This is a genomic window from Mycobacterium sp. NGS69, from assembly GCF_059812165.1.
Map to the genome: position 1 here is coordinate 391,326 of NZ_JCALCD010000003.1, position 54,912 is coordinate 446,237.

At 70.2% G+C, this 54,912-nt stretch carries 59 protein-coding genes (2 of these 59 running past the window's edge); 20 read left to right on the plus strand and 39 right to left on the minus strand.

Annotated features, from left to right (window positions below; translation table 11 throughout):
• Positions 1–1,008, plus strand: the 3' portion of a protein-coding gene (locus AC5Y2S_RS11170) for a methyltransferase (RefSeq protein ID WP_499956220.1). 78 nt of this gene lie to the left of the window's left edge; 1,008 of the gene's 1,086 nt are visible here — the last part of the coding sequence; its start codon lies off the left edge, out of view; the stop codon is at positions 1,006–1,008.
• Between the two features lie 11 nt (positions 1,009–1,019).
• Here the strand turns inward: AC5Y2S_RS11170 and AC5Y2S_RS11175 are convergent, their stop codons facing one another.
• The 4 genes from AC5Y2S_RS11175 to AC5Y2S_RS11190 all read right to left on the minus strand — a co-directional run bounded on the left by AC5Y2S_RS11175 (position 1,020) and on the right by AC5Y2S_RS11190 (position 5,466).
• Positions 1,020–1,634, minus strand: a complete 615-nt coding sequence (locus AC5Y2S_RS11175; protein ID WP_499956523.1) for a TetR/AcrR family transcriptional regulator — start codon at positions 1,632–1,634, stop codon at positions 1,020–1,022.
• 103 nt (positions 1,635–1,737) lie between these two features.
• Complete coding sequence (locus tag AC5Y2S_RS11180) at positions 1,738–2,400, minus strand: TIGR04282 family arsenosugar biosynthesis glycosyltransferase (protein ID WP_499956221.1); 663 nt, start codon at positions 2,398–2,400, stop codon at positions 1,738–1,740.
• Complete coding sequence (locus AC5Y2S_RS11185) at positions 2,397–3,053, minus strand: glycosyltransferase family 2 protein (RefSeq protein WP_499956222.1); 657 nt, start codon at positions 3,051–3,053, stop codon at positions 2,397–2,399. The genes AC5Y2S_RS11180 and AC5Y2S_RS11185 overlap by 4 nt, the downstream gene beginning before the upstream one ends.
• Before the next feature lie 13 nt (positions 3,054–3,066).
• Positions 3,067–5,466 (minus strand): DUF7159 family protein, encoded by a 2,400-nt coding sequence (locus AC5Y2S_RS11190; protein ID WP_499956223.1) that lies wholly within the window; start codon positions 5,464–5,466, stop codon positions 3,067–3,069.
• Positions 5,467–5,795: 329 nt separating this feature from the next.
• On the opposite strand from AC5Y2S_RS11190, the gene AC5Y2S_RS11195 reads away from it, so the two are divergent.
• On the plus strand, positions 5,796–7,403 hold the full coding sequence (locus tag AC5Y2S_RS11195) for a DUF7937 domain-containing protein (protein ID WP_499956524.1): 1,608 nt from the start codon (positions 5,796–5,798) through the stop codon (positions 7,401–7,403).
• On the opposite strand, the gene AC5Y2S_RS11200 is transcribed toward AC5Y2S_RS11195, so the two are convergent.
• Positions 7,400–8,431 (minus strand): NAD-dependent epimerase/dehydratase family protein, encoded by a 1,032-nt coding sequence (locus AC5Y2S_RS11200; RefSeq protein ID WP_499956224.1) that lies wholly within the window; start codon positions 8,429–8,431, stop codon positions 7,400–7,402. The genes AC5Y2S_RS11195 and AC5Y2S_RS11200 overlap by 4 nt on opposite strands.
• Entirely contained in the window at positions 8,428–9,204 is a 777-nt protein-coding gene (locus tag AC5Y2S_RS11205) for an S-methyl-5'-thioadenosine phosphorylase (RefSeq protein WP_499956225.1), read from the minus strand. The genes AC5Y2S_RS11200 and AC5Y2S_RS11205 overlap by 4 nt, the downstream gene beginning before the upstream one ends.
• Before the next feature lie 34 nt (positions 9,205–9,238).
• Here AC5Y2S_RS11205 and AC5Y2S_RS11210 point away from each other — a divergent pair, with 34 nt between their 5' ends.
• The gene (locus AC5Y2S_RS11210) at positions 9,239–10,111 is read left to right on the plus strand and encodes a 1,4-dihydroxy-2-naphthoate polyprenyltransferase (protein ID WP_499956525.1); all 873 of its coding nucleotides are present in this window, start codon (positions 9,239–9,241) and stop codon (positions 10,109–10,111) included.
• A gap of 95 nt (positions 10,112–10,206) precedes the next feature.
• Here the strand turns inward: AC5Y2S_RS11210 and AC5Y2S_RS11215 are convergent, their stop codons facing one another.
• Positions 10,207–10,554 carry a DUF4229 domain-containing protein gene (locus AC5Y2S_RS11215; protein WP_499956226.1) on the minus strand — a complete coding sequence of 116 codons (348 nt, stop codon included), beginning with the start codon at positions 10,552–10,554 and terminating at the stop codon, positions 10,207–10,209.
• 46 nt (positions 10,555–10,600) lie between these two features.
• Between AC5Y2S_RS11215 and AC5Y2S_RS11220 the strand changes: the two genes are divergently transcribed.
• Entirely contained in the window at positions 10,601–10,759 is a 159-nt protein-coding gene (locus AC5Y2S_RS11220) for a hypothetical protein (protein WP_156764615.1), read from the plus strand.
• A gap of 6 nt (positions 10,760–10,765) precedes the next feature.
• On the opposite strand, the gene AC5Y2S_RS11225 is transcribed toward AC5Y2S_RS11220, so the two are convergent.
• The 7 genes from AC5Y2S_RS11225 to hemL form a co-directional block, all read right to left on the minus strand.
• On the minus strand, positions 10,766–12,010 hold the full coding sequence (locus tag AC5Y2S_RS11225) for a MinD/ParA family ATP-binding protein (RefSeq protein WP_499956526.1): 1,245 nt from the start codon (positions 12,008–12,010) through the stop codon (positions 10,766–10,768).
• Positions 12,011–12,078: 68 nt separating this feature from the next.
• Positions 12,079–13,056: a c-type cytochrome biogenesis protein CcsB gene (ccsB, locus tag AC5Y2S_RS11230; RefSeq protein WP_499956227.1), complete on the minus strand. Its 978-nt coding sequence runs from the start codon at positions 13,054–13,056 to the stop codon at positions 12,079–12,081.
• Positions 13,053–14,612, minus strand: a complete 1,560-nt coding sequence (locus AC5Y2S_RS11235) for a cytochrome c biogenesis protein ResB (protein ID WP_499956527.1) — start codon at positions 14,610–14,612, stop codon at positions 13,053–13,055. The genes ccsB and AC5Y2S_RS11235 overlap by 4 nt, the downstream gene beginning before the upstream one ends.
• 122 nt (positions 14,613–14,734) lie before the next feature.
• Positions 14,735–15,514, minus strand: a complete 780-nt coding sequence (locus AC5Y2S_RS11240; RefSeq protein WP_499956228.1) for a cytochrome c biogenesis CcdA family protein — start codon at positions 15,512–15,514, stop codon at positions 14,735–14,737.
• Positions 15,511–16,080: a TlpA disulfide reductase family protein gene (locus AC5Y2S_RS11245; protein WP_499956528.1), complete on the minus strand. Its 570-nt coding sequence runs from the start codon at positions 16,078–16,080 to the stop codon at positions 15,511–15,513. The genes AC5Y2S_RS11240 and AC5Y2S_RS11245 overlap by 4 nt, the downstream gene beginning before the upstream one ends.
• A gap of 17 nt (positions 16,081–16,097) precedes the next feature.
• Positions 16,098–16,706 carry a histidine phosphatase family protein gene (locus AC5Y2S_RS11250; protein WP_499956229.1) on the minus strand — a complete coding sequence of 203 codons (609 nt, stop codon included), beginning with the start codon at positions 16,704–16,706 and terminating at the stop codon, positions 16,098–16,100.
• Positions 16,706–18,037, minus strand: coding sequence for a glutamate-1-semialdehyde 2,1-aminomutase (gene hemL, locus AC5Y2S_RS11255; RefSeq protein WP_499956230.1), 1,332 nt, complete (start codon positions 18,035–18,037; stop codon positions 16,706–16,708). The genes AC5Y2S_RS11250 and hemL overlap by 1 nt, the downstream gene beginning before the upstream one ends.
• A 305-nt stretch (positions 18,038–18,342) precedes the next feature.
• Between hemL and AC5Y2S_RS11260 the strand changes: the two genes are divergently transcribed.
• Positions 18,343–18,738 carry a nitroreductase family deazaflavin-dependent oxidoreductase gene (locus AC5Y2S_RS11260; RefSeq protein WP_499956231.1) on the plus strand — a complete coding sequence of 132 codons (396 nt, stop codon included), beginning with the start codon at positions 18,343–18,345 and terminating at the stop codon, positions 18,736–18,738.
• A 225-nt stretch (positions 18,739–18,963) separates the two neighbouring features.
• Positions 18,964–19,665 carry a hypothetical protein gene (locus tag AC5Y2S_RS11265; RefSeq protein ID WP_499956232.1) on the plus strand — a complete coding sequence of 234 codons (702 nt, stop codon included), beginning with the start codon at positions 18,964–18,966 and terminating at the stop codon, positions 19,663–19,665.
• Here AC5Y2S_RS11265 and AC5Y2S_RS11270 read toward each other — a convergent pair.
• The 5 genes from AC5Y2S_RS11270 to AC5Y2S_RS11290 all read right to left on the minus strand — a co-directional run bounded on the left by AC5Y2S_RS11270 (position 19,638) and on the right by AC5Y2S_RS11290 (position 26,051).
• Positions 19,638–21,014 (minus strand): amino acid permease, encoded by a 1,377-nt coding sequence (locus AC5Y2S_RS11270; protein ID WP_499956233.1) that lies wholly within the window; start codon positions 21,012–21,014, stop codon positions 19,638–19,640. The genes AC5Y2S_RS11265 and AC5Y2S_RS11270 overlap by 28 nt on opposite strands.
• 36 nt (positions 21,015–21,050) lie before the next feature.
• Positions 21,051–21,791 carry a class I SAM-dependent methyltransferase gene (locus tag AC5Y2S_RS11275; RefSeq protein ID WP_499956234.1) on the minus strand — a complete coding sequence of 247 codons (741 nt, stop codon included), beginning with the start codon at positions 21,789–21,791 and terminating at the stop codon, positions 21,051–21,053.
• A gap of 46 nt (positions 21,792–21,837) precedes the next feature.
• The gene (locus tag AC5Y2S_RS11280; protein ID WP_499956235.1) at positions 21,838–23,178 is read right to left on the minus strand and encodes an MFS transporter; all 1,341 of its coding nucleotides are present in this window, start codon (positions 23,176–23,178) and stop codon (positions 21,838–21,840) included.
• A 3-nt stretch (positions 23,179–23,181) separates the two neighbouring features.
• Positions 23,182–24,327 carry an LLM class flavin-dependent oxidoreductase gene (locus tag AC5Y2S_RS11285; RefSeq protein ID WP_499956236.1) on the minus strand — a complete coding sequence of 382 codons (1,146 nt, stop codon included), beginning with the start codon at positions 24,325–24,327 and terminating at the stop codon, positions 23,182–23,184.
• 92 nt (positions 24,328–24,419) lie between these two features.
• Entirely contained in the window at positions 24,420–26,051 is a 1,632-nt protein-coding gene (locus AC5Y2S_RS11290; protein WP_499956237.1) for a phospholipase C, read from the minus strand.
• A gap of 106 nt (positions 26,052–26,157) precedes the next feature.
• Between AC5Y2S_RS11290 and AC5Y2S_RS11295 the strand changes: the two genes are divergently transcribed.
• Both AC5Y2S_RS11295 and AC5Y2S_RS11300 read left to right on the plus strand, forming a co-directional pair.
• Positions 26,158–27,018, plus strand: a complete 861-nt coding sequence (locus tag AC5Y2S_RS11295) for an alpha/beta hydrolase (RefSeq protein WP_499956238.1) — start codon at positions 26,158–26,160, stop codon at positions 27,016–27,018.
• Positions 27,019–27,069: 51 nt separating this feature from the next.
• Entirely contained in the window at positions 27,070–29,184 is a 2,115-nt protein-coding gene (locus tag AC5Y2S_RS11300) for an acyltransferase family protein (protein WP_499956529.1), read from the plus strand.
• 215 nt (positions 29,185–29,399) lie between these two features.
• Here AC5Y2S_RS11300 and AC5Y2S_RS11305 read toward each other — a convergent pair whose 3' ends face one another.
• Both AC5Y2S_RS11305 and AC5Y2S_RS11310 read right to left on the minus strand, forming a co-directional pair.
• Positions 29,400–30,095 carry an Rv0518 family GDSL lipase gene (locus tag AC5Y2S_RS11305; protein WP_499956239.1) on the minus strand — a complete coding sequence of 232 codons (696 nt, stop codon included), beginning with the start codon at positions 30,093–30,095 and terminating at the stop codon, positions 29,400–29,402.
• A gap of 168 nt (positions 30,096–30,263) precedes the next feature.
• Positions 30,264–31,493: an acyltransferase family protein gene (locus AC5Y2S_RS11310; protein WP_499956240.1), complete on the minus strand. Its 1,230-nt coding sequence runs from the start codon at positions 31,491–31,493 to the stop codon at positions 30,264–30,266.
• A 317-nt stretch (positions 31,494–31,810) separates the two neighbouring features.
• Between AC5Y2S_RS11310 and AC5Y2S_RS11315 the strand changes: the two genes are divergently transcribed.
• Complete coding sequence (locus AC5Y2S_RS11315) at positions 31,811–32,242, plus strand: STAS domain-containing protein (RefSeq protein ID WP_499956241.1); 432 nt, start codon at positions 31,811–31,813, stop codon at positions 32,240–32,242.
• On the opposite strand, the gene AC5Y2S_RS11320 is transcribed toward AC5Y2S_RS11315, so the two are convergent.
• Positions 32,239–33,189: a GlxA family transcriptional regulator gene (locus AC5Y2S_RS11320; RefSeq protein ID WP_499956242.1), complete on the minus strand. Its 951-nt coding sequence runs from the start codon at positions 33,187–33,189 to the stop codon at positions 32,239–32,241. The two genes, AC5Y2S_RS11315 and AC5Y2S_RS11320, sit on opposite strands and share 4 nt — an antisense overlap.
• A 74-nt stretch (positions 33,190–33,263) precedes the next feature.
• Between AC5Y2S_RS11320 and AC5Y2S_RS11325 the strand changes: the two genes are divergently transcribed.
• Both AC5Y2S_RS11325 and AC5Y2S_RS11330 read left to right on the plus strand, forming a co-directional pair.
• A complete protein-coding gene (locus AC5Y2S_RS11325; protein ID WP_499956243.1) occupies positions 33,264–33,920 on the plus strand; it encodes a DJ-1/PfpI family protein in 657 nt (218 codons plus the stop codon).
• Positions 33,921–34,235 carry a hypothetical protein gene (locus AC5Y2S_RS11330; RefSeq protein WP_499956244.1) on the plus strand — a complete coding sequence of 105 codons (315 nt, stop codon included), beginning with the start codon at positions 33,921–33,923 and terminating at the stop codon, positions 34,233–34,235.
• Here the strand turns inward: AC5Y2S_RS11330 and AC5Y2S_RS11335 are convergent.
• The 7 genes from AC5Y2S_RS11335 to AC5Y2S_RS11365 all read right to left on the minus strand — a co-directional run bounded on the left by AC5Y2S_RS11335 (position 34,152) and on the right by AC5Y2S_RS11365 (position 40,388).
• Positions 34,152–34,466, minus strand: coding sequence for a hypothetical protein (locus AC5Y2S_RS11335; protein WP_499956245.1), 315 nt, complete (start codon positions 34,464–34,466; stop codon positions 34,152–34,154). The genes AC5Y2S_RS11330 and AC5Y2S_RS11335 overlap by 84 nt on opposite strands.
• Positions 34,463–35,017, minus strand: a complete 555-nt coding sequence (gene mce1N / locus AC5Y2S_RS11340) for a transport-regulating membrane protein Mce1N (protein WP_499956246.1) — start codon at positions 35,015–35,017, stop codon at positions 34,463–34,465. The genes AC5Y2S_RS11335 and mce1N overlap by 4 nt, the downstream gene beginning before the upstream one ends.
• A 13-nt stretch (positions 35,018–35,030) precedes the next feature.
• A complete protein-coding gene (gene hemB / locus AC5Y2S_RS11345; protein WP_499956247.1) occupies positions 35,031–36,011 on the minus strand; it encodes a porphobilinogen synthase in 981 nt (326 codons plus the stop codon).
• Positions 36,011–37,678: a bifunctional uroporphyrinogen-III C-methyltransferase/uroporphyrinogen-III synthase gene (locus tag AC5Y2S_RS11350; protein WP_499956248.1), complete on the minus strand. Its 1,668-nt coding sequence runs from the start codon at positions 37,676–37,678 to the stop codon at positions 36,011–36,013. The genes hemB and AC5Y2S_RS11350 overlap by 1 nt, the downstream gene beginning before the upstream one ends.
• Positions 37,679–37,700: 22 nt before the next feature.
• The gene (hemC, locus tag AC5Y2S_RS11355) at positions 37,701–38,645 is read right to left on the minus strand and encodes a hydroxymethylbilane synthase (protein ID WP_499956530.1); all 945 of its coding nucleotides are present in this window, start codon (positions 38,643–38,645) and stop codon (positions 37,701–37,703) included.
• 13 nt (positions 38,646–38,658) lie between these two features.
• Positions 38,659–40,029 carry a glutamyl-tRNA reductase gene (locus AC5Y2S_RS11360; protein WP_499956249.1) on the minus strand — a complete coding sequence of 457 codons (1,371 nt, stop codon included), beginning with the start codon at positions 40,027–40,029 and terminating at the stop codon, positions 38,659–38,661.
• Positions 40,030–40,127: 98 nt separating this feature from the next.
• Positions 40,128–40,388 (minus strand): glutaredoxin family protein, encoded by a 261-nt coding sequence (locus tag AC5Y2S_RS11365; protein WP_499956250.1) that lies wholly within the window; start codon positions 40,386–40,388, stop codon positions 40,128–40,130.
• A 73-nt stretch (positions 40,389–40,461) separates the two neighbouring features.
• Here AC5Y2S_RS11365 and AC5Y2S_RS11370 point away from each other — a divergent pair, with 73 nt between their 5' ends.
• The 5 genes from AC5Y2S_RS11370 to cmaA2 all read left to right on the plus strand — a co-directional run bounded on the left by AC5Y2S_RS11370 (position 40,462) and on the right by cmaA2 (position 43,694).
• Positions 40,462–40,773, plus strand: coding sequence for a WXG100 family type VII secretion target (locus AC5Y2S_RS11370; RefSeq protein ID WP_499956251.1), 312 nt, complete (start codon positions 40,462–40,464; stop codon positions 40,771–40,773).
• Positions 40,766–41,056: a WXG100 family type VII secretion target gene (locus AC5Y2S_RS11375; RefSeq protein ID WP_499956252.1), complete on the plus strand. Its 291-nt coding sequence runs from the start codon at positions 40,766–40,768 to the stop codon at positions 41,054–41,056. The genes AC5Y2S_RS11370 and AC5Y2S_RS11375 overlap by 8 nt, the downstream gene beginning before the upstream one ends.
• A 256-nt stretch (positions 41,057–41,312) precedes the next feature.
• The gene (locus AC5Y2S_RS11380; protein WP_499956253.1) at positions 41,313–42,221 is read left to right on the plus strand and encodes an HAD family hydrolase; all 909 of its coding nucleotides are present in this window, start codon (positions 41,313–41,315) and stop codon (positions 42,219–42,221) included.
• A 43-nt stretch (positions 42,222–42,264) separates the two neighbouring features.
• A complete protein-coding gene (locus AC5Y2S_RS11385; protein ID WP_499956254.1) occupies positions 42,265–42,777 on the plus strand; it encodes an FAS1-like dehydratase domain-containing protein in 513 nt (170 codons plus the stop codon).
• A gap of 11 nt (positions 42,778–42,788) precedes the next feature.
• A complete protein-coding gene (gene cmaA2, locus AC5Y2S_RS11390) occupies positions 42,789–43,694 on the plus strand; it encodes a cyclopropane mycolic acid synthase CmaA2 (RefSeq protein ID WP_499956255.1) in 906 nt (301 codons plus the stop codon).
• A gap of 33 nt (positions 43,695–43,727) precedes the next feature.
• Here the strand turns inward: cmaA2 and AC5Y2S_RS11395 are convergent, their stop codons facing one another.
• The 9 genes from AC5Y2S_RS11395 to AC5Y2S_RS11435 all read right to left on the minus strand — a co-directional run bounded on the left by AC5Y2S_RS11395 (position 43,728) and on the right by AC5Y2S_RS11435 (position 51,155).
• The gene (locus tag AC5Y2S_RS11395; protein ID WP_499956256.1) at positions 43,728–44,819 is read right to left on the minus strand and encodes a lysophospholipid acyltransferase family protein; all 1,092 of its coding nucleotides are present in this window, start codon (positions 44,817–44,819) and stop codon (positions 43,728–43,730) included.
• Positions 44,801–45,916, minus strand: coding sequence for an SDR family oxidoreductase (locus tag AC5Y2S_RS11400; RefSeq protein ID WP_499956257.1), 1,116 nt, complete (start codon positions 45,914–45,916; stop codon positions 44,801–44,803). Before AC5Y2S_RS11400 ends, AC5Y2S_RS11395 begins: the two co-directional genes overlap by 19 nt.
• Positions 45,917–45,987: 71 nt before the next feature.
• Positions 45,988–46,089, minus strand: coding sequence for a 30S ribosomal protein bS22 (locus AC5Y2S_RS11405; protein ID WP_003402602.1), 102 nt, complete (start codon positions 46,087–46,089; stop codon positions 45,988–45,990).
• A 100-nt stretch (positions 46,090–46,189) separates the two neighbouring features.
• Positions 46,190–46,447 carry a cell division/environmental response transcriptional regulator gene (locus AC5Y2S_RS11410; RefSeq protein ID WP_066917724.1) on the minus strand — a complete coding sequence of 86 codons (258 nt, stop codon included), beginning with the start codon at positions 46,445–46,447 and terminating at the stop codon, positions 46,190–46,192.
• A 140-nt stretch (positions 46,448–46,587) separates the two neighbouring features.
• Positions 46,588–47,460 (minus strand): pyrroline-5-carboxylate reductase, encoded by an 873-nt coding sequence (proC, locus tag AC5Y2S_RS11415; RefSeq protein ID WP_499956258.1) that lies wholly within the window; start codon positions 47,458–47,460, stop codon positions 46,588–46,590.
• Positions 47,461–47,488: 28 nt separating this feature from the next.
• Entirely contained in the window at positions 47,489–48,316 is an 828-nt protein-coding gene (locus AC5Y2S_RS11420; RefSeq protein ID WP_499956259.1) for a thioesterase family protein, read from the minus strand.
• 25 nt (positions 48,317–48,341) lie between these two features.
• A complete protein-coding gene (locus tag AC5Y2S_RS11425; RefSeq protein WP_067004539.1) occupies positions 48,342–49,184 on the minus strand; it encodes a sugar phosphate isomerase/epimerase family protein in 843 nt (280 codons plus the stop codon).
• A 16-nt stretch (positions 49,185–49,200) separates the two neighbouring features.
• Positions 49,201–50,142: an Rv0497 family membrane protein gene (locus tag AC5Y2S_RS11430; RefSeq protein WP_499956260.1), complete on the minus strand. Its 942-nt coding sequence runs from the start codon at positions 50,140–50,142 to the stop codon at positions 49,201–49,203.
• Entirely contained in the window at positions 50,139–51,155 is a 1,017-nt protein-coding gene (locus tag AC5Y2S_RS11435; protein WP_499956261.1) for a Ppx/GppA family phosphatase, read from the minus strand. The genes AC5Y2S_RS11430 and AC5Y2S_RS11435 overlap by 4 nt, the downstream gene beginning before the upstream one ends.
• Before the next feature lie 95 nt (positions 51,156–51,250).
• On the opposite strand from AC5Y2S_RS11435, the gene AC5Y2S_RS11440 reads away from it, so the two are divergent.
• On the plus strand, positions 51,251–52,036 hold the full coding sequence (locus AC5Y2S_RS11440; protein ID WP_499903164.1) for a DUF3109 family protein: 786 nt from the start codon (positions 51,251–51,253) through the stop codon (positions 52,034–52,036).
• Between the two features lie 13 nt (positions 52,037–52,049).
• Here the strand turns inward: AC5Y2S_RS11440 and AC5Y2S_RS11445 are convergent, their stop codons facing one another.
• The gene (locus AC5Y2S_RS11445) at positions 52,050–52,772 is read right to left on the minus strand and encodes a FadR/GntR family transcriptional regulator (protein ID WP_499956262.1); all 723 of its coding nucleotides are present in this window, start codon (positions 52,770–52,772) and stop codon (positions 52,050–52,052) included.
• 76 nt (positions 52,773–52,848) lie between these two features.
• Between AC5Y2S_RS11445 and AC5Y2S_RS11450 the strand changes: the two genes are divergently transcribed.
• The 3 genes in view from AC5Y2S_RS11450 to AC5Y2S_RS11460 are tightly spaced (each overlapping or abutting the next) and all read left to right on the plus strand, a layout consistent with a single transcriptional unit that may run on beyond the window.
• A complete protein-coding gene (locus AC5Y2S_RS11450) occupies positions 52,849–53,805 on the plus strand; it encodes a tocopherol cyclase family protein (RefSeq protein WP_499956263.1) in 957 nt (318 codons plus the stop codon).
• The gene (locus tag AC5Y2S_RS11455) at positions 53,802–54,131 is read left to right on the plus strand and encodes a hypothetical protein (protein WP_499956264.1); all 330 of its coding nucleotides are present in this window, start codon (positions 53,802–53,804) and stop codon (positions 54,129–54,131) included. The genes AC5Y2S_RS11450 and AC5Y2S_RS11455 overlap by 4 nt, the downstream gene beginning before the upstream one ends.
• Positions 54,128–54,912: the 5' end (the start) of a GMC family oxidoreductase gene (locus AC5Y2S_RS11460; protein ID WP_499956265.1), read on the plus strand. The gene runs 1,075 nt beyond the window's last position; only the first 785 of its 1,860 coding nucleotides appear in the window; the start codon lies at positions 54,128–54,130; its stop codon lies off the right edge, out of view. The genes AC5Y2S_RS11455 and AC5Y2S_RS11460 overlap by 4 nt, the downstream gene beginning before the upstream one ends.

Consider the following 54,912-nt stretch of genomic DNA (forward strand, 5'->3'; position numbering starts at 1 on the left):
CGCTCCGCCCCGCCCGCGGCGGTGATGATGGAATTGATCCTGAACGCGTGGGTCGCTCAGGCGATCACGGCCGCCGCGGACCTTGGCGTGGCGGACGCCCTGGCGGCCGGCCCGTTGTCCGGCCCGCAGCTCGCTGACCGGGTCGGCGCGGACGCCGACTCGCTGAAGCGGCTCATGCGTGCGTTGATCGGGATCGGGATTTTCCGCCAAGGCAGCGACGGGCGTTACGCACTCAACCCACTCGCGGACACACTGCGCACGGACGCGCCGGTGTCGATGGCCGGGATGGCGAGGTGGGTCGGGTCGCCGCAGCATCGCGAGCACTGGAGCCACCTGACCGACGCGATCCGGACGGGGCAGCCGGTGGTCCCGGCGCTTCGGGGCAAACCGGTTTTCGAATACCTGGCCGGCGAACCGGCGCTGCGCGGGATTTTCAACTCCGCCATGACCAACGTGTCCGAGTTCGCGACCGTGCCCCTGACCGCGGCCTACGACTTCGGTGCGTTCGGCACGATCGTCGATGTCGGTGGGGGACGGGGTCGCCTGTTGGCGGCGATCCTCGAGGCGGCGCCGAAATCGCGCGGCGTGCTGTTTGATCTTCCGGAGGTCGTATCGTTCGCACCGGAGTTGTTGCGCAAATACGGTGTCGACGACCGCGTCCGGATCGAAGAGGGCTCCTTCTTCGATTCCGTGCCGGAGGGAGGCGACGCGTATGTGCTCAAGAACGTCATCCACGACTGGCCCGAGGAAGACGCGGTCCGCATTCTGAAAAACGTCCGCGCCGCTGCACGCAGCGGTGCGCGACTGTTGGTCTGCGAGTTCGTCATTCCCGACCACGACCGCGACTTCCACGGCAACTGGGTGGACATCGAAATGCTGATGGTGGCCGGTGCGCGCGAACGCACTGCGGAGGAGTACGGCCGGCTGTTCGACCGAGCCGGTTTCCGGTTGAAGCGGATAGTCGACACCGTGTCGCCGCTGAGCATCGTCGAGGCGAGCGTGGTGTAGCCGAGGGCTATTTACGACCGCGGGTCCAGCCCCAACTCTTCGGCGGGGGCGGTCAAGAACCGGTGCACCGCGGGCCCCACCAACGCGGCCACCTCATCGACCCCGAGCGACGACAGGGGCGGCACCCTCATGATGTACCGCAGCATCCCGATGCCGACCAGGTTGGTCGCGGCCAGCATCGCGCGCAGTCGCGCTTCGTCGCCGCCGCCCAGCGCGGTGGACACCGCCGTGAGCAGATAGTCGTGCAGGAAGCCGCGAAACGCATCGTTGGCGTCGCCGTTCGACGTCGCCGACTGCACCATCGAGGCCATGCTCGCGGCTGTGTCGGGTTGCTCCCAGATACCGAGGTAGGCCCGCACGACGCGGCGGCCCAAGTCGTCGCCCTTCTCGGCGATCTCGGTCGTCAGCAGGTCCGCCGGCAGCACCAACTTCATCGACTCGCGAAACAACGCCGCCTTCGAGCCGAAGAGGTAGAGGATCATCGCCGGATCAACTCGCGCATCATCGGCGATCGCTCGCAGCGTCGTCTTGTCATAGCCGCGCAAGGCGAACTGCCGCTTCGCCGCCAGAAGGACCACGTCGCGCGACACCGGCCGCCCTTGGCGTCTGCCGCGCCGCTTGATCATTTCGCCTGGTGGCGGCACGTGCGAACCCTATCATTTCAACTTGTATTGAAAAGGTTGGGCGGGATCGGCCCGTCTCGTCGAGCCTGCAATTCTCGCCGCGCGCTCAGAGCCCGGCCGCGCGGGTGACCCGCGCGAACCGGCTCGCCGGCCCGCACGCGTCGCGTACGGCGGCGACGTCGTCGATGACGTCGATGTCGGCCAGCCGCCGCACGGGCGTCACGTCTACGCCGTTGTCGCGCAACGCCTTCGACGTCAACTCGCCGGTGTCGGGCCGGGACATCGGCACGCCGCGCAGGCATTCGGCAATCGCCGGCGCTGCGACCCCCAGCACCCACCAGCCGCCGTCGTCGGCCAGCCCCAGGACGGCCGGGGATTGCAGGAGGCTGCGCGCGCAGTCGCCCAGCAGCTCGGCGGTGACCTGCGGGGTGTCCATCCCGATCTGCAGGACCGGCTGCCCGTCGGCCGCGTCGGCGTGGGCGTTGGCGAGCCGGTCGGCGAAGTCGTCCCCGCGCTGGGCGATCACGGTGAAGGTCTCGAGCCGCCGCCCGATCTCGGCGGCGCCGGCCGCCGCGCCGAGGTCGCCGGTGAGGGCCACCACCCGCGCCGCCACCGGCGCCGCGGCCACGGCGTCCAGCGTGTCCAGCAGCGCGGCGGCGGCGATGTCGGCGGCCACCCGGTCACCGACCGTCGCCGCCAGGCGCGTCTTGGCCCGGCCGAGCTCCGGTGCCTTGGCGACTACCAGGACGGTCACCGGCAGGACGCTCACGAGATCACCTTCCAGAAGTCCAGGATCGCGGTGATGCTGCCCCGCAGCGAACCGCTGACCTTCGACTTGCCGCCGGTGCGCGGGCCGTAGCTGACGTCGAGTTCGACCACGCGCCAGCCGGCCGCGGCGGCCCGGACGAGCAGTTCGAGCGGGTAGCCCGATCGCCGGTCGGTGACGCCGAGGTTGAGCAGCGCTTCGCGCCGGGCGACGCGCATCGGTGCGATGTCGTGCACCGGCAGGCCGTGGCGGGTGCGCAGCCGCCAGCTCATCACCACGGTGCCCACCCGGGCAACCCACGGCCAGTGCAGCCCCGGCACCGGCCGGCGCCGGCCGGTCACCATGTCGGCGCCGCGGTCGAGCGCGGCGACGAGCCGGGGCAGGTCGCCGGGGTCCATGGAGCCGTCGGCGTCGATTACCGCGACGATCGGGGTGGTCGCGGCCACCACGCCGGCGTGCACGGCCGACCCGTAGCCGGGCCGCGGCTCGGCGACCACGCGGGCGCCGTAACGGGTTGCCACCGCGGCGGTTTGGTCGGTGCTGTTGTTGTCGACCACCAGCGCCCGATAGCCCGCGGGGATGGCCGCCAGCACCCCCGGCAGCGACTCCTCCTCGTTGAGGCAGGGCAGCACCACTGTCACCGGGTCGTCGGGCATGCGCCGGCCCCGCTCAGTGATGGGTGGTGACCGGCGGCGGCTTCGGGGTCACCGGTTGCTGTGGGGTCACGGGCGCCTGCGTGTGTGGAATGGTCTGCTGCGTCTGGGGTTGCGTCGGTGGCGGCGCCTGCGTGACCTTCGGCGCCTGCGTCGTCACCGGCGCCTGCGTGATCTTCGGCGCCTGCGTCGTCGTCACCGGCGCCTGCGTGGTCGTCACCGGCGCCTGCGTGGTCGTCACCGGCGCCTGCGTCGTCGTCACCGGCGGCTGCGTCGTGGTCGACGGCGGCTGCGTTGTCGTGGGCGGCGTCGTCGTCGAGGGCGGCTCCGTTGTGGTCGTCGTTGGTGGTGTCGTGGTCGTCGGGGGCGTCGTGGTCGTCGGGGGCGTCGTGGTCGTCGGCGGCGTCGTGGTTGTGGTCGGCGGTGTGTACGTCGGGGGCGTGTACGGCGGGTAGTACGGCGGGCGCCAGCCCGGGTACGGAACGATGACCGGAACGGGCAGCGGCATGCCCGGGTCCGGGTTCGGCACCAAACCGGGAACGGGCGCCGGGGCGACCGGGGCAGAACCGGGGGACGCCAGCTGCGGCGGAATGTAGCCGTTGGCGTCCGGGATGATGCCCCCCTGGAAACCCGCGTTGGGCAAATCGGGCGGCGGCGGTGGCACCGGCGCCTGCTGCTGCGTCGGCAACAGGGGCATGAACTTGCCCGGGGCGGCGTTCTGGTGGCCCACCACCGGCTGCGTGCTCGCGGTCGGCCGAATGGCGATGGCCACCGCGGCGGCCAGCGTCGCGAATCCGACGACCGCGAAGGCGATGACGGCGTTGCCGAGCACCAACGAGCGCCTGCTGAGCGGCATCCGACCGGTCACCGCCGCGTCCACCGGCTCCTCGGGGTAGTCGCCGTACTCGTCGACCTCGCCGGCGAACGGGTCGGCGTCCCCGGCCTGCGAGTACGCCAGCTGCGGTTCCTCCGCGCCCGAGCCGGCCAGCTCGGACGTCGGGGCGATGCCCGTCGCTTCCCCGGCGACCGCGGTCGCGGGGGCCATCGCCGTCGCATCCCCGAGTCCCCCCAGCGCGGGGGCCATCGACGTCGCCGCGCCCGCGGTGACGGGGGGCTGGGGCGTGCTGGGCGCCAACCCCGCCGCCAGCGCCGCACCGCGCGCGAACGCGAAGTCGGGCCGCTCGAGCACCTCCACCCGCAGCCGCGATCGAGCGCGAATCCGTTCGGCGAGGCTGGTCAGCTCTTCCAGCGTGCCCAGCAGGTACGCGGCGCTGACCGCGAACGGCGCGGACTGCAGCCAGTCCAGCAGCATGTCCGACGCCGCTGCGACGGCGTCCACGCCCTGCAGGGCGGCGGTGGCCAACACGTCCGCCACGCCGGTGCCCAGCGCGATCAGCGTCGCCGCCTCGGCGGTGACCACGAGCGCGACGGCGCCGGGCATCGCGACACCACGGAACACCGTCCGCAGCAGCGCCGTCAAGGCGTCGGGCTGGGAAACCACCCCGACGTCGGGGACCCCGGCGCCGGCCAGCGCCTGGCGAAGCGCTTCCGCCTGCGCGGGATCCGGCGAATACAGCCGGGTGGCGACCAGATGGCGGCCCTCGGCGGCCAGCGCCTGCTGCACCCCGGCGGCCGTCTGGATCAACGTTTCGAACGGCTCGACGGGCAGCTCGACCACCAGGTGCTTGATCGCCGCATAGCCGCCCCCGACGGGCCCGACGAGAGCCAGACGGGCGACGGAACCGGCGACCGCGATGCCGAGCACCGCGTCCATCGCCCCGAGCCGTCGCGAGGTGAGGCCGACGGGACCGGTCTGGGCGTCGTCGTCCTCGGGTTCGGTCAGCCATTCCATTGGGAGCAGGTCGGATTCGCCGGCCATCGAGTACGCCAGGTCGGATCCCACCTGGCCGGCCGGGGGCATCCCCTGGACCGCCGGCGCCATCGCCGTGGCGTCCCCCGCCGACCCGACCGCCGGCGCCATCGCCGTCGCGTCCCCCGCCGACGCGACCGCCGGCGCCATCGCCGTCGCTTCCCCGGCGAGCCCGGCCGACATCGCCGCGCCGCGGGCCAGCGCGACGGTGGGGTCGTCGTCGGGCGGCAGCTGCGCGCCCACCCCGGCCAGCGCCTCCGATTCCGACAGCACGGCGACGTTCTGGACGCCGGAGTCCTCCAGCGCCCGCCGCAGCCGCTCGGCCCACTGCCGATCCGACCAGCACAGCCGCGTGGCGAGCAGCCGGTGGTTCTCCTCGGCCAGCAACCGATTCGTCCCGACCACCGTCTCGGTCAGTTTCTCGATCGGGCGATCGGCAAGGTCAACGACGGACTCGTCGATCAGATCGGCGCCCCCGGCGCCCGAACCGACCAGCGCCAAGCGGGCACGGGGACCTGTGACCGCGACCCCCAGCACGACGTCCATCCCGACTCTCCTTCGGCCGGCTACCCCACAGCCAGCATGTCCCGGCATCATTACACTGCGATACCGTCGGCGGTAACAGTCATTTGGGCGACGAGGTTTTCGGTGTTCGCCTGTGAGCGCAGCGTAACCGCGTGGCGGTCACCGCGGAAACGCACACGCTCTCACCACTGCCGCGTCGCCCGAACGGAGATTATGTTTCCAAGTAAGCAACGCGGTCGGTGCGGCAGGGGGTTCCCCCGCCTCGCAACCAAAGTTGCGCCGCCAGAAGCCGTCCTCGACACCCGGGGGGAACCGTGAGTCAGAGCAGCGACGACGCCCCGACCGGCCCGATCGGTGCCCGGACGCGGCAAGCGACGCCACCCCCGCCCGCGCGGCCCGGCCGGCGTTCGAACGTCGCCGTCGATCTGACCGCGGCCGCCATGCTGGTCGTGGCGCCGCTGCTGCCGTGGAACCTGTATTTCGGCTTGGGCATCGAGGGCAGCAACAAGCCGCTGCTGGCGGTGCTGTTCGTGGTGACGCTGCTGTCCCTCGCGTCGATCGCGCTCGCCGGTGCCTGGAGGTCTTCGAGCCCGCGGTTCAATCCCGCGCTGGCGGGCCGACTTCGGCTGGCGCTCAACGCCCCCTACGCACTGCTGGTCGTCGGCTTCGTCGCGTTCGACGTGTTCGAGACCGTCCGATTCGGTGGCAGCGTGAACGTGCCCGGCGGTGTCGGGCCGGGGGCGTGGCTGGGCGTCGCCGGCGCGCTGCTGAGCGCGCGACCGGTGACCGGCGACGCCGACCAGCACCCGAGACCGGTGCGGATCATCGGCTACGCGTCGATGGCGGGGGCGGCGCTGAGCTTTTGCTTCAACCTGTTCTGGCGGCTCAAGTACGCGCTCCACGACGCGGGCGGTTCGTCCGGCTTCGGCAAGCAGAACATCGCGGTCATCGCCACGGCGCTGGTGTACGGCGTGGTGGCGCTGGTCGCCGTCCTGGTCGGGTCGAGGTGGCTGCTGCGCAGCACCAGGGCGTCCCGGCTGGCGACCGTGGCGCTCGGGGTCTCGACGCTGATCGCCGGGATCCTGGTCTGGATCCTGCCGTCCGGCCGCGACATCGACGCGTTCCACGGCATCGCGCAGAACACGTCGACGGCGGGGGTGGGCTTCGAGGGCTACCTGGCGTGGGCGGCGGCCGCGGCCATCTTCGCGCCCGCCGCGTTGCTGGCCCGCCGTGACGCGTCGGCGAAGGAAGAGAACGCCTGGCGCGCGGCGGCCCGAAACGGGTTGCTGCTCATCATCATTTGGTGCCTGGGGTCGATGCTCATGCGCGTCACCGACCTGGCCGTCGCCGTGACCCTGAACTACCCGTTCTCCCGCTACGACAGCATGGTGCTGGCCGCCTTCGACCTGGCGACCGCGGTGCTTGCGATCTGGCTGCGCATCAACCTGGGCAACGACGCCGTCTCCCCCAGGCTGATCTCGTCCCTGTGCGGACTCGTTGCGACACTGAGCATTTCCCGCGTCGTCGTGGGCGTCGTGCTGGCGCCGCGGTTCGAACAGGCGCCCAACGCCCCCGCGCCGAACCCGGTCTACGGAAACAATCTCGCCCAACAGATCACCAGCACCTTCGACGTCGCGCTGTGCGTGCTGGCTCTGTGCATCCTCGTGGCGGCGATCGTCACCGGTCAACTCGGGGCGCGACGCGCGCGACGGCAGCGGCGTCGTCCCGCCCACACCCGCGGCGGCCCGGCCGGCACCCACCCGGGCCCCGGCGCGCCGACGACGCGCATCCCGGTGGGCCAGCCGGCCCCGCCGTCAGCCGCGGCGACGACGCGGATCCCGGTCGGCGGCGCGACGCGGCAGCTCGCCGGTTCGCCGCGGATCTTCCGGGGCGACGACTCGGCGACCCGGCAGATCCCGGTCCAGAAGCCCCGGATCTTCCGGCCGCCGCAGGGTTAACGCAAAGGCGCGAAGGCGAATTCGCGCAGGCCCTCGCGCGGGTCGACGGCCGCGCGGAACCCCAACAGCTCGGTGGCCCGGGCCGGGTCGGCGACGATGTGGCGCACGTCGCCGCTGCGGTACTGTCCCGTCACCACCGGGGCGACCGAACCGTCCCGCGCCTCGCACAGCGCGGTGGCGACATCCAGGATCGAGATGGGCCGCCCGGAGCAGACGTTGACGGCGGTGAAGCCCTGAAGATCGGACACCGCGGCGGCCACGTTGGCCGCGGCGACGTCATCGACGTGCACGAAATCCCGCATCTGCCCGCCGTCCTCGAAAACCCTTGGCGGCTCGCCCTTTTCCAGCGACGACCGGAAGATCGCGGCCACCCCGGAGTACGGGGTGTCGCGCGGCATCCCCGGCCCGTAGACGTTGTGGTAGCGCAGCGCCACCACCGAGCCGCCCGTCGCCTCCGACCACGCCAGCGCGTAATGCTCCTGCGCGGTCTTGCTGGCCGCGTACAGGCTGCGCGGTCGCAGCGCGGCATCCTCGTCGACCAGCCGCCACGTCACATCGAGCCCGCATGCGGGGCAATGATTTTCGAAGATCCCGGCGTCCAGGTCGGCGCGCCGGCGCGGCGGCGGGTCGACGAGGCCGTGCTCGGGGCAGGCGTAGTGGCCCTGACCGTAGACCACCATCGACGAGGCCAGCACCAGGCGGCGCACGCCGGCGGCGAACATCCGCGCCAACAGCACCGTGGTGGCGAAGTCGTTGTGACCGCCATAGGCGGGCGCGTCGGCCGCGTCGACGCCGGCGCCGACCATCGCGGCCTGATGACACACCAGGTCCACGCCGTCCAACAGCGGGGCGAGCGCGTCGCCGTCGCGGACGTCGACGCGTCGGCATCCCTGCGGCAGCACGGGATTCGGGCCGTGCGCCGCGGGCAGCAGCGCGTCGACGCCGATCACCTCGTGGCCCGCCGCCCGCAGCGCCGTGTCCACCCGCGACCCGATGAAGCCGGCCGCCCCGGTCAGCAACACCCTCATGGCAGCTCCACCGGCAGGGTCACGCCGGTGTGCGGCCGGCAGTGCGCGCAGTCGCGCTCCGCGGCGACCCGGCCGATCGCCGCGCGGACCAGCTCCTTGAACGGCCCCGTGTTCTTCTCGAATTCGGCGAACACGTCGACGGCCTTCACGCCCTCCCCGGCGCGCACGCCGGCGTCCAGGTCGGTCACCAACGCGATTGCGGAATAACATATCTCGAGCTCTCGGGCCAGCACGGCCTCCGGATAGCCGGTCATGTTGACCAGGTGAAACCCGGCCGACGCGAACCAGCGGCTCTCGGCCCGGGTGGAGAACCGCGGCCCCTGGATCACCACCATGGTGCCGCCGTCGACGACGTCGGGCAGGCCGGTGACCGCGGCCCGCAGCGTCGGACAGTAGGGGTCGGCGAAGTCGACGTGGACGGCGCCGGAGTCGAAGTAGGTGTCGGGGCGGCCGGTCGTGCGATCCACCAGCTGATCGGGCACCACCACCGCGCCCGGGCCGTTGTCGGGGTTCAGGCTGCCGACGGCGCACGGGCCGAAGACCCGTCGCACACCGAGCTTGCGCAGCGCCCACATGTTGGCCCGGTACGGCACGGTGTGCGCCGAGAACTGGTGGGTCGCGCCGTGCCGGGGCAGGAAGGCGACCTCGTGGCCGCCGACGGCGCCGAGGGTGACCGCCGCGCTGGGCGGTCCGTACGGGGTGTCGACGTCGATGTTGCGGACGGGCGAGTCGAAGAACGTGTAGAAGCCGCTGCCGCCGATGACTCCGAGCATCCGACCATTGTGGTGCATGAGGCAGGATGACTTGGTGGCCAGTTTCGCGCAGTGGGTCGAAGGTGCCCGGCCCCGGACGCTACCCAACGCGGTGGCGCCGGTCGTGGCGGGCACCGGCGCCGCGGCGTGGCTGGGATCCGCGGTGTGGTGGAAGGCGCTGCTGGCGCTGGCCGTGGCGCTGGCGCTGATCGTCGGCGTCAACTACGCCAACGACTACTCCGACGGCATCCGCGGCACCGACGACGAGCGCGCCGGCCCGGTGCGGTTGGTGGGCTCGCGACTGGCCGCCCCGCGTGCGGTGCTGACTGCGGCGGTGACGAGCCTATCGGTGGGCGCGGTCGCCGGGCTGGCGCTGGCGCTGCTGAGCGCGCCGTGGCTGATCGCGGTCGGCGCGGCCTGCATCGCCGGCGCGTGGCTGTACACGGGAGGCTCAAAGCCGTACGGCTACGCGGGTTTTGGCGAGCTCGCGGTGTTCGTGTTCTTCGGCCTGGTCGCCGTGCTGGGCACCGAGTACACCCAGGCGTTGCGGGTGGACTGGGTCGGGGGCGTGCTGGCGGTGTCGATCGGCGCGCTGTCGTCGTCGGTCCTGGTGGCCAACAACCTGCGCGACATCCCCACCGACGCGCAGTCCGGCAAGATCACCCTGGCCGTCCGCCTGGGCGATGCGCGCACCCGCATCCTGTATCAGGTTTTGCTGGCGACCGCCGGCATCGCCACCCTGGTGCTCATGGCCGCGACGCCCTGGTGCGCCATGGGGCTGCTGGCCACGCCGCTGGCGCTGCGTGCGCTCGCCCCGGTGCGCTCCGGCCGCGGCGGCCGCGAACTGATCCCGGTGCTGCGCGACACCGGGCTGGCGATGGCGGTGTGGGCGATCGCGATGGCGACCGCGCTGGCGCTCGCGCATTGAGTGTGTGCTCAGGGTTTTCCGTGAGAGCTGGCGGCGGGATCTGGGCGATTTCCCCGCCCCCGACGCACACGCAGCGCCCACGATGCACAACCGAGCTACCCGTCAGGTCCTTCATCCTGAAGGGGCTCCTCGCCGCGCAACCGGGCCTGCAGCTGTTCACGTTCGCGGCGCCGGCGTTCGCCGGCTATCGCGAGCGACGCGGTGGCGCGCCGGCGCAGCGGGCCGAACAGCCAGATGCCCAACGGCATCGCGATGATCAGAGCGAACAACACCGCGATCACGACGGGGAACTGGGCGATCCCCAGCAATCGCGCGAGGCCGTAGATGACGCCGCTCAGCGCGGCCACCAGCGCCAGCCGCGCCGCCGCGTACAGCAAAACGTCGACGACTACCCGATTTCGCGGGCGCTGCTCGGTGCTGCTGTCGCTCGGCCCTTCTGACACACCACGAGCCTACGGCCCGCGTATATTCGCTCGGAGGAGGTGTTGAGTGCTCTACCTGCTACTCGTTCTGATTCTGGGAACGCTGATCTACGTCGGCTGGCGCGCGGCGCGGTCTCAGGCCCACCGGCCGAAGACACGCGTCATCGGACCGGACGACGATCCCGACTTCTTGCGCCGGTTAGGCCACGGGGACAACCCCCGCTAGTCCCTCCTAAACCAGACCCGGGTTGCGCTGGTCACCGGGGAACCCGTCGGCGACGACGGCCGCCAGCTCGGTGAGCGCTTCGCGGGTCTCGCGCCGCAGCCGGTCCAGCTCGATCTCGGCGCCCTCTTCGAGGTGCGGGTCGAACGGGATCAGCCGCACCGCGCGGCAGCGGCGCGAGAAGTGGTCGACCACCTTGTTCATATCGACCTTGCCGGTGCGCGGGCGCACCGCGTTGATGACCGCGATCGAATTGCGGACCAGCTCCTCATGCCCGTGGGCGTCCAGCCAGTCCAGGGTCGCCGAGGCGCTGCGCGCGCCGTCGATCGATCCCGACGCGACGACCAGCAGCACGTCGGCCCTCTCCAGCACCGACGACATCACCGAGTGCAGCAGCCCGGGACCGCAGTCGGTGAGCACCAGGCCGTAGAACCGCTCCAGGATCTCCAGGACGCGGCTGTAGTCCTCCGCGCCGAACGCGTCGGAGATGGCCGGGTCGGTTTCCGACGCCAGCACCTCCAGGCCGCTCGGGCCCTTCGAGGTGTACCGGCGGACGTCGCTGTAGCGCTCGATGGTTCCGGCGTCGTGCAGCAACTGGCGCACCGTCGCCGCCGTCTCCAGCGGAATCTTCTGGCTCAGGGTGCCGCGGTCGGGGTTGGCGTCGACGGCCACCACGCGGTCACCGCGGATGGTCGCGAACGTCGACCCCAGCGTCGCGGTGATCGTGGTCTTGCCGACGCCGCCCTTCAGCGACAGCAGCGCGATCCGGTAGCAACCCCGCAGCGGCCGGTTGACCTGCGCCACCAGGTTGTTGTGACGCTGCGCCCGGGGGCTCTCGCCCAGGTTGATCAGGTGACCGGACAGGTCGTAGACCAGCCGGCGCCAACCCTCGGACGGCGGCGGCTTGACCGGGCGCAACAACATGCCGGTGGACAGCTCCGGATACGGCGTGTGCGGCAGGTGCTCGGGCCGGTACGGGGGCGCCTGGGCCGCCGGGACCTCAGAGGCTGGCGCCTCGGCGGGCCCGTTGTAGTAGGCCCCGAACGCGGTCGGGTCGACGCGCGGGATCCCCGTCACCGGCGTGGGATCCCAGGGCGGCATCCCGGCCGGCGCCGGACCCGCCGCCTGCCGCCGCTCGGGCCCCGGCACCCGGCGCTCGGTGCGGAAGCCCGCGAAGGCGCGGGTGGGTGCCTCGTCGCCCGCGGCCGGGGGCTCGGGGGGCGTCTGCGTGATCGGCGGCTCGGGCGCACCCACGCCGGTGGTTGGATGGTCGGACACGTGCACTCCCCCTGTTGTGTGTTACTCGGGTCGGTTGCTGACTGTCATCCCACGCCCGCATACGAATGCAGGCCCACGGTCACCAGGTTAACGAAGAACAAATTGAAGATCATGGCCACGAAACCCGCGACGTTGATCCAGGCCGCCTTCCTGTCCCGCCATCCGGCCGTCGACCGTGCGTGCAGATAGGCGGCGTATACCACCCAGGCGACGAACGAAACCGTCTCCTTGGGGTCCCAGCCCCAATACCGGCCCCACGCCTCTTCCGCCCAGATGGCGCCGAAGATGACCCCGAAACCGAACACCGGGAACGCGAAGATCGTGGTGCGGTAGGCCACGCGGTCCAGGGTCTGCGCGTCGGGGAACCGCCGAACCATTCGGGCCAACGCCCCCTCGGCGCCGGGCTCACCCAGCCGCGACGTGCGCAACAGGAACAGGATGCTGGCGATGCCCGCGACCATGAACACGCCGGAGCCCAGGCTGACCACCGACACGTGGATGGGCAGCCAGTAGGACTGCAGCGCGGGCATCACCGGCGCCGCGTTGGTGTAGAGCCAGCGTCCGGAAACGGTCAGCAGGATCAGCACCGGCAGCAGCAGGAAGACCCACAGCGGGCGATACTGCGGGCGCCGCAACACGACCGCGCCGGCGACCAGGCCGCAGAAGCACGTCAGGTTGATGAACTCGTACATGTTGCCCCACGGCACCCGCACGGTGGCCAGGCCGCGCAACACGATGCAGGCCAGCAACAGCCCGATGCCGAGGTAGACCACGGCCAGCCCGGCCCGACCGACGCGTTCGTCGAACGGCGGCGCCTCGGCGTCCTCCACGATGCCGGGGACGGAGCTGTCGGCGGCGACCGAGCCGGCCATTACCGCCGCGCGGTGCTCGGCGCGGCGGGCGCCGACGTAGGCGAGCTCGAAGGCCAGCAGCAGCAGCGCAACGACCAGCGCCACGATCGCCGACGTGAACGCCCAGTCCGAGTAGCGCGCCAGCGTGACGTTGACGTGCAGGGTGTTCATTTGACGTCCACCTGAGAACTCCTTCTGGACGCGGCGGTGTCGGGCTCGCCCAGTCCATCTAGCAACCGCTCGGTCAACCGCTCGAACTCGTCGCCCCACCCGGAGTTGTCGGTGCGCGCCAGCCCGCCCAATTCGACGTTCACCGTACCGGCCCCCGGACTGAGCCTGACCCACACCCTGCGGCGGCGCACCAGCAGCGACACCACCAGCCCGCCCATCATCGTCACCGCGAAGACGAGCACCCAGCTCTGGCCGGGATCGTGGGAGACCTGCAGGTTGACGAACGGCACGGCCCCGTCGAAGCGAACGACGGTGCCCGCGGCCGGGCCCGCCTCGAGCCGGACCTCCTGGCCGGCGCGCAGGTTGACCCGCTTCTCCTTGGTCAGCCGGCCCTGCTCGATCAGCCGGGGATCCAGCGTGAACAACGACTGCGGCCGCCCGGTGTCCAGGCCGGTGTCGCCGCGGTAGATGTCGACGGCCACGGCGGGGGCGTTGAGCGCCGGGAAGCGCGACGACAGCAGCGTGCCCTCGAGCTGCTCCGTCGGCGCCAGCAGGCCCTGGATCGCGATCTCGTGCTGGCGCCGCTCGGCCGCGTTCGGATAGCTGCCGGCGGGCGGGTCGATGCGCGCCACGCCCGAGCTCAGCAGGGTCTGCGGGTTGTCGGGCCGCCATTGCACGGTCGACGTGCGCGACTGCCCGTCCGGGAAGGTCACGGTGAAGGTGGGCGCGTAGCCGTGGCCCTGCAGGTACACCCGGTCGCCGCCGACGCGCAGCGGGTGGTTGACCTCCAGCAGGTAGTGCCGCCAGCTGTTGGCCGCCAGGTCGCCGCCGTTCTGGTAGTCGATGTCCGCGGCGAACGAGGTGGCCTGCCCCGACGGCAGGTAGTGCGCGGCAAAGTCGTTGACCCGGATGCAAATCGGGTGCAGCGACGTGCCGTCGACGGTGTTGCCGGCGCGAAACGAGTCGAACGCCGCCGGCGAGGCGGAGCAGAAGCCGGGGCCGCCGTCGGCGATGACGATGACGTTGCCCTCGTAGCCGAACAGCTTGCCGACGGCCACCGCGACCAGCAGGCCCAGCAACGAGAAGTGAAAGACGATGTTGCCGAACTCGCGCAGGTAGCCCTTCTCCGCGGATACCTCGACAACTTCGCCCTCGTGCCGGATGGCCGTGCGCCAGCCGCGCAGCCGGCCGGCGATCGTGTTCCCCAGGGCGTTGAGGTCCGCCGGGTCGCCGGCGACCTCGGCGGCGGCGTGCTTGGGCAGCCGGGCCAGGTTGCGCGGGGCCGCCACCGGCGTGGCGCGCAGGCTGCGCGCGTGCTCGATCATCCGTGGGGTCAGGCAGCCGACCAGGGAGACGAACAGCAGCACGTAGATGGCGGTGAACCAGAAGCTGGAGAACACGTCGAAGGCCTGCAGCCGGTTCAGCCAGGGGCCGATCACCTTGTGGGTGGCCAGGTATTCGTCGACCTTGCCGGCGTTGAGGCTGCGCTGCGGCAGCAGCGCGCCGGGTATCGCGCCCAGCGCGAGCAGGAACAGCAGCACCAGCGCGGTGCCCATCGACGTCAGCGCGCGCCAGGTGTTGCGGGCCGTGGCGCGAAGGGTGACGAGCAGACGCAGAATCGCACTGGGACGGGTCTTTTCGTGCGATTCTGCGTCTGCTCGCGCATCCAGGGGGGCGCTCAAATCGGGAGCCTCACGTCGGACACGAACGCGTCGCGCAGCCAGGAGACGAAGTCGTTCCACACCCCGGTGACCAGCAGGGCGCCGACGGCGATCAACAGCGCGCCCCCGAAGATCTGGATGGCCCGGGTGTGCCGTCGCAGCCAGCCCAGCGCCCCCACCGCCCCCGCCGAGCCGAACGCCAGCAGCACGAACGGGATGCCCAGCCCCAGGCAGTAGGCGATCACCAGCGCGACCCCGCGCGCGACATCGGCGCCGTCGGTGGCCGACGCGACGGTGATCACGCCGGTCAGCGTGGGCCCCAGGCACGGCGTCCACCCGAGCGCGAACACCGCGCCGAGCAGCGGCGCCCCGGCGACCGTGGTCAGCTGCCGCGGGCTGAACCGGGCCTGGCGCTGCAGCGTCGGGATGAGGCCCACGAACACCAGGCCCATCACGATCGTCAGCACGCCGCCGACGCGCTGCAGCAGCAGCTGGTTGGTGATCAGGGCGGTGGTCATGCCCAGGACGGCGACCGTCCCGAGCACGAACACGATGGTGAACCCGGCGACGAACAACGCGGCGGATCCCGCGACCCGCCAGCGGGCCCCCGGCGGCGCCTTGGGCGCGCCGGGCGGCGGCTGCTCGTCCACCCCGACGACCGCGGCCAGGTAGGACAGGTAGCCGGGGACCAGCGGCACCACGCACGGCGAGGCGAACGACACCAGCCCGGCCAGCAGGCACACGCCGAGCGCCAGCAGCAGCGGCCCGGCGGCGGCGATCTGGGCGAAGCCGGTCACTGCCCCGCCACCCGCTGCACGACGGGCTGCAGGTCCTGGGCCAGCAGCTCGCGCAGGAACACCGCCGCGACCCGGTGCTGGCGGTCCAGCACCAGCGTGGACGGGATCACGGTGGTGGGGTACCTGCCGCCGAACGCGATCAGGGTGCGCATCGCCGGATCGTAGATGGACGGGTAGCTGACGTGGTGATCGTCGACGAAGTCCAGGGCCGCCTGCCGGTTGCTATCCCGGACGTCGATGCCCAGAAAGGACACCCCGGCGCCCCGGGTGGCGTCGTACACCTGCTGCAGCTGGGCGACCTCGGCCCGGCAAGGTCCGCACCACTGCCCCCAGATGTTGACGACGACCGCGCGGCCGGCGAAGACCGGGTCGTCCAGCGACAGCGTGTGGGCCGGGTCGGCGAGGTCCGGCCCGGACAGCGGGCCGGGGCGGCCACGGCTGGACGGCGGGTCGTAGTAGATGTCGGTCTTCCCGCCCGGCGAGACGAACTCGAAGGTGCCGCCCTGCGCCACGGCGTCGCGACCGGTGCAGCCGGTAAGAAGGGTCGCCACCGCGACCCCGGCCATCGCCAGCCGCCAGATGGTCATGGCGCCGCGGGCTGGAAGTACTCGATGTCGGCCAGGCGATCGCCGTCGTAGACGAGGGTGGTGACCGAGGCGAGCCCGCATTCGCGTCGCCGCGGGTCGTGCCAGAGCCGCCGGCCGCTGAGGTGCAGCCGCAGTGTCCACACCGGCAGCTGGTGGCTGACGCACACCACCTCCTGCCCGGTGCCGCGGGCGCGCGCCTTGTCCACCGCGGTCGTCATCCGGGCCGCGATCTCGGCGTAGGGCTCCCCCCACGACGGGGTGAACGGGTTGCGCAGCTGCCACCAGAACCGCGGGTCGCGCCAGGCGCCGTCGCCCGGGCCGACGCGGCGGCCCTCGAAGAAGTTGAGCGATTCGATCAGGTCGGGGTCGGTGTCCACGGTCAGGCCGTGCTTTGCGGCGATGGGCGCGGCGGTCTCCTGGGCCCGCTGCAGCGGGGAGGCGATGACGGCGGCGACGTCGCGGTCGGCCAGCGCCTCGGCGACCGCGTCCGCCTGCGCCCGCCCTGTCTCGGACAGGTGGAATCCGGGCAGCCGGCCGTAGAGGACGCCGGTGGGGTTGTGCACCTCGCCGTGGCGCACCACGTGAACTCTGGTCTGGTCGGCCATCAGGGCCTGTCCTCCTGTGCGGCCGCGCGCGCCGCGAGGGCAAGCGCGGCGGCGATCCGGTCGAATGCGTCGTCGTCCAGGGCCGTCGAGACGAACCACGCCTCGAAGGCGCTGCACGGCGGGTACACGCCCGCGTCCAGCAGGGCGTGGAAGAACGGCGGGTAACGCCAGGTCTCGCTCGCCCGCGCGGAGGCGAAGTCGGTCACCGGCGTTCCGGAGAAGAACACGCCGAGCATGTTGCCGGCCCGCGGAACCTGATGCGGCACACCGGCTTTCGTCAGCGCCTCGGAGAGCAGCCCGGCCAGCCGGTCGGCGTTGGCGTCCAGCGCGGCGTAGGCCGCGTCGTCGGCGGCGCGCAGCGTGGCCAACCCCGCCGCCACCGCCACCGGGTTCCCCGACAGCGTGCCGGCCTGATAGACCGGCCCCAGCGGCGCCAGGCGCTCCATCACCTCGGCCCGCCCGCCGAATGCGGCGGCGGGCAGGCCGCCGCTCATCACCTTGCCGAAGGTGAACAGGTCGGCGGCGACGGGATCGATTCCGTACCAACCGCTTCGGCTGACCCGGAACCCGGTCATCACCTCGTCGACGATCAGCAGCGCCCCGTGCTCGGCGGTGATCGCGCGCAGCGCCGCGTTGTAGCCCGGCGCCGGCGGGACGACGCCCATGTTGCCCGGGCTGGCCTCGGTGATCACCGCGGCGATCTGGTCGCCGAACCGGGCGAAGGTCTGCCGCACCGCGTCGATGTCGTTGTAGGGCAACACGATTGTGTCGGCCGCGGCCGCGCCGGTCACCCCGGGCGACGACGGCAGGCCCAGCGTCGCGACGCCGGAGCCCGCGTCGGCGAGCAGCGCGTCGACATGGCCGTGGTAGCAGCCGGAGAACTTGACGATCTTGGCCCTGCCGGTGAACCCGCGGGCCAGCCGGACGGCGCTCATCGTGGCCTCGGTGCCGGAGTTCACCAGCCGGATCCGCTCGACCGGCGCCACCCGCCCGATGATCTCGCCAGCCAGCTGGCTCTCCGCCGGCGTCGGCGCCCCGAACGACAGGCCCGAGGCGGCGGCCGTGGCGACGGCGTCGACGACGGCCGGATGAGCGTGGCCCAGGATCATCGGCCCCCAGGAACACACCAGGTCGACGTAGCGGTTGCCGTCGGCGTCGGTCAGCCGGCACCCGCGCGCCTCGGTGATGAACCGCGGGGTGCCGCCCACCGCGGTGAACGCGCGCACCGGGGAGTTCACCCCGCCCGGGATGACGGCGCAGGCGTCCTCGAACAGCCGGGCCGACGCCGCCGTCGTCGCGGCGTGCGCGGTCGCCTGGTCACTGCTACCCATGCCGACCAGTGTCCCAGTCTCGGCCGATCGTTCAACTACAGGGTGTAGCAGAGGCGGGTTATCAGGCGTCTTGCTGGGCGGCCTGCAGCTCGCGGCGCGCGGCCTCGCGCTCCCTGTCGGCCGCGCGGCGGTGGGCGGCCACGTCGCCGAGGCCCTCCTCGACGGCGAGATCCGATCCCCGGCGCAGCAGCTCCTGGGCGCGTCGGCCCGCTTCGTCGCCCGGTGTATCGGCCGTGAAGTGACACTACGCTCGCTGACGGCGTTTGCCTTGAAGTCGGCCGGGGTGGACGAGTTGGATGGAGGGCATGGAACTTCCACAGGGGCTCGCGCGGTTCAATCGGCACGTCACCAATCCCGTCCAGCGGCTGTGGGCAGGCTGGGCACCGACGTTCTGCATCGTCGAACACGTCGGCCGGCGCTCCGGAAAGCCTTACCGCACGCCGGTTACCGTGTTCACCGCCGAGGTCGATGGCAAGCCCGGCGTGGCGATCCTGCTGACCTACGGCCCCGACCGTGACTGGCTGAAAAACATCACCGCGGCCAACGGGGCTCGGATCCGGCGCTACGGCAAGACCTTCGGCGTCACCAACCCGCGGGTGGTCAGCAAGGCCGACGCGGCGCCCCACGTCACGCGCGGATGGCGGCCGATCTTCGCCAGGCTGCCGTTCGAGCAGGCCGTGTTGCTCACCCGCACCTCATAACGGCTCGGGCATCACATCCGGCAACCGCGGAGCACGCCGTCGCGGTAACAAAAATTCGCTCGAACGCGAATTGCCCAGAAGCAAATCGGTATCAATCTGGTAACGCTTCGGGCGAAGGGACACCGCGATGATCAGGACTTCTTGATCATGCGTCGCTCCGCTGACAAACAGCGCCGCTACCGATCTGGCCGGATCGGTGTTGCCATACTCCTGACGGGAAGTGGCGTGCTCGCGTCGGCCTTCGCCTCGCCCGTCGCCGCCGCGGCGACCGGCACGGTGAAGGCGAGAACCCAGCGCATGTCCGACGCCACCCTGACCTCGGGGCGGGACGGCTGGTACAACCCCGGCGACCATCTGACCCTCGTATGCTCCAAGCGCGGGGACGCCGTAAAGGGGTTCCTCAGCCCCAACATTCCCGACGGTGGTTGGGACAACCTCTGGTACGAAACGTCGGACGGGCACTTCGTGGCCGACGTCGACATCGAGACGGGACCGTCCGGCGTCGCCGCGCCGGCCTGCCCCACCGATCCGGGCGTCGGCACAACGACCCTGCTCGACAATTTCGTCAACAACGTCGCGGGCCAACAGGTCGGTGACGGTCAGTGCGTCGCCCTGGTCCGCAGGTATCTGGCCGACGTGTACGGAATCGCCGATGGGGGATGGGGCGACGCGTACGCGTACGGGAAAGGTGGCGCCGGCGGCAATCACCTGGAGTCGCGGGGATTCGATTGGCACCCGGGTCAGGACTTCGCCGACGGCGACATTCTGGTGTGGCGCCAGGACCCCCGCTTCGCGGGGCTTTCCTACGGCCACGTCGCCATCTGGTACGAGGGCAAAATTTTCGACCAGAACTACAACGGCCGACTGACCGCCGGTTCGGACCCGTTCTCCGACTACGGCTACGAGGGGTTTTGGCGAAAGGCATGAGCCCGGCATCCTAGGCCTCGGCCGCGGGCCCGGGCGACGAAATAGATCACGATCACCACCGCCCACGACAGCAGGCTCAGCCAGAGCTGGCTGCGCGCCGAGCGGTCGAACGCCATTTGCACCAGCACGGCGGTGATTCCGGCGAGGGTCAGGATCGACAGCACCGGGAAGAACCACATCTTGATCCGCAGCTTTTCGTCGGGCGTGCGGCGGCGCAGGACGATCTGCGACAGCGCGATCAACCAGTAGACGAACAGGATGACGGCGCCCGACGAGTTGAGCAGGAACAGAAACACGGTTCCCGGCGCGAGCCACGCCATGACGACGCAGCCGAAGCCGATCGCCGACGAGCACAGGATCGCGACGTGGGGCACCCCGCGCCGGCTGAGCCCGACCAGCCGGGCCGGCGCCTCGCGCCGGTCGGCGAGCACGAACAGCATCCGCGACGCGGTGTACAGGCCCGAGTTCAGGCAGGACAGCACCGCGGTGAGCACCACGGCGTTCATCGCCTGATCCGCGCCGCGCAGGCCCATGTGTTTGAACGCGGCGACGTACGGCGAGGCGCCCGGCTCCAGCGAATTCCACGGCAGGATCACCACGAGCAGAAAAACCGAGCCGACGAAGAAGATCGCGATGCGCGCCACCACTGATCGCGTCGCCCGCTGCACCGCCAGCTCGGGGTCGCGGCTTTCGGCGGCGGCGACGGTGACGATCTCGGCGCCGACCATCGAGAAGATCACCACCACGATCGCGGCGAAGACCGCGGCGACGCCCTTCGGGAAGAACCCGCCGTGCGCCGTGAGGTTGGAGAAATCGGTGCGATGGCCGGGCAGCAGGCCCAGCACGAAGACCGAGCCGACGGCGAGGAAGATCACGATTGTGGCGACTTTGATTCCGGCGAACCAGAATTCGAACTCGCCGAACGACGACACGGAGAACAGGTTGGTCGCGGTCATCAGCACCATCAGGCACAGCGAGAGCAGCCACAGCGGCGCGTGGAACCAGTAGCCCAGGACCTTGCCGCCGGCGACGGCCTCGAACCCGACCACGATCACCCAGAAGTACCAATACAGCCACGCCACCGAGAATCCCGCCCAGCCGCCCAGGGCTTGCGCCGCGTAATCGGCGAACGATCCCGTCGACGGGTTGGCGGCCGCCATCTCGCCCAGCATCCGCATCACCAGGACGATCAGCAGACCGCACAGCGCATACGTCAGGAACGCGGCGGGCCCGGTGTCCCTGATCACCACGCCGGAGCCGACGAACAAGCCCGCGCCGATCACCCCGCCCAGGGCGATCATGCTGAGCTGCCGCTGCGACAGCCCTTGCCGCAGTTGCGTGCTAGCCATTTGTCCGCCCGAAGGGCGCCCCGACGTCGATCGCGGTCAGTCCAGGCGGGTAGCCACCACGGACCACACGGGAAGGTGCACCCGATGGTCTTCCAGCAGCGGGTCGATCACGCTCATCCGGTGCACCAGGGGCCGCATGCGCCGCAGGATCTCACCCTGCTGCTCGGACGCGAGTTTCTTCATGGTTTCGAAGGTCTCGGGGAGCAGGCGGGCCTGATAAGTCGTGACGCCCAGGTAGTCGATGCGCCACCCGCTGTCACCGAGCACCCGCTCGAGGTTATCGGCCGGCACGGCCGTCCATTGCAGGCCGTTGACGTTGTGCGGGCTGAACTCGAACATGTACAGCCGGGCCCCCGGCCTGGTAGCGCGGTGCAGCGCCTCCGCATACCGCATCTGGGTGGCCCCGTCGTTCAAGAACACGTGATAGAAGGCGCTGTCCACCACGGTGTCGAAGCGGCCCTCGAACCCCTCCAACCTGGTGGCATCGGCCACCTGGAAATCGACGTGCACCCCGGCCCGCTCGGCGTTTCGTTTGGCGAGCTCGATGGCAGAAGGGGAATCGTCGACCCCGGTCGCGGAATACCCTTGCGCCGCATAGTGAATCGCGTGGTAACCGGGGCCGGTCCCCGGGTCGAGCACCTCGCCGCGAATCCCGCCGTAGGCCACCAACTGCTGCACCGCGGGTTGCGGGCCGCCGATGTCCCAGGGGATCCGCCCGTCGGTATGTTCCGCCTCGCCGTACAACGGCTCGAAACCGGCGACGTTCGCGTCAGTCATTGCCTCAGCCTAACGAGGAAAGCGGCCCTCTACCCGCGAAGTCGGCTCAAAAATGCAGGTCTTGATCGCGGATCTTGGCCGTGGCGATCACGCTGATGACCGCGGTCGCCACCAAATACCCGCATCCCAGCCACGGCTTGCCCCCGCCGGCGGCGATCAGCGCGGTCAGGATCATCGGGGTGACGCCGGAGGCGTAGACGCCCGAGAACTGGTAGACGAACGACAAACCCGTGTAGCGGGTGGCGGTGGGGTACAGCGCCGAGTACAGCGTGCCCTGCGCGCCGTAGAACAGCGCGTGCACGACACCGAACACGACGACCATCGCGAGGCCGAACAGGAGCAGGTTCTTGGTGCCGAACAACACGAAGGCGGGGAACGCCAGCAGCCCGTAGCACGCCACGCCGACCAGATACACCAGCCGCGGCCCGAACCGGTCGGTCAGGATTCCGGACACCGGCAGCAGCGCCGCCATCAACAGCGCGGCGACGGTCACCACCGCCAGAACCGACACCTTGTTGAACCCCAACGCGCCGGTGGCGTAGCTGATCGCGAAGACGCCCCAGGTGTTGAAGGCCGACCCCTCGGCCCACCGCGACAGCAGCCCCAGCACGGTGTTGCGCCGGGAACGGGGCTCGCGGACGACCTCGCGGATCGGCACGGTGGACGTGGCCTCGAGGTCGGCCAGCTCGCGAAACGCCGGCGTCTCCTCGACCCGCAGCCGGACCACGATGCCGATCGCCACCAGCACCAGGCTCAGCAGAAACCCGATCCGCCAGCCGTACACCAGGAACCGCGCCGGGCCCAGCGCGACCTGCAGAAACGCGAAAATGCCCGTGCCCAAGGCCAATCCGAGCGCCAGGCCGACCTGCGGAATCGCGCCGAAGCGCCCACGGCGTTCCGCTGGGCTGTGCTCGACGGCGAGCAGCACCGCGCCGGCCCACTCCCCGCCGAGCGCGAATCCCTGCAGGATGCGCAGCGTCAGCAGCAGCACCGGCGCCCAGGCCCCGATCTGGGCGGCGGTCGGCAGAACCCCGATCAGCGCCGTGGCGACACCCATGATCAGCATCGTCAGCGCCAGGCTGCGCTTGCGACCGATCCGGTCCCCGATGTGCCCGAACACCAGGCCACCGATCGGCCGCATGACGAACCCGACGGCAAACGTCGCGAACGCCAGAAGCGTTCCCACCAAGGAGGTTTCGTTGGGAAAGAACACCTTGCTGAACACCAGGCCCGCGGCGGTGGCGTACAGGAAGAAGTCGTACCACTCCACGGTGGTGCCCAGCAGGCTCGCGGCGACCACGATGCGCAGCCGCCGACGGCGTTCGACGTCGGATTCCTCGTGTTCTTGCGGCCCGGCGACGGCCGCGGCGGGCAGCGTGGTTGCCATGGGCTACTGCGCGGACGCGATCGCGAACGGGGTCGACGGTGCCGGCTGCGACTGGCGGTTGGGGTGCTGCCACAAGCCTTTTCGCTCGAGTAGCGGCAGGACACCTTCACCGAACCAATACGCCTCTTCCAGGTTGGGATAGCCCGACAGGATGAAGTGGCTGATACCCAGGCGCGAGTACTCGACCAGCCGCTCGGCGACCTCGGCGTGCGAGCCGACCAGCGCGGTGCCCGCGCCGCCGCGCACCAGGCCCACCCCGGCCCACAGGTTGGGGCCGACCACGAGCCGGTCGCTGTTGCCGCCGTGTAGCTCCAGCATGCGACGCTGGCCCTCGGACTCGCTGCGCGCCAGGCTGGCCTGCACCCGCTCGACGTCGGCGGGGTCGACGGCCGCGAGCAGCCGGTCGGCCTCGGCCCAGGCCTGCTCGGAGGTGTCGCGGCTGATCACGTGAATCCGCAAGCCGTACTGCAGGATCCGCCCTCTGTCGACGGCCAGCCCGCGGATCCAGTCGAGCTTTTTCGCGACGGCCGCCGGTGGCTCACCCCAGGTGAGGTAGACGTCCGAGTAGCTGGCCGCGACCGGCCCGGCAGCGTCCGACGACCCGCCGAAGAACACCGTCGGGATCGGGTCGGGTGGGTTGGTCAGCTGCGCGCCCTCGATGCGAATCTGGTCCCCGGCGAAGGTCACCGGTTCCCGCGAAGCCCACAGTCGGCGCATCACGTGCAAAAACTCCGCGGTGCGGGCGTATCGCGAGCCCTTGTACAGGAAATCCCCGTAGGCGCGCTGCTCGTGCTGTTCGCCGCCGGTGACGACGTTGAGCAGCAACCGGCCGCCGGAATGCCGCTGGAACGTCCCGGCCATCTGCGCCGCCAGGGTGGGGCTGATCAGCCCGGGCCGGAACGCGACCAGGAACTTCAGCGTCTCGGTGCCCTCGATCAGCATCGCCGTCGTCAACCACGCGTCCTCGCACCACAATCCGGTCGGCGTGAGCACGGCCTCGAAGCCGTTGTCCTCGGCGGCCGCGCAGATCTGGTGCAGATACCGCAACGTCGCGGGCCGGTCACCGTCCATCGTGGTGCCGTGCCCGCCGGCGACCAGGTTTCGCGAATCCCCGTACGTCGGCAGGAACCAATGAAATGCCAGGCTCATTCAGCCTCCCTCTAAGTCCAACGCCCGATCGTGCGCGAGATCGGGGGGACGCGCGAGGGTTGAAACCTCCGAGATTGGATCCCGGTCCGACGCTATTGCGGGTTGCCGGTACGGGGGTCGAGGACCAGCGCCGGTTGGGTGGGTCCGGTGAAATCCAGCATCGCGGTGAGCGCGCCGGCGCGCTCGTCGAACGAGTGGTCGCCGATGCGCCCGGTGCCCCAGTTGTCCTCGATGAGCCGCAGGATCGACGTCTGGTCGGTCAGGGTGTGGTCGACGAAATTCGTTCTGGCGTAAGGAGATATCACCAGCAGCGGCAGCCGCGGGCCGTACCCGCAGCGGCCTTGGTACGCCGCGGGGGCGGCGGCGGGATCACCACACCGGCCCGGACCGTTCAGCGCGTCCTCGGGCGTGGCGGAGGTGTTCACAATGGGCGAGGGTTTGTGATCGTACCAGCCGTCGGAGTCGTCGTAGGCGACGACGATCGCCATGTCCCGCCACTGCGGGAGCCGCTGCAGGTGGTTGATCGTCTCGACGAGGAACCGCTGTTCGTCGAGCGGGTCGGAGTAACCGGCGTGCCCGTTTTGGTACGCGGGCGGCTTGAGGAAGCTCACCGCCGGCAGGCGGCCGCCGTCGGCGGCGGCCCAGAAGTCGGACAGGTCGTACTGATGGTTGGCCTGGTCGCCGCGCCCGATCTGGTCGGTCGCGCTCGGTGGCAGGTGATGCGGGTTGGCGGTGGACGGGTAGTACTGAAACGCCGCGTGGTGCGGGACGTAGTCGGGTTTGGTGCCGAACGGCAGCGCCCCGGTTTTGCCGGTCCCGCCGAGGGTTTCGCCGACGTTGTGGGTGGCGCCGCACTCCGCGGTGCCGTCGGGCCTGCGGGTGGTGGGCCGAAAGCCGCCCTGGAACCAGCCCCACGTGACGCCCTTCGCGTTGAGCAGGTCGCCGACGTTCTTGTTGTCGGCGCCTAACTGCACCTGGTCGCGAGAGGAGCAGTCGTCACCGAGGGGCTGCGAATCGTCGATCAGGGTGCCCCGCCCGTGGCCGGTGTCGTCGATCACCATGTGCGGCGGGAACGGTTGGCCGCCGGGCATGAATTTCTTTGCCACTCCGTGTGTTTGGCCCGAGATCAAGTTGATGTGACCGGGCGACGACGGGCCGAACGTGGTGTTGTAGAAGTTGTCGCTCATCGAGTAGTGCTGCGCGTAGTTCCACAGCGCGGTCACCGTGTTGCCGTCGTAGTAGCCCATCACCAGGCCGGGGGTGTTGAACGACGGCGCCGGGCAGGGCTCGCCCTCGGTGTGCTCGACGAACCGATCCATCGCGCCGCCGTTGAAGGCCAATTGTTCGGCTTGGTATTCGTGGTCCTGATCACAGGTCACCTGCTGGCCCGGCCCGCCGAGGCGCATCGGCTGCACCGAATTGGGATTGTGCGTCAACAACTCTGGGGTCAGGCCGTCCACCGCGGGGGTGCCGGGCCGGGCGGTGAACGGTTGGCCGTCGACGCCCGCGGCGCGGGGATATGTTCCGAAGTAGTGGTCGAAGGAGACGTTCTCTTCGAAGATCACCACCAGGTGGCGGATCGGCGTGGCGGTCGCCGGCTCCGCGGCCGGGCTCGCGGGCGGATGCCCGCACGCGGCGACGAGGGCGAGTGCCGCCAGCGCCGCGGCGAAACGTGTCGGGGCGCGTCGGGTGAACGGCGCCTTAAGACAAGCCGTACGGTCCATCAAAGATCTCCTCTTCGTGACCAATTGATCACGCCAGATCACGCAATGCTTCCAATACGGCGTGGCTCGGCCGGTAATGCCGGCTCGGCGCGGCATCATTGCGATCATGCCTGACCTGACACGCCGGGCGGTGCTCCGGATGGGCGCCGGTGCCAGCCTGGGGGCCGCCGGCGTGTTCGCCCTCGGCGGCCTGCTGGATCCGATCAAGCCGCAGGCGGCTCCCGCCCCGTTCGAGCCGTCGGCCGCCAGCAGTAACCTGCCGAACCGACTGACCGGTTCCTTCGTCTCGGCGGCCCGCGGCGGCGTCAAGACCAACTGGGTGATCGCCCTGCCTCCCGGGCAGAAGGCCGAAGCGGGCGCCCTGCGTCCGGTCATCGCGCTGCACGGCAAGGACGGCGACGCCAACATGATGCTCGACTGCGGTGTCGAAAAGGCGCTGGCGCAGTTGGTCAAGGAAGGCAAGCCGGCGTTCGCGGTGGTGGGTGTCGACGGTGGCGCCAACAGCTACTGGCACCGCAGGGCCTCGGGCGAGGATCCCGGCGCGATGGTGCTCGAGGAGTTGCTGCCCATGCTGTCGTCGATGGGTTTCGACACCTCCCGGGTGGCTTTCATGGGGTGGTCGATGGGCGGCTACGGGGCGCTGCACCTGGGCGCCAAGCTGGGCCCGGCGCGCACGGCCGGGATCTGCGCGATCAGCCCGGCGCTGTACGCCTCCTTCACCGGCAGCGAGGAGGGGGCATTCGACAGCTACGACGACTGGGTGCAGAACAGCGTCGTGGGTGTGCCGGCGCTGAATTCGATTCCGCTGCGCGTGGACTGCGGGACGTTCGACCGTTTCTATTTCGCCACAAGGCAATTCGTCGCCCAGCTGAAGACCAAGCCGGCGGGCAGTTTCTCCCTCGGCGGACATGACATGGGCTACTGGCGAACGCAATTGCCGGGCGAGCTGACCTGGATGGCGACCTAGGCCACGCAGATGACAGTCCGGCAGGAAGCAGTCGCCAGCGGCCCACGTCGAGTGGAGCGGCGTACCTCCCCGAAGGGATTCCGGCCCGACATCGAGGGCTTGCGCGCGGTCGCGGTCATCGCCGTGGTCCTCTACCACGCGGGCATCCCGGGCGTCTCCGGCGGCTACATCGGCGTCGACGTCTTCTTCGTCATCTCCGGCTTCCTCATCACGGGCCTGCTGTGGCGCGAGGTCACCAGCAGCGACACCGTCCGGCTGGGCCGCTTCTACGGCGCGCGCGCCCGGCGCCTGCTGCCCGCCGCGGCCACCGTCGGCGTCGTCACCGCCGCGGCGGCGGCCGCGGTGCTGCCACCCCTGCAGGCGCGCAGCGTTTTCCTCGACGGCATCGCCAGCGCCCTGTATGTCGGCAACTACCGGTTCGCCCTGCGCGGCACCGACTACCTGTCCTCCGACGTCCCCTCGCCGTTCCAGCACTACTGGTCACTCGGCGTCGAGGAGCAGTTCTATCTGGTGTGGCCGGCGCTGATCATCGGCACCGCGTGGCTGGTCCGGCGCGTTAGAAGGGGCGACGGCCGGGCCGCGCCGTACGCGGTGGTGCTCGCGGTGGTGGGCGCGGCGTCGCTGGCGGCGGGCGTGGTGTGGACCCGGACGTCGCCGGCCTTCGCGTTCTTCTCGCTGCCCACCCGCGCCTGGGAGCTGGCGGCCGGCGGCCTGGTGGCCCTGTCGGTCCCGCAGTGGCGCAAGCTGCCGCTGCTGCCCGCGGCCATCGCCGGGTGGGGCGGTCTGGGGCTGATCGTGCTCACCTGCACCCAGCTGGGTGCCGGCACCCCCTACCCCGGCACCGCGGCGCTGCTGCCCGTGCTGGGCACCGCGCTGGTGATCGGCGCGGGCAGCGCGACGGGCGGCCTCGGGGCCGGCCGCGTGCTGTGCAAGCCGGCGATGCGCGCCATCGGGCGGGTGTCCTACTCGTGGTACCTGTGGCACTGGCCGGTGCTGTTGCTCATGCCGGCGCTGCTGGGCGAGCCCGCGGGGCTGCCGGCCCGGCTGACCGCGACCGCCGTCTCCGCCGGCCTCGCCGTGATCACGCTGCACCTGGTCGAGGACCCCGGCCGGTTCGCCGCCTCCCTGCGCCAATCGGTGACGGCCAGCCTCGCGGTGGCCGGCGCGGCCAGCGCGGCGGCGGCCTGCGCGTGCGTGCTGTTGCTGGCGTTGACGCCGGTGCCGGCGGGCCACGGGGTGGCGGCCCCGAAGGCCAACATCGTCGCGGTGCCCGCGCCGAACGTCCCCGCCGTCAGCCAAACCGAAGCGGCGGTGCGCCAGGCCCTCGCCCAGGTGCGCGAGGCCGTCGCCGCGTCCGCGGCGCTGCGGGCCGTCCCGTCCAACCTCGACCCGCCGCTCGCCAAGGCACCCGCCGACAAGGCCGCCGTCTTCGTCAACGGGTGCGTGCGCTCGTGGCGCGACGTCGGTCAAAGCGAGTGCGCGACGGGCGATCTCGCGTCACCGACGACGGTGGCCCTGATCGGCGACTCGCACGCCGCGATGTGGGAACCGGCCTTCGAGCGGATCGCCCAGCAGCGGCACTGGCGGCTCGAGGCGCTGGCCAAGGTGACCTGCCCGCTGCAGGAGCTCCGCATCACCAGCCCGTATCTGGGCCGCGAATACACCGAATGCGTCCAGTGGCGCGGCCAGGTCATGGACCGGCTGAAGGCCGAGCACCCCCGCCTGGTCGTGCTGGACATGAGCCGGCGCTACGGGGCCGATTTCGGTTTCACCTCATACGATCCCGCCTGGATCGACACCCTGGGCCGCACCGTGGAACAGTTGCGGAGCACCGGCGCCGCCGTGCTGGTCCTCGGGCCCGCCCCGGATCCGCACGGCCCGGTGCCCGCCTGCCTGTCGGGTCACCTCGACGACGCCACCGCGTGCGCGCCGGCCCGATCCGTCGCGCTCGACGAAGACGGCATCGGCGCCGAACGGGCGGCGGCCACCGTCGCCGGCGGGCAGTACGCCGACCTGACCGACCTGTTCTGCGCCGCCGACCGCTGCCCGGTGATCGTCGGCAACACCCTGGTTTTCCGGGATGACAACCACATCACGACCGAATACGCGCAACTGCTGACGCCGGTGATCGGTGCGCTGGCGGACCGCGCCCTGGCGGATGGGTGACGCGTAATGAACTTCTCGCCGCAGACGAACGTCATATCAGTGAAAGGTGTTTGGAGGTTTTCAAGATGACTCCGCTGCTGCTGATCTGCATTGCGGCCGTCGCGCCCGTCGCGGGCGTCGGCCTGATGCAGTTGCAAACGCGCCTGGAGCAATGGGACTACGAGCGCCACGCGGAAGACTAGCCTAAAGTCTTGTGCGCCTGAGGCTTTGGCTTGTCATCGAGACAGCTGCATGCCGATCAGCGGCGCGATCTTGTCCGCCAGATACTGATGCCCCGCGTCGTTGGGGTGCACACCGTCCGGGCCGATCAGGTCGGGCCTGTCGACGAACCAGCGATCGCCGATCGGATCGACGAACGTCGCCCCCGCGGCCCGCGCCGCGCCGTTGAGGACGTCGCGGATCTCCAGGACGGAATCGGGCACGTCGGCGGTCGGCCACGGCGGCCCGATCACCAGCAGCCGGGCGGACGGCGACCGAAGCCGCGCCAGAGCGAAGGTGTCGCGCACCTTGGCGGCCAGCAGCTCGGGGTCCTCGGGATGGAAGCCCTGGTCGTTGCGCGACCCGAAGAACACCACCAGCGCATCCTCGGGCTTGACCGCCCTGCCGGTCAGGTCCTCGAAGATGCTGCCGTGGTCGCCCGGCACGCCATAGCCGGCCCGGCCCTCGGCCGACACGTCCGGCACGACGCGCACGCCGCGCTGGGCCAGCGTGTGCCAGGCCAGGGCGGTCCACGATTTCGGGCCCAGGCCGCCCTCGTCGGTTCCGGTGGTGTAGGAGTCGCCGACCACGGCCACATGGTTCAGCCGCGAATCCAGGGTCATGGTTTGGTAGCCGCGAACCCGTGCCGGGTCCGCGAGGACGACGCCCGCCACCAGGGCGAGGCCGAGCATGAGCGTGACCAGGCGACTCACCGCTACCTCCCCCCCGAAAGTTGCGTCGTCGTGCGCCGCATCCAAATCAACGGAATCGTACGAGGAATTGGCGCGAACCGGGCGTCAATCCGCGCAATGGCGGCTGTGCGCTATCGCCATGGTATCGACGGATTCCGGGCTCGACCGATTCGCGCGCCGAGGTAAATCTCACACCGCGCGGGCCGAAATCGCTTCCCGCGCATCCTCGATCGGGCGAACCTTGGCGCTGACCGGGTCGGGTTTCGCGCTCGCGGGCCGGACGTCGACCATCCTGCGCATCCAGCGCCGGGCCGGCTCTTCGACGAAGTGATACAGCAGGATTGACATGCCGACGGCGATCGCGAACAGCCCGACGACGTTCCACTTCCACGGGTTGTCCTGCGGCGTGAGCTCGAACTGCTCGACCGCCCATCCCCAGGCGGTGTGCACCAGCTCGTGCGCCATGTACAGGCAGAACGAGATCTGCCCGCCGTACACCATGACCCGGGTGGACAGCATCCTCGGCAGGCCGCCCACGCCGATCGCCAGCGCGATGACCAGCGGAACGAACAGCATGTCGACCACGCCTCCGCTGTCGTTCTCCACAACCCCGCCGATCGGGTGCGCGTTGAACCAGTACAGGACGCCCACCATGGCCGCCAGGAGGAGCAGGGACACGTATCCCGCCACGCGGCGACCGCGATCGGTCAGCCGCAACCTGCGCACGGCGGCGCAGGCCAGCGCGCCGGCGACGAACTGGGTCACGATTCGCGGCAGCCAGCTCCACGGTGTGTAGAAGTGGCCACTGGCCAGCAGCATCACCACCGGCGGCAACGAGGCGGCGAACGCCAGCACCATGAGGCTCCGCGCCCTGGTCGCCTGCTTCATCCGCAGAATCAGCAGGACGAGCACGCCGAAGAGCAAGTAGGCCAGCCATTCCGCGCTGATCGACCACGCCGGCCCGTCCCAGCTGGAGTCGTCGAAGAACGGCTGGAACCACAGCTGGACGAGCAGGATCTGGCGCACGTAGCTGATCGCGGTGAGCTGGCCGGCGTCGGGCGACGGCACGTGCCCGACGTGCAGGGTGAAGATCACCCACAACGCGGCCAGGTGCAGCGTGACCAGATACACCGGCCACACCCGGGCCAGCCGCAGCCACAGGAAGTGCAGGGTGGCGCGCGTCGACCACGACCGGCCCATGCGGTCGAGGTAGTTCCAGGTCAGCACGAACCCGCTGAGGATGAAGAAGAGGTCGACGCCCTGGGCGCCGCAGTTGAGCACGGGCGCGAGGGCGTCGCGCAGGTCGGGCGACGCGTCGCCCAGCATCGGCCGGAAGTGAAACAGCACCACCCACACCGCGGCGACGATGCGCAGTCCGGTCAGGGCTTTGATCTCACCCCTGAATTCTGCGCCGCGCACGTTGCTCTCTCCGCCTGGACTCTCGCTGTTTCGTATCCCTTTGGGTACCGACTGACCGGGCGATGACAAGCCCCCCGACCGACAACCGGCAGCCAACGAAGCGTAACAGCGCGAGCGCGCCGATCGCGTGATGGGCCGTGGCGTGGCACCGGGCGTCGGTGGGTGCCCCGCGTTGCCGCGCGCAAGCCGGCGTCGTCGCTTTGGCCCAGGCCAGAACCCCCGAAAGTGGCTTCTTAGCAAAGAGTTAGGAGCGGCTTTCGGTCTCCTTAGATTTGGCGGGCACCTTTAGAGAACAGGACTCGGCGAATGGGGCGCTCATGACGATCACGAATGTCGCGACTCGGCACGGTTACGGCACGTTCGATTGCGGCGGCGCCCAGATTCGCGCGCACTGCCGTCACCTGGCGACCGTGGTAACCATCCGCGGCGACGTCGATGCCGGCAACGTCGACCGGGTCAGCGAGTACCTTTGGCGATTCACCCTCGGGAGCAACCCGGTGGTGCTCGACCTGACCGACGTGAGGCATTTTGCCGGGTCCGGGATCTCGCTGGTGCACCGGTTCGACGAGGACTGCCGCGCCGCCGGGGTGGAGTGGACGTTGGTCGCGAGCCCCGCGATCACCGGACTGCTGGGCGACCAGGGCGAGTTCCCGATCGCGCGTTCGCCGCACGAGGCGCTGCGCAACCTCGCCGAGGCCATCGTCAGCCGCCGTCAGCTCGTGCTGCCGCTCATCAAGAAGACGGCTTAGTTTTTCCGGGCCCGTCCCCGGAACGTGTTCCGATAACCCTGTGGCGACACCCCGGCGACCCGCCTGAACTGTTCCCTAAAGCTGGACGCTGACCGGAAGCCGACCTGGCGGGCGATGAGTTCGATGCTGTCGGGCGTTCGCTCCAACAGTTCCTGCGCGTGCCGGATCCGCACGCCGGTGACCCACTGCATGGGAGTTTGACCGGTTTCGGCCTGAAATCGACGGTTGAGGGTGCGGACGCTGCTGGACGCTTTGGCTGCGACGTCGACGAGACTCAGCTCCTCGCACGCGTGCTCCTCAATCCATGTCAGCAGCGGGCCGAGTTCAGTGTTGCCGGGCCGGCGGTTGCGCACGATGAACTGCGCCTGCCCGCCGCTGCGATGCAGCGGCGCCACCGCCAGCCTCGCCGCCTCGGCCGCAACCGCGGCCCCGTAGTCGCGGGCGACCATGTGCAGGCAGAGGTCCAGGCCCGCCGACGCACCCGCGGACGTGAGCACCCGCCCCTCGTCGACGTAGAGCACGTCGGCATCGAGCGTGACGGCGGGAAACGCGACCCGAAACTGCTCCGCGGCCAGCCAGTGCGTGGTCGCCCGCTTGCCGTCGAGCAGCCCGGCCGCCGCGAGTGTGAAGGCCCCGCTGCAGATGGAAGCGATCCGAATCCCCTTGGCGTACGCGGCTTTCAGTGCGGCGGTGACGTCGTTTGGGACCGGCGTCGTGACGTCGTTGCGGCCGGGCACCACGACGGTATCCGCCTCGGCGAGGGCGTCGATGCCCAGCTCGGTCGCGATGCGCATGGGGCCCGCGGTCACCACGGGCTCGGCGCCGCACACGCGAACGTCGTATCCGGGCGAGCCGTCGGGTAGGCGGGCTCGGCCGAAAACCTCGACGGGAGTGGCCAGGTCGAAGGCGACGGTGTCCGGCAGCGCCACGACCACCACACGGTGCATGTTGGCAATATACCGGCGAAACATGGCTGTTTGGCCACTGGCCTGCGGCGCCCACGTCGGCGAATCTCGTACGGGTGTATGCGCAGATCGTGATGTTCGACGGGTTCGACCCGCTCGACGTCATCGCCCCGTTCGAGGTGCTTGCCGCCGGCGGCGACGCGGTTGGCGGTGACCTCGTCGTCGAGCTCGTTTCGGCCGAGGGCGCGCGTCCGGTCGTCAGCGGCACCCGTCACCTGGCGCTCACGGCGGGCCGCCCGCTGGATCCCGGCAAGCCGGGATACGTCGTGGTTCCGGGAGCGAACGGGCCGATAGCGGGCGACCCGGACGACGGGGTCGCCACGATCCCGGTGCTGCTGGCCCGGGCGGCCGACACCGCACTGACACCCCTGATGCGCGAGGCGTTCGACAATCCCGCGGTCACGGTGGCGACCGTCTGCGGCGGCTCGCTCGTGTTGGCGATGAGCGGGCTGATCGAGGGCCGCCACGCGGTCACCCATCACCTCGGCATGGACCTTCTCGAAGCGGCGGGGGCGCACCCGGTGCGGGCGCGGGTCGTCGACGACGGCGACCTGATCAGCGCCGGCGGAGTCACCTCCGGCCTGGACCTGGCGCTGTATCTCTTGGAGCGCTCCTACGGGCCGCGGATCGCGCGGGCGGTCGAGGACATGTTCGAGTACGAGCGCCGCGGCACGGTGTGGACTCCGGCCGGGCGCGAACCGGTGGAGGTGTGAATGAGCGTGTTCGGTGATTGGGACGTCACCATCAAGACGCCGATCGGCTCTCTGGCGGTGTCCTACACCTTCGGCCAGGCCGTCGATGGCACCGTCGGGACGGCTACCTACAAGGGCGACACCGTTGCGCTGCAGGACATTTCGACAGATGGGGACCGAGTGACCTGGCGGCAGTCGGTGGCCAAGCCGATGCGGCTCAATCTGGCTTTCGACGTCGTCGTCGACGGCGATTCACTCGCCGGCCATTCGCGGGCCGGTCGGCTGCCGCGGTCGGCCGTCGTGGGCACGCGCAGCAGACGGTCCCCGTGCCCCTAGCCGCCGCAGCCGCGCGATGCCCAGCACCGCCAGCACTCCCGCGGTCGTCACCAGCACCAGGGCCAGCAATAGCAGCTGGGGGTTGTAGACCAGCGACGTGGTGAACGGCTGCCCGTCGGCGATGGGCGCGACGCGCACCGTGTGGCGCGCGTGTACCCAGGTGACCCCCGCACCCGCCAGCGCCGCGCAGGCCAGGGCGAGCGCGACCAGGGCCCGGACGCGGCCGATCACGACGGCGACCCGTCTTCGAAGTCGTCGTCGGCGAGGTCGGATCCGGCGGGCTCCACCCGCTCCTGAACCAGCGGCGTCAGCGCCGCACGCAGGTGACGATGGCGGCGCGCCCAGGCCTGGGCGGTGCGATCGTTGGTCAGCTTGAGGCCGATCCCGATCCGGCCGCGCGGCACACCCACCAATTCGCCGAGCGCCCGGGCGGACTGCCACCTCGCCAGCTCCTTGCCGGACGCCTCGTGGTGCTCCGGCGACGGATAAACCTTGACGATCTCGCGCACCAGGATGGTTTCGGTGCCCTGGCGCAAGGCGTCCTCGGTGAGCTCGACGGAGACGTGGATCCGCGCCGCCTTCACCTGCAACCCCACGAACGCCGACACCAGCACCAGGAAGATCGCCGGGACGACCAGCGACACCTTGGCGCCGCTCCAGATTTCGATCAGCACCATCGCGCCGGCCGACGCCGGGCCCAACGCCACCCACCACCAGCTCGCACCCGGCTCGTAGAACAGCGGCGGTGGTTCGGCGCCGTTCGCCGTGGTCTCCGATGTCAAAGCGCGCCCCGTCTCACGAAAGCCACCCCGCCGCGTCCGCGGCCCAATAGGTGAGCACGATATCGGCTCCGGCGCGCCGGATGCTCGTCAACGACTCCAGCGCGGCGGCCCGCTCGTCGATCCAGCCGTTGGCGGCCGCAGCGCAGATCATCGCGTACTCCCCCGAGACCTGGTAGGCGGCCACCGGCACCGGCGAGATCGAGGCCGCCGCGGACACCACATCCAGGTAGCCCATCGCGGGCTTGACCATCAGGATGTCGGCGCCCTCGTCGAGGTCCAGCCGGATCTCGCGCAGCGCCTCGCGGAAGTTGCCCGACTCCTGCTGGTAGGTGCGCCGGTCCCCGGACAGGCTGGAGCTCACCGCCTCGCGGAAGGGGCCGTAGAACGCCGAGGCGAACTTCGCCGCGTAGGCCAGGATCACCACGTCGGCGTAGCCCGCGGCGTCCAGGCCGTCGCGGATGGCGGCCACCTGGCCGTCCATCATTCCGCTCGGCCCCACCACGTGCGCGCCCGATTCCGCTTGTGCCACAGCCAGTTTGACGTAGCGGGCCAGGGTGGCGTCGTTGTCCACCCGGCCCCGGGCGTCCAGGACGCCGCAGTGCCCGTGATCGGTGAACTCGTCCAGGCAGGTGTCGGCCATCAGCACCGTGGCGTCGCCGAGATCCTTGGCCAGGTCGCGCAGCGCGACGTTGAGGATGCCGTCGGGATCGGTGCCGGCCGAGCCCGTCGGGTCCTTGTCCTGCTCGCGCGGCACGCCGAACAGCATCAGCCCGCCCACGCCGGCGGCGACGGCCTCTTGCGCGGCCGCCCGCAGCGAATCCCGGTCGTGCTGGACCACGTTCGGCATCGACGCGATGGGCCGCGGTTCGCCGATTCCGTCGGCGACGAACATGGGCAGCACCAAATGCCTTGGCTCCAAGGACGTTTGCGCCACCAGGCGACGCAACGCGGGGGTCGAGCGGAGCCGGCGCGGGCGCTGCCGCGGGTAGCTCACTAGCGCCTGCGGCTCTTCTTACGCGGCGGCGGCAACGCGCCCTCGGCCCGCAACCGCGCGGCGTGTTCGGCCAGGGCGTCGACCAGGGGGCCGACGGCGGCGGTTTCGGGCTGGACGTCGACCCGCAGGCCGAACTCGGCGGCGGTCTCGGCCGTCTTGGGCCCGATGCAGGCGATGATCGTCCGGGCGTGCGGCTTGCCGGCGATGCCGACCAGGTTGCGCACCGTCGAGCTGGACGTGAAGCAGACCGCGTCGAAGCCGCCCGTCTTGATCATTTCGCGGGTGGCCGCCGGCGGCGGCGCGGCGCGCACCGTCCGATACGCGGTCACGTCCTCGATCTCCCAGCCGCGCTCGCGCAACCCCTCGGCCAACGTCTCGGTAGCGATGTCGGCCCGCGGCAGCAGGACGCGGTTCACCGGGTCGAAAATGCTGTCGTAGGGCGGGAAGTCGTCGAGCAGACCGAGCGAGGACTGCTCGCCGGCCGGCACCAGTTCGGGGCTGATCCCAAAGGCGCGGACCCGGTCGGCCGTGGACTCGCCGACGCAGGCGATCTTCACGCCGGAGAATGCGCGGGCGTCCAACCCGAACTCGCCGAACTTCTCCCACACCGCGCGCACCGCGTTCGTGGAGGTGAACACCACCCACTGGAAGCGGCCGTCGACCAGGCCCTTGACGGCCCGCTCCATCTGGGCCGGGCTGCGGGGCGGCTCGACGGCGATGGTCGGCACCTCGATCGGCAGCGCGCCGTAGGAGGTCAGCCGCTCGCTCATCTCGCCGGCCTGGTCCTTGGTGCGGGGCACCAGCACCGTCCAGCCGTACAGCGCGCGGCTTTCCCACCAGTTCAGCTTCGCGCGGCTGGCCACCGTCTTGCCGATGGTCACCACGAGCGGGCCGGTCATCGGCCCGGCCGGGTCGGTGCTGCCCACGACGGCCGGGTCGGTCAGGCCGCTCAACGTGGTCTCGACCGAACGCTGCTGGCAGGTGGTGCCCTGCGCGGTCACCACGCAGGGGGTGGCCTCGGCCAGTTCGTGCTCGATCAAGGCGCGGGCCGCGTCGGCCAGGTGCGACGCGGTGGCCTGCAGGATCAGCGGGCCGGGAGCCGCCGCCAAAGCGTCCCAGTCGACATGCGGGTCGCGCACGTCGGCGACCGTGTGCGACGAGCCCAGCGGCAGGCCGGCGTAGGTGGGCACGGCGCTGGTGGCGGCCAGGCCGGGCACGATCTCGACGTGCAGGTGGCTGCGCGCGACGGCGTTCACCTCGGTGATGACGGCGTCAAGCGTCAGTGGGTCGCCGGCCACCAGCCGCACCACGTCGACGCCGGAACGGGCCTCGGCGACCAGCGTCTTGGCCACCTCCGCGGGCTCGCCCAGGGCGGGACGGACATCGGGGCCGGCCGAGATCACCGCGGGCGCCGTCTGGTTGGCGTCCCCGTCGGCGGCGCCTTCGGCGGTCGCGACCTCCGGACCCGCCGGCGCCGGGCCGGAGACCGGTGGCAGGTCCTTGCCGATCAGCGCGAGCACGGGCTCGGGCACGTCGGGGTCGGTGAACACCAGGGCGGCGTTGGCCAGCACCGAGGCGGCCCGTGTCGTCAACAATCCCGGGTCGCCGGGGCCGGAGCCCACGAACGTGATGTGGCCCGGTCTCGGCTTACGCCCTCGCGTCGTCATTGTCGCTCCCAAGTGACTCTCTTCAGTTTCCTCGCGCGGGGTCTTGCCGCGCCCCCCCAATCAGCTCTCGCGCGCCCAGCTCGAACAGCTCCGCGGCGACCGAAAGCCCTAGCTCTCGCGCCCGACCGGGAGTGCCGACTCCGGACGCCCGGATCACATCCGACCCGTCCAGCGCCGCCACACAGCCACGCAACGACAGCTCTTCGAAGACCCGGCCGTCGTCATCGATGGACTCGACCACTTCGGCGATCGCGCCCACCGGTGCGGAGCAACCGGCCTCCAGTTCGGCCAGCAAGGCTCGCTCCGCGGTGACCGCCGCGCGCGTGTCGGCGTCGTCCAACTCCGCCAGCACCGCCGCCAACTCGTCGCCGGCGCGGCATTCGACGGCGAGCGCGCCTTGAGCCGGTGCTGGCAACATCTGCACCGGCTCTAGCGTCTCGGTGACATCGCCGAGGCGGCCCAGCCGGGCCAGACCGGCCCGGGCGACCACGATCGCGTCAAGATCACCACTGCTTACCCTGTTCAACCTGGTATCAAGGTTGCCTCGTAGGGGGCGGATTTCCAAACCGAGACCCAATGCTCTAAGCTGTGCGGCCCTGCGCGGCGACGACGTGCCCACCAGCGAACCTGCCGGCAACTCCCCCAGCACCAGACCGTCCCGGGCCACGAGCGCGTCGCGGGGGTCGTTGCGAGGCGGTATCGCCGCGATGGTGAACCTCGGGTCGTCGGCGGTCGGCAAATCCTTGTGCGAGTGCACCGCGGCGTCGACGCGCCCGTCGACGATGGCTTCGCGCAACGCGGTGGTGAAGACGCCCACACCCAGGCTCTCGATGGGCGCCGACGACCGGTCGCCCGCCGTCGCGATGGTCACCAGCTCGGCGGGGTGGCCGTTGGCGATCAAGGCGTCCCTGACGACGCCGGCCTGGGTGGTGGCCAACAGGCTGCCCCGGGTGCCTATCCGGATCACGTGCGCCAATCGGCTACTCGCCAGACTGTTTTGGCATGCCGGCGTCGAAACCGCCTGGCATCACGGGCAATTCGCCGGCGGCGACGGCGTCCACAGCGGTCTGGTCGAGTTCGAAGAGTTCGCGCAGGGCCTCGGCGTAGCTGTCGCCGCCCGGGGCGCTGGCCAGCTGCTTGATCCGCACCGTCGGCGCGTGCAGCAGCTTGTCCACCACCCGCCGCACGGTGCGGGCCACCTCCTCGCGATGGGCGCTCTCCAGGCCCGGCAGCCGGTTGTCGAGGCGCAGCAGCTCGGCTTCGACGACGTCGGCGGCGCGCTGGCGCAGCGCCGTCACCGTCGGGGTGACCTCGGCCATCCGCTGGCCGGCCAGGTAGGTGGCGACCTCGGCGGCCACGATGTGGCGGGCGGCGTCGACGTCGGAGGCCGCGGCATGCGCCGACGGCTCGTGTTGGACGCGCTCCACGTCGACGACCCAGACGCCGGGCAGCCCGGCCACAGCTGGGTCGACGTCGCGCGGCATGCCCAGGTCGCAGATCACCAGAGGATGGTTGGCCTCGTCCCGGCGCGCGGTGGCCAGGGCGTGGTGCACGTCGGCCAGCGACACCACGGGGCTGACCGCGCCCGTGCAGCTGACCAGGACGTCGGCGTCCGCCAGCGCGTCGGCGAGCCGGTCGAGGGTCAGCGCCTCGGCGTGCACGCCGGACTCGCGGATCTTGCGGGCCAGCCGCTGCCCGCGGGTCAGGGACCGGTTGAGCACCAGAACGCGGTCGATGCCGGCCCGGGTGAGGTGTGCGGACGACAGCGCGCCCATCGCCCCCGCCCCGATCACCACGGCCGTCTTGCCCGCCAGCCCGCCGAGCCGCCGTTCGGCCATGGCCAGGGCGACCGACACCACCGACGCGCCGGCGGAGTCGATGGCGGTTTCGGAATGCACCCGCTTGCCCACCGACAGGGCCCGCTGGGCCAGCTCGTGCAGCACCCGGCCCACGGTGCGATTGGTCTCGGCGGCGGCATAGGCGCGGCGCACCTGTCCCAGCACCTGCTGCTCGCCGATCACCGCCGAATCCAGGCCGCTGGCCACGGCAAAGAGGTGTTCGACGGCGGCCTCGCTGTAGCGCACGTAGGCGTACTTGGTCAGGTCACCCATCGACATGCCGGAGTGTTCCGACAGCACCTGGCCGACCACCGCCAACCCGCCGTGGAAGGCATCGACGACGGCGTACACCTCGACCCGGTTGCATGTCGAGAGCACCATCGCCTCGGTCACCAGCGGCGACTGCAACACCCGATCGACGATCTTGACCTGATCGGCTTCGTCGATGCTGAGTTGTTCCAGGACGGAGACCGGCGCACTGCGGTGCGAAACCCCGAAGAGCAGGACGCTCACGGCAGCATCACCTGGCCAGCTCCCTTGCTTCTCCAGTAACTGAACTGGTGTCCACGGTAAACGTTAATCAGCTGGGCTACCAAATGAATGCCGACCGGCTACCGGGCCAGATCGGCCCGCAGGCGCGGCTCGTCCACTTCCCAGTAGCTGTGCTCGAGCCCATCCAGCAGCACCACCGGCAGACGGTCGCCGAACTCGGCCCGCAATCCGGGGTCGCCCGACGCCGCCGCGGCGTCGACGTCGGTGGTGGTCAGCTCGAAATCCAGCTCACCGACCAGTCCCTCCAGCCGTGCGCGCACCCGCTCGCAGAGGGTGCAGCCGTCTCGGGTCAGCAGCTCGACTCGCCGCCTGCTTGTCATGGGCTCCAGTGTGGCAGCGGCGGGGCATCTCCGGTGAATTGTGGGACCGCCCCGGGTTCACTAGCTTGCGGGTATGGGGGCTGATGGGACACTGCACGTCGATCCGGCGGTGATGCAGGACTTCGCGGTCTCGCTGGGCGGCGCCGCCGAGCATCTCATGGCCGAGCTCGCGGACCTCGACGATCAGGTTGGCCAGATGCTGGGCGGCTGGCGCGGCGCGTCGGGGGACGCCTACGGGTCGGCGTGGCAGCTGTGGCATCGGGGGGCCCGTGAGGTGCAGGCGGGCTTGTCGATACTGGCGCAGCTGGTGGCCCAGGCCGGCGGGCTTTATGGCGACAACGAGTCGGCGGCAGCGGAGACGATGCGCGGGGTTTACCGTGGCTGAGGCGTTTCGTGTCGACCCGGAAGCGTTGGCCGATGCGGTGCAGCGGATGTCCGAGTTTCAGCGCCGGGCCGAAGAGATGTTGACCGAAATCGATTCTCGCGTAACGCGTTTGCACGCCTCCTGGACGGGCGAAGGCGCGGCGGCACATGCCGAGGCGCATCGGCGTTGGGCCCGCGGTGAGGCGATGATGCGCGAAGCGTTGGCGCAGTTGCGGACCGCCGGCGCGACGGCGCACCGCAACTACACCGGCGCCATGTCGACGAATCTGGGCATGTGGTCTTGAGCTAATGGCCCCGCTGGCGTGCGACCCGGCGCCCTGTCGTTCGACGAGCTGACGGCAGAACTGCTGCAGGGGCTGCCGGAAAGCATTACCTCTCAGCTTCCGCTCTGGTGACCATAGGGTCGGCAATGGACAAGCTGCCCCGACAGCCCTCGGGCCCCTGACACACGTCAAGGCGCCCACGCCACCAGCCGGATAGGGTTGAATACCGGGCACCCGCTGGGCCACCGGGTGGCACAGCGATCTAGGAGGTTGGACGATGGCTTCCTCTGAGTCGGGCGGCGAGCACACCGGCCGCGCCGACCTGGATGCGCTGGTCGACAATGCGAGCGCCGAACGCGCGCTCGAGGACCTGCAGGCCGCGAGCGCCACCGACGAGGGTCGCCCCCAGCCGCCCATCGACCTGACCGCGGCCGCGTTCTTCGACGTGGACAACACCCTGGTCCAGGGGTCCTCGGCCGTCCATTTCGGCCGCGGGCTGGCCGCGCGCAACTACTTCACCTACCGCGATGTGCTCGGATTCATCTACGCGCAGGCCAAGTTTCAGTGGTTGGGCAAGGAGAACAGCAACGACGTCGCCGCCGGGCGGCGCAAGGCCCTCGCCTTCATCGAGGGCCGCTCCGTCGAGCAGCTGGTCGCTTTGGGCGAGGAGATCTACGACGAGATCATCGCCGACAAGATCTGGCCCGGCACCCGCGAGCTCACCCAGATGCACCTCGACGCGGGCCAGCAGGTGTGGCTGATCACCGCCACGCCGTACGAGCTCGCGGCGACCATCGCCCGCCGGCTCGGCCTGACCGGCGCGCTGGGAACCGTCGCCGAATCGGTCGACGGCGTCTTCACCGGCCGGCTGGTCGGCGAGATCCTGCACGGCCCCGGCAAGGCCCACGCCGTGCGCTCGCTCGCGATCCGCGAGGGCCTGAACCTCAAGCGCTGCACCGCGTATTCGGACAGCTACAACGATGTGCCGATGTTGTCGCTGGTGGGCACCGCGGTGGCGATCAACCCCGATGCCCGCCTGCGGGCCCTGGCCCGCGAAAGGGGCTGGGAGATCCGCGACTTCCGGACCGCTCGTAAGGCGGCCCGGATCGGGGTGCCGTCAGCGCTGGCCCTGGGCGCGGCCGGCGGCGCACTGGCGGCAGTGGCTTCCCGGCGTCAATCGCGCTGATAGGCTGCGCCGCTAGACGTAATCGAGCGGGGAGCAAGGCGGCATGACAGTCCCAGAATCGGCCCAAGGGCTCATCGGCAGCCACTACCGCGCACCGGACTACTTCCTGGTCGGGCGCGAGAAAATCCGGGAGTTCGCCCGGGCGATCAAGAACGAGCACCCGACGCACTACGACGAGTCCGAGGCCGAGGCGGCCGGATACCCGGCGCTGGTGGCGCCGCCGACCTTCCTGGCGATCGCGGGACGGCGCGTGCAATTGGAGATCTTCACCAAGTTCAACATTCCGATCAACCTCGCCCGAGTCATGCACCGCGACCAGAAATTTGAGTTTCACCGCCCGATCCTTGCGGACGATAGGCTGTACTTCGACACCTACTTGGACTCGGTGATCGAATCCCACGGGGCCGTAATCGTTGAGATCCGCAGCGAAGTCACAGACGCAGAGGGTAAACCGGTGGTCACTAGCGTCGTTACGATGCTGGGGGAGGCCGCACACCAGGACGCTGGCGCTGAAGAAACCGTCGCCGCCGTCGCATCCATATCAGCCGGAAAGTAGGGTCGATTCCCATGTCACAGGATGAATCGGGTGGCACGCAGCTGAAGCCGCCGATCGAAGCAGTCCGATCCCACTACGACAAATCCAACGAGTTCTTCAAGCTTTGGCTTGACCCGTCGATGACCTACAGCTGCGCCTACTTCGAAGAGCGTCCCAACATGACGCTGGAAGAGGCACAGTACGCCAAGCGCAAGCTCGCGCTGGACAAGCTCAACCTCGAGCCAGGCATGACGCTGCTCGACATCGGCTGCGGCTGGGGCGCGACGATGCGCCACGCGGTCGCCGAGTACGACGTCAACGTGATCGGGTTGACGCTCAGCGAAAACCAGTACGCCCACGACAAGGCGAAGTTCGAGGAGATGGACAGCCCGCGCCGCAAGGAGGTGCGCATCCAGGGCTGGGAGGAATTCGACGAGCCGGTGGACCGCATCGTGTCGCTGGGCGCGTTCGAGCACTTCGCCGACGGCGCCGGCGACGCCGGATTCGAGCGCTACGACACGTTTTTCAAGAAGTTCTACAGCCTGACGCCCGACGACGGCCGGATGCTGCTGCACACGATCATCGTGCCCAGCGCCGAGGAGGCCAAGGAGCTCGGCCTGACGTCGCCGATGAGCCTCCTGCGCTTCATCAAGTTCATCCTGACCGAGATCTTCCCGGGTGGCCGGCTGCCGCAGATCCAGCAGATCGACCATTACTCCTCCAACGCGGGCTGGAAGGTCGAGCGCTACCACCGGATCGGCAAGAACTACGTGCCGACGCTGACCACCTGGGCCGATGCCCTCGAGGCGCACAAGGATGAGGCCATCGCCCTGAAGGGGCAGGAGACCTACGACATCTACATGCACTACCTGCGGGGCTGCTCGGACCTGTTCCGCGATCAGTACACGGACGTCTGCCAGTTCACGCTCGTCAAGTAAGCGGCGAACCGCCCAGCGCCTCGGCGTTGGGCGCTAACCGAAGAAAATGTTGCGCCGGCCGGCCAGCAGCCGGTACAGCGTCTGCTGGATGGTCTCGCGCACCTGGTCGGTCAGCTCGAAGGTGACCATCGGGTCTTCGGCGTCGGAGGCGGCGTAGTCGTTCGTGTAGATCGGTTCGCCGAACGCGATGCGCCACTTCGACGGCAGCGGCACCAGCCCCGCGGGCCCAGCCAACGGAAACAACGGGGTGATCGGGAAATAGGGCAGCCCGAACAGCCGCGCCAGCAGCTTGACGTCGGTGAGCATGGGGTAGATCTCTTCGGACCCGACGATCGAGCACGGGATGATCGGGGCCTTGGTGCGCAGCGCCGCCGTCACGAAGCCGCCGCGGCCGAACCGCTGCAGCCGGTAGCGGTCCTCGAAGCGCTTGCCCAGCCCCTTGTAGCCCTCGGGAAAGACGGCGGTGAGCTCTCCCGCGGCCAGCAGGCGGTGCGCGTCCGTCGTGCAGGCCATGGTGTGGCCCGCCTTGCGGGCGGCTTCGCCGACCACGGGCAGGTCGAACACCATGTCGGCGGCCAGCAGCCGCAGGTCCCGCTGCGCCGGATGTTCGTCGTGCACCGCCACCGAGAGCATCAGCCCGTCGAACGGCAACACCCCGGCGTGGTTGGCCACCACGAGCGCGGCGCCCTCGCCGGGCAGGTTCTCGATGCCGCTGACTTCGACCCGGAACCAGGACCGGAAGAAGAACCTCAGCAAAGGCCGAACGATCGCACTGTTGAAGTGGGGATCGAACCCGAATTCGTCGACGGTGTAGTCGCCGGTGAAACGCTGCCGCAGGAAGCCGGCGACGGCGGCGACCTTTTGCGCAAGATCGTTGAGTGGCGCCTCGGCCGTCGACGTCGCACCCGCCGCGCGCCGATGTTCGTCGATTTCGCGGACGACCGCGGCGATTTGTTCGGCAGAGGCCCGACCCCGCGGATCGGTGAGCATCGAGGGATGTTGACGGGACGAGTCCGCCCGCTGATCGGCTCTCCGGCGAGCCGCTACCCGACCCCTATTTGTATGCAGTGGAATGACGTTCGCTCTGGTTTCGCCCGCCACGATACCTACCTGCCCCCACCCCATGGAATTGCATTTCGGCTTCCCCAGCGCTGCGCTAACGCTATGGCGCGACCCTCCAGGGAGCGTACCCGATCAGGGTCGATTATGGGAGTCAAGCCACGGCCGCGAACGTAGTCGTCGAACGCCCCGGCCGTCGTCCATTTCGGCTGGAAGCCGAGCTCCGTCCGCATTCTCGTGGTGTCCATCACGCGGCCGTAACTCAAGTAATTGAATTGATCGCGAGTGATTTCGGTATAGCGATTAGCCCGTCTCAGCGAATCCAGCGCCCACACCCCAAAACCGGGTACCGGCACCGGGATTCGGCCGGCCCGGCGAATCGCCTGCGACAGCATGATGATGCCGTCCGCGCCGATGTTGAACGTGCCGGCCTTGCCCGCCATCGCGGCGCGCTCCAGCGCGCCCAGCGCGTCCTGCTCGTGCAGCAGCTGCAATCGCGCGTCCCGGCCGAACATCGTCGGGACCAGCGGACCCGCCAGATACCGCGACAGCGTCGTGTCCATCGCCGGCCCGATCATGTTGGCCAGCCGCAGAATCGTCACCGCGATGTCGGGGCGGCGCCGGCCCAGGCCGCGCACGTAACCCTCGATGTCGAGGCTGTCCTTGGCGAATCCGTCGCGGAAGGGTCGGCGGCTGCTGCTGTCCTCGGTGAACATCACCGGATCGTGCGCCGTGGACCCGTACACCTCGGAGGTCGACTTCAGCACCACGCGCCGCACCGATGGCGCCTTCTGGCAGGCCGCGAAGAGTTGCATCGCGCCCATCACGTTGATTTCCTTCAGCGCCGCGGTCCCGCCGGCCCGGGGCACGTAGGACGCCGCAGCGGCGTGCACCACCGTGTCGACGTCGCCGTTGCGAATCACCTTGGCAATGAAGGGATTACGAATGTCGGCGCGAACGAACTCGGCGCGCCCCATGCGGCGGAGCATGTCCTTGCTGGGGGCGATCGCGTCGACCGCGATGACCCCTTTGATCAACGGGTTCTGGGCGAGCCGCGCGGTCAGGTAGCCGCCCAGAAACCGGCACGCGCCGGTAACCAGCACAACTTTGGGGTAGTGCACGGTGCCGCTCGTTCCGGCACCTTCCCCGCTCGACTGATCCACTCAAACAGCCTAACGGGCTGGCGAGACGACGGCGTTAAGGCGGCGTGACGGTCGACTGGGCCGGCGGGTGGTTACTTGCCGAGTTTTCTGCGCTGCACCCGAGTGCGACGCAGCAGCTTGCGGTGCTTCTTCTTCGACATTCGCTTGCGCCGCTTCTTGATTACTGAACCCATGAACTCCGCTATCTGACCGGGGACCTGCTCCTGCTTGACCCGGACACTTTACCCGGCCCTCAGCATGGAACACCAAACCGGCAACCGCGGCAGGTGACGGTCAGCCCGCGTCGAAGTACGAAGTCTCCAGCATGTCGTGGACGGCCTTGGCGTGCACCCGAAAGGAGCGGCCCACCCGGACCGCCGGCAGCTCGCCGTTGTGCACCAGGCGGTACACCGTCATCTTGGACACCCGCATCAGCGCTGCCACCTCGGCGACGGTAAGAAACTGTGTCCTGGCCTGCTGGCCATCGCCGGAACCGGAGTCCCGCCCCTTAGCAGCGGAATCTCGCGCCGATGGCCCGTTGGTAGACGTCATCGCAACCCAATCGTGTCAGGCTCGCGCAATGCCAGCGGCTTCCCCTCCGCTGGCACCCACACGTGCATACAAAGAGGAGAATAGCGGGACTAGTGGGGTTAATGGTACTGGTGAGGGACAATCAATCCGGAAATCTCAAATTATTCCGATGTAATTCTTAGCTGCTCAGAGCGCCTTTTCGCGGCCTGGACGGCCGCGTCGACGGCCACCCGCAATCCCCCTCGCTCCAGTTCGCGCAGCGCAGCGGCGGTCGTGCCGCCGGGCGAGGTGACGGTCGCGCGCAGCTGCGCCGCCGACGCGTCCGCGTGCATCCCCGGCGGCTCCCCCTCAACGGTGCGCTCGGAGTCCATCCGCTCGAGCAGCATCGCCGCCGAGCCGGCCATCGTCTGCGCGGTCAGGTCGGTGGCGACCTGCCGGCTCAGCCCCGCCGCGACGCCCGCGTCCACCAGGGCCTCCACCATCAGGAAGAAATACGCCGGGCCGGAGCCGGACAGCGCGGTCACGGCGTCCATCTGCGATTCAGGAACGGTGAGCACCCCGCCGACGGAGTCGAACAGGGCCGACACCTCCTCGAGCTGCGGTTCGGTGACGAAGCGGCCCTTGGCCAGCGCGGTCACCCCGGCGCCCACCACCGCCGCGGCGTTCGGCATCGCCCGGACCACGGGCGTCCCGGCCGGCAGCTTGGATTCGAAGTAGGTGATCGTGATCCCCGCGGCGACGGTGACGAACACCTGCTCGGCGCTGTCGGTCTCGGCCGCGCCGGCGGCCCGGGCCAGCTCCCCGAGCACCGTCTCGACGTCGGCCGGCTTCACCGCGACGACGACGAAGGTCGCGTTGTCCACCGCTTCCGTCACCGACGCCAGACGCACCGAATAGGTGTCCGCCAGGTACTTGGCGCGCTCGGGCACTCGCTCGGCCACCACCAGGTCTTTGACCTGCCGGCCGGCGCGCAGCAGCCCCGACAGCAGCGCTTCGCCGATGCTGCCGCCGCCGATGATCGCGATTCTTGCCATGGGAGGCAAGCATTCCAGACAGCGCGCGCTAGCGAGCGGCGGGCACCATCGCCAGCTGACGCGTCTGCACCACCAGGCGGCCCAGCTGGTCGACGACGATGTGGTCCTCGTCGAACCAGTCGTGCCCGATCTCCACGCAGGTGGCGATGATTCGCAGCCAGCCGTCGGCGGGCAGGGCGCGCAGGAAGGCCGTCAGCTGGATGGTGGGCGCCCACCCGGTGCGGTCCACGGCGAACGTCACGGGCGCCGACACATCCCCGCACATGAGCGCGAACAGCGCGTCCGGGGCCACGTCGCGGGGGCGGGCCCACATCTGGATCACCGGCGGGTGGCCGTCACGGGCCCGCATCGTCGAGAGCAGCGGCCGCACGTCGCAGCCCTCGCCAAGGTGCACCAGGCCGGCCAGCGGGTGGCCCGGGCCGATCGGCTCGACGTCGTCAGGCGGCTCGGGTGCCATCAGGTCGGCGACCGGGTTCGCCGAGAGCAGCGGCGCGTGCGAGCCGTCGGGGGGAAAATGCTCCGGCTGGCCGAGGTTGACCACGGCGTGCACCGCGGTGCGCTCGCCCTGCATGAGCTCGACGTCGACGACGCTGATGCGGCGGCCACGCTTGCGGAAGGAGGTCAACAGCCGCATCGGCCCCGGATCCGGCGCCCACAGGAAGCTCGCGGACACGGCCACCGGCTGGAGACCATCCGGGCCGCCACCGCACGCGGTGCGCGCGGCGTTGGCGCACAGCGCCAGCATCGCGCCACCGTGCACCTTGGGCCCGATCGTCCAGTGCTTGTCGAGCTCGCCCTCGTACACGCCGGGGCCGGCCTCCCGCAACGTCATCGCGGTGGTGAATAAGGCGGTCATGTATCTCCTGGCTGATCGTGAAAGATCACCGCATCAGGTGGGTGCGCGCGAATTGCAGCGATTCGGTGAGCATGGCTTCACGCTCGTGCGCCGAACGCGCGCTGGACGTGGACACCTCGAGGATGACGTGGCCGGCGAAGCGGCCGCCTGCCAGCATCTGGCACACCTCGGCGGTGGGTTGGGTGCCGCGCCCGGGGACCAGATGCTCGTCGGCGGGCAGGCCGCTGCCGTCGCACAGGTGCAGATGGGTCAGGCCCTCGCCCATCCGCTGGGCCATGTCCAGCGAATCGGTGCCCGCGGTCGCGGTGTGGGACAGGTCCAGCGTGTAATTCGCGTGGTTGCCGTCCAGCGGGTCGTAGGACGGCGCGAACGCCGAGATCGCCGGGCCCGGCCCGCCGCCCCGCCTGCGCATCCGTTCCAGGGACTGGCCGGCCCCGAAGAACCGGTCGGCCCGGAAAGGGAACATGTTCTCCACGGCCACCTTGACGTCGCTGGACGCCTCCAGGGCGGCGACCTGGTCGCTGAATCCCTCGGCGTAGCGCCGCTGCCACCGAAACGGCGGATGAACGACGACGGTCTGGGCGTCGAGCTGTTCGGCGGCCCGCACGCTGCGGTCCAGCTTGGGAATCGGGTTGGCGCCCCAGACCCGCTGCGAGATCAGCAGGCAGGGCGCGTGCACGGACAGCACCGGCACGCGATAGCGCCGGGACAGCTTCTTGACCGCGCCGATGTCCTGGCTGACCGTCTCGCTCCAGACCATCAGCTCGACGCCGTCGTAGCCGAGCCGGTCCGCGTACTCGAAGGCGGCCTCGGCCCGCAACGGGTAGACCGAGGCCGTCGACAGGCCGACTTTGATTGCTGGGCGCACTGTCGGTGTGTGGCGCCTAGCCCGACTGCAACGACAGCGCCAACGGTCCCAGGGTGATCAGCGCCCCGACCGCCACGGCGATCAGTGTGCTGGCAATGTCCTCGGTCTTACGGACCACCCGAACCCCCACCACCAGGCCGAGAATGACCAGCACCGACAGCACCAAAGCCACGATGCTGTTCCAGCGCCACAGCTCGTCGAACGCGACGAACAGCCCGGCGCCGAACGCGACGGCCAGCATCGACTGCAACACGATCAGCGTTCCCCGCCACAGCGCCGCAAGCCGGCCGGGCTCCTCCTCGCGCTCGGCCTCGATGCCGAGGCGGTCTTGGTCTTCCTCGGCGATTGCATCCGCGCCCCGCTCGGCGCCGCGGCGCCGCGCCACCTCGTCGGCGAGCGTCTGCCCGCCGAACAGCGTGGAATCGGACTGCAGGTAGGAGCGAACGTAGGCCGAGTCCTCGGACGCCGGTTCGGCGTCGCGGACCTCGGAGTCCATCACGTCCACCGGGACGTCGCCGTAGTGGTCGACCGGGTCCGGGCTCATGCCCTCGGCGCCGGACTGGCCGGTGCGGTCGGCGGGCACGTCGGCGTGCGGCAGGGGTCGCGGGTAGGCGCTGCGCTCGGGTCCCGTCAGCCGTTGCGGCTGCGGCGGCGACTTGGGCCAGCGCGGCTCGGGTTCGGACCAGTACGGGGCGTTGGGCCGGTCCTCGGCGACCTGCTCGGCGGCCGGCTCGCTGACCTGGACCGTTCCTTTGGCTGCGTGTTCGGTTTCGTCGCCACGGATGACGGGGATTTCGCCGGTGAGCTCGGCGACCGTGACCGCGTCGCTGTCGCCGCGCCGCCGGCGGCGGCGGCGGGTGACCGACGGCTCGCCGATCGTCCCATTCCTGGCCAGCAGTTCGGCCACCGAGATCGGCCGGGTGCCGGGGCTCTCGGTCTCGGAGTGTGGTCCGGTCATGATTTGTCGCCCTTCGATCGGTTGGCGTTCCGATCAGCCTTCTGGCCTCCAGCATCGCGCACGGAGCTGCCGACGAGGGAGGTTCCGTCAGCTTCGCTGTCGAGTTTTCGCAAGATGAGACCTTCCCGTAATGCCCACGGGCAGATATCCACCGCTTCGATCGACAGCACTCGCATACTCGCCTCGGCCACCAGGGCACCCGCCACGATCTGCGGTGCCCGCTCGGCGCTCACTCCCTCCAGTTCGGCCCGGTCAGCGGTCGTCATCCTAGAGATGAAAGATATGAGTTGTCTGAGGCCGTTTGCTGTCAACGTCCTCTTCACCCGGGGTCCGGCCGCCGATGGCGCGGCCCCGGTGAGCCGCGCCAGCGACCGGAACGTCTTGGACGTGGCGACCGCGAGATCGGGGGCGCCGGCGTCGAGCACCGTCTCACAGGCATCCGCGAGCTCTGCGTCCAGCCAGTCCCGCAGCATCGCCACGCGGCGCCGCCCGGGCGGATCGTCGGGCAGCCATTCGCGGGTCAATCGCCCCGCGCCCAGCGGCAACGACAGCGCCACCTCGGGCTCCTCGTCGACGCCGCTGGACATCTCCAGCGAGCCCCCGCCGATATCGAGGTTGATGATTCGCCCGGCGCTCCACCCGTACCACCGGCGCACCGCCAGGAACGTCAGCCGCGACTCGTCGACGCCGCGCAGCACCTCCAGCTCGACGCCGGCTTCTTTGCGGACCCGCGACAGCACGTCGTCGGAATTCTCGGCGTCGCGGACCGCCGAGGTGGCGAAGGCCATCAGCTCCTCGCAGCCTGAGCTGTCCGCGATCTTGGCGAACTCTTCGATCGTCGAGACCAGCTTGTCGGCGCCGCGCCTGGTGATCTTTCCCGAGCTGTCGATGGACTCCGAGAGGCGCAGGGTGGCCTTCGTCGAACTCATGGGTGTCGGATGCCCACCGCGGTGGGCGTCAACCACCAACAGATGAACCGTGTTGCTGCCCACGTCGAGCACACCTAACCGCACAGAAACAAACTAGTCGCGCCGCAGGGGGTGCGCCGCGGAGGGCGGCCGTGTGTCAGCGGGGTCACCAGGCGGAATCGTGGACTAACGTTGACAAAATGGCGAATTCGCACCCGGAACCGGGTCAAGAGGTCGAATTGGATTTCGCCCGTGAGTGGGTGGAGTTCTACGACCCGGACAACCCCGAGCACCTGATCGCGGCCGACCTCACCTGGCTGCTCTCGCGGTGGACGTGCGTGTTCGGCACCCCGGCCTGCCGCGGCACGGTCGAGGGCCGCCCCGACGACGGGTGTTGCTCGCACGGCGCGTTCTTGTCCGACGACGACGACCGCGCGCGGCTCGACGATGCGGTCAAGACGCTGACCGACGACGACTGGCAATTCCGTGAAAAGGGCTTGGGCCGCAAGGGTTATCTGGAACTCGACGAGCATGACGGCCAGCCCCAGTACCGCACCCGCAAGCACAAGGAAGCCTGCATCTTCCTGAACCGGCCCGGCTTCGCCGGCGGCGCCGGATGCGCACTGCACACCAAGGCCCTCAAGCTGGGCGTGGCGCCGCTGACCATGAAACCCGACGTCTGCTGGCAGCTGCCCATCCGGCGCAGCCAGGAGTGGGTGACCCTCCCCGACGGCACCGAAATCCTCAAAACCTGGGTCACCGAATACGATCGCCGCGGCTGGGGCTCCGGCGGCGCGGACCTGCACTGGTATTGCACCGGCGATCCGGCCGCCCACGTCGGCGCCAAGCAGGTCTGGGAAAGCATGGCCGACGAGCTCACCGAGCTGCTCGGCGCCAAGGCCTACGCCGAGTTGGCGGCAATGTGCAAGCGCCGCAGCAAGTTAGGTCTCATCGCGGTGCACCCGGCCACCAGGGTGGCCGAGTAGCCCGAGGCGTGGCTCAGGTCTCGTGGGTTTTCCGGTAGGACAGCACCATTCGCAGCGCGCTTGCGTTTAGGTAGCCCTCGACCGCCGCGGCGGCCGCCTCGGCGTCGCGCGCCAGCACCGCGTCGGTGATCGCCCGCAGGTCGCCGACCACCGGGCCGGCGTCGTCATAGGCCGCGGTGAGCTCGTGCTCGCGGCCGCCGAACGCGTGCTCGACCCAGCGATACATCAACCCCAGCGCACGGTTGCGGCTGCTGTGGATCAACACCCGGAAATAGGCGAGGTCGGCGGCCTGCAGCGCCGCGGGCCCGTCGGCGTCGGCCACCGCCGCCAGCGCGGCGCGCAACGCCTCGGCATCCTCGGGCGCGCCCCGTTGCGCCGCCAAGCGGCCGATCAGCGGGCCCAGCGCCGCCCGGATCTCCAGCAATTCGGCCAGGAACTCGGGGCCGAGTTTGCGTACCAGCGCCTCCACCACGGCGGGATGGGTGAGCGCCTCGGGGTCACGCACCACGTTGCCGCTGCCGTGCCGGGCCTCGATGAGGCCCATCTGCTGCAGGCGGGCCAGCCCCAGGCGCAGCGACGTGCGGTTCACGTTGAGCTGCTCGGCCAGCTCCCGCTCGGGCGGCAGCGTGGATCCGGGCGGGAAGACGCCGTCGAGGATGGCGTCGGCGATCGACGCAGCGATCTGTTCATCGACCCGCTGCCGATCCGGCGGTTGCAGCGCACTTGACTGGTTCATTGGCTCAACCAATATAGTGGACCAACCGGGTGTGGAGCATCAAGCACACATCCGCGTCGCGATCGGAGGTGAGCACATGGACGACGAGATGCGATCGGCCACGGCCCCGCGCTGGCGGGGCAAGGCCGGCCGCCTGGAGGTCTGGTACGCCACCCTGTCGGATCCGGTGACGCGGGCGGGGCTGTGGATCCACTGCGAGACGGTGGCCCCGGCGCGCGCGGCGGACGCCCCCTACGCGCACGGCTGGGCGACCTGGTTCGCGCCCGACGGTCCGCCGCGCACCGAGCGATTCGGCCCCGAACCCGCCGCGTCGGCGGCGGGCGACGCGTGGTTCGACGCGGCCGGGGTGCGCGCGGCCCCGGAAAAGCTGTCCGGGCGCGCCGGATCGCTCGCATGGGACCTGTCGTGGAAGGACGCCGGCACACCGCTGTGGACATTCCCTCGCGCGGCATGGGAGCGCGAATTGCTGCCCGGCGCCCAGGTGGTCCTCGCGCCCACCGCCGAATTCGCCGGCTCCCTGAGCGTCGCCGAAGCTGCGATCCCCCTCGACGGCTGGCGCGGCGGCGTCGCCCACATCTACGGGCACGGCAACGCCCGGCGCTGGGGATGGATCCACGCCGACCTCGGCAACGGCGACGTCATGGAGGCCGTCACAGCGGTGTCCCACAAGCCGGGGCTACGCCGCCTCGCGCCGATGGCGTTCGTCCGGTTCCGCATCGATGGAAAGGACTGGCCCACAAGCCCTTTGCCGTCGCTGCGGATGCGCACGACGCTGGGTGTGCGGCACTGGCAACTGGAGGGACGCATGGGCGGTCGCCGGGTGCTCATCCGAGTCGACCAGCCACCGGAGAGGTGCGTGAGCCTGGGCTACACCGATCCCGACGGCGGGCGCGCGGTGTGCACGAACACCGAGCAGGCCGACATCCACATCGAAGTCGACGACCGGCACTGGTCGGTGCTGGGAACCGGGCACACCGAGGTCGGGCTGCGCGGAGCCGACGCACCGGAGATCAACGAAAGGATCCCGACGTGAGTTTTGCTCTCGACCCGCCCCTGCTCTTCGCCGCCGGAGTGCTCATCGAGCGGCGAGTGCCCTCGGACCGCCGCGATCTGGCCGAGGCCGCCACGCTCGGCGTCTTCTTCGGCGGCTCGTTCGGGCTCTACAACAACGTGCCCGGCCTCGGAATGCTGTGGCGGCCGTTCCGCGCCCAGAACGGGCGCGACTTCATGTGGAACAGTGGCGTTTTCGGCGTCGACACCGCCCGCGCGGGCTGGCCGCTGCACGCCGCCGCGGGCGCCATCTTCGCCACCTACCCGTTCTTCATCAAGCTGGGGCGCCGGCTCGGACGCATCATATGAGCCGTCTCACCGCATCGTTCGGCGCCGCGCTGCTCCCCGAGGAGTGCGGCGGTCCGGCGCCGGCCCAGCTCGTCGAGCGCGTCGACCGCTACCTGCAGCGGCTGCCCGCGACCTCGCGGTGGGCCGTGCGGGCCGGATTGCTCTCGGTCGCCGCGGCCAGTTATCTCACCAGCGGCCGCTCGCTGTCACGGCTCGACGCCGGCCAGCGGGACCGGGTGCTGCGGCGGGTCGCGGCGCTCGGCCCTGACGCCGGTGCGGCCGTGGAGGCGATGAAGGCGGTCGTGTTGCTCGCCAACGGCGCCGAAACCTACGCGCCGGAACTGCTTTCGCGCGCCCAGCGACACGACATCGCGCGTCCCGACGCGTCGTTGAACATCACCCCCTCAGCCGAGAGCCGCTCCGTCGTCGCCGCCGACGCCGTCATCGTGGGGTCCGGGGCCGGCGGCGCGATGGTGGCGCGCACCCTGGCGCGGGCCGGCCTGGACACTGTCGTGCTCGAGGAGGGACGCCGGTGGACGGTCGAGGAATTCCGCAACGCCCACCCGATCGACCGCTACGCCGGTCTGTACCGGGGCGCGGGGGCCACCGTCGCCCTGGGCCGCCCGTCGGTGGTGCTGCCCATCGGTCGAGCGGTCGGGGGCACCACGGTGGTGAACTCCGGGACGTGTTATCGGCCGCCGGACGGCGTGGTGCGGCGCTGGCGCGACGACTTCGGCCTTGCCCTCGCCGATCCGGACCGGCTGAACGAGCGCCTCGACGACGTCGAGCGCACGCTGCGCGT

Excerpts from the sequence above, each read along its gene's own strand:
- proC (WP_499956258.1), bottom strand. The coding sequence starts at position 47,460 with ATGGCAAGAATCGCGATCATCGGCGGCGGCAGCATCGGCGAAGCGCTG.
- AC5Y2S_RS11285 (WP_499956236.1), bottom strand. The coding sequence starts at position 24,327 with ATGAGCCTGGCATTTCATTGGTTCCTGCCGACGTACGGGGATTCGCGA.
- AC5Y2S_RS11385 (WP_499956254.1), top strand. The coding sequence starts at position 42,265 with ATGACAGTCCCAGAATCGGCCCAAGGGCTCATCGGCAGCCACTACCGC.
- AC5Y2S_RS11430 (WP_499956260.1), bottom strand. The coding sequence starts at position 50,142 with ATGACCGGACCACACTCCGAGACCGAGAGCCCCGGCACCCGGCCGATC.
- AC5Y2S_RS11175 (WP_499956523.1), bottom strand. The coding sequence starts at position 1,634 with ATGATCAAGCGGCGCGGCAGACGCCAAGGGCGGCCGGTGTCGCGCGAC.
- AC5Y2S_RS11330 (WP_499956244.1), top strand. The coding sequence starts at position 33,921 with ATGAGCGTGTTCGGTGATTGGGACGTCACCATCAAGACGCCGATCGGC.
- cmaA2 (WP_499956255.1), top strand. The coding sequence starts at position 42,789 with ATGTCACAGGATGAATCGGGTGGCACGCAGCTGAAGCCGCCGATCGAA.
- AC5Y2S_RS11260 (WP_499956231.1), top strand. The coding sequence starts at position 18,343 with ATGGAACTTCCACAGGGGCTCGCGCGGTTCAATCGGCACGTCACCAAT.
- AC5Y2S_RS11185 (WP_499956222.1), bottom strand. The coding sequence starts at position 3,053 with ATGCCCGACGACCCGGTGACAGTGGTGCTGCCCTGCCTCAACGAGGAG.
- AC5Y2S_RS11275 (WP_499956234.1), bottom strand. The coding sequence starts at position 21,791 with ATGACTGACGCGAACGTCGCCGGTTTCGAGCCGTTGTACGGCGAGGCG.
- AC5Y2S_RS11410 (WP_066917724.1), bottom strand. The coding sequence starts at position 46,447 with ATGACGTCTACCAACGGGCCATCGGCGCGAGATTCCGCTGCTAAGGGG.
- AC5Y2S_RS11420 (WP_499956259.1), bottom strand. The coding sequence starts at position 48,316 with ATGACCGCCTTATTCACCACCGCGATGACGTTGCGGGAGGCCGGCCCC.
- AC5Y2S_RS11280 (WP_499956235.1), bottom strand. The coding sequence starts at position 23,178 with ATGGCAACCACGCTGCCCGCCGCGGCCGTCGCCGGGCCGCAAGAACAC.
- AC5Y2S_RS11405 (WP_003402602.1), bottom strand. The coding sequence starts at position 46,089 with ATGGGTTCAGTAATCAAGAAGCGGCGCAAGCGAATGTCGAAGAAGAAG.
- AC5Y2S_RS11445 (WP_499956262.1), bottom strand. The coding sequence starts at position 52,772 with ATGAACCAGTCAAGTGCGCTGCAACCGCCGGATCGGCAGCGGGTCGAT.
- AC5Y2S_RS11370 (WP_499956251.1), top strand. The coding sequence starts at position 40,462 with ATGGGGGCTGATGGGACACTGCACGTCGATCCGGCGGTGATGCAGGAC.
- hemL (WP_499956230.1), bottom strand. The coding sequence starts at position 18,037 with ATGGGTAGCAGTGACCAGGCGACCGCGCACGCCGCGACGACGGCGGCG.
- AC5Y2S_RS11250 (WP_499956229.1), bottom strand. The coding sequence starts at position 16,706 with ATGGCCGACCAGACCAGAGTTCACGTGGTGCGCCACGGCGAGGTGCAC.
- AC5Y2S_RS11365 (WP_499956250.1), bottom strand. The coding sequence starts at position 40,388 with ATGACAAGCAGGCGGCGAGTCGAGCTGCTGACCCGAGACGGCTGCACC.
- AC5Y2S_RS11205 (WP_499956225.1), bottom strand. The coding sequence starts at position 9,204 with ATGCTCGGAGTCATCGGCGGCAGCGGCTTCTACACGTTCTTCGACTCG.
- AC5Y2S_RS11245 (WP_499956528.1), bottom strand. The coding sequence starts at position 16,080 with ATGGCCGGGGTCGCGGTGGCGACCCTTCTTACCGGCTGCACCGGTCGC.
- AC5Y2S_RS11440 (WP_499903164.1), top strand. The coding sequence starts at position 51,251 with ATGGCGAATTCGCACCCGGAACCGGGTCAAGAGGTCGAATTGGATTTC.
- AC5Y2S_RS11350 (WP_499956248.1), bottom strand. The coding sequence starts at position 37,678 with ATGACGACGCGAGGGCGTAAGCCGAGACCGGGCCACATCACGTTCGTG.
- AC5Y2S_RS11190 (WP_499956223.1), bottom strand. The coding sequence starts at position 5,466 with ATGGACGTCGTGCTGGGGGTCGCGGTCACAGGTCCCCGTGCCCGCTTG.
- ccsB (WP_499956227.1), bottom strand. The coding sequence starts at position 13,056 with ATGAACACCCTGCACGTCAACGTCACGCTGGCGCGCTACTCGGACTGG.
- AC5Y2S_RS11290 (WP_499956237.1), bottom strand. The coding sequence starts at position 26,051 with ATGGACCGTACGGCTTGTCTTAAGGCGCCGTTCACCCGACGCGCCCCG.
- AC5Y2S_RS11395 (WP_499956256.1), bottom strand. The coding sequence starts at position 44,819 with ATGGGGTGGGGGCAGGTAGGTATCGTGGCGGGCGAAACCAGAGCGAAC.
- AC5Y2S_RS11200 (WP_499956224.1), bottom strand. The coding sequence starts at position 8,431 with ATGAGGGTGTTGCTGACCGGGGCGGCCGGCTTCATCGGGTCGCGGGTG.
- AC5Y2S_RS11235 (WP_499956527.1), bottom strand. The coding sequence starts at position 14,612 with ATGGGCACCGCGCTGGTGCTGCTGTTCCTGCTCGCGCTGGGCGCGATA.
- AC5Y2S_RS11320 (WP_499956242.1), bottom strand. The coding sequence starts at position 33,189 with ATGCACCGTGTGGTGGTCGTGGCGCTGCCGGACACCGTCGCCTTCGAC.
- AC5Y2S_RS11450 (WP_499956263.1), top strand. The coding sequence starts at position 52,849 with ATGGACGACGAGATGCGATCGGCCACGGCCCCGCGCTGGCGGGGCAAG.
- AC5Y2S_RS11270 (WP_499956233.1), bottom strand. The coding sequence starts at position 21,014 with ATGGCTAGCACGCAACTGCGGCAAGGGCTGTCGCAGCGGCAGCTCAGC.
- AC5Y2S_RS11380 (WP_499956253.1), top strand. The coding sequence starts at position 41,313 with ATGGCTTCCTCTGAGTCGGGCGGCGAGCACACCGGCCGCGCCGACCTG.
- AC5Y2S_RS11315 (WP_499956241.1), top strand. The coding sequence starts at position 31,811 with ATGACGATCACGAATGTCGCGACTCGGCACGGTTACGGCACGTTCGAT.
- AC5Y2S_RS11295 (WP_499956238.1), top strand. The coding sequence starts at position 26,158 with ATGCCTGACCTGACACGCCGGGCGGTGCTCCGGATGGGCGCCGGTGCC.